Origin of the sequence: uncultured Ruminococcus sp., assembly GCF_937915125.1 — a bacterium.
Classification (GTDB): Bacteria; Bacillota; Clostridia; order Oscillospirales; family Ruminococcaceae; genus Ruminococcus_C.
In genome coordinates, this window is record NZ_CALDMP010000062.1 from 1 (window position 1) to 56,750 (window position 56,750).

Here is a 56,750-nt window from a genome sequence, read left to right on the forward strand (position 1 = left end):
AAAATATTTTTCGGTATCGAAAGACCCGATACCGAGGTCTGCGAAAACAGACTGCCAAATTGAATATTATGTTCGCATTGGCGAATCTGTATCTGGCTGCCAGAAAACCTCTGACAGTCTGATTCAGTGCACCCTTGCGATGGAAAATTGAATGTTTCCCTACGCACTCAGCTTTTTTGCTGGGTGTTTTTGTTTGTAGGTGGAGATTATGCGGTGTTACCGGTAGAACATGCCTATCAGCAGTTGCTGGAGGAAGGGATGATCCGCGCCGTAAAGGGATCCGGATATTATGTGGAGGATCTTGCCAAGATTCACCTGACTGCCGCTCCGGACAATACGCCGGCACAGCTGCCGAAGCTGATTCCGCCGTCCTCTCAGAATCCGATCCGCTATGATTTCCGCTATTCCGTAGGCGACACCCATCTGTTTCCCTGGACAAAATGGAAGCAGTGCGTCTCCAATGCCATTCTGGATGAAGCAACACTGCAATTTTCCAAATATGAGAGCAACAAGGGATTCTACCCCCTTCGTGCCAATCTGTGTACTTTTTTGCAGCGGACACGGGGCGTTGTCTGTTCACCGGATCAGATCGTCATCTGTGCCGGGACGCAGTACGGGCTGGAGACAATCCTGAACCTGATCCCCAACAACCGCAAACGCGTGGCGTTTGAGGAGCCGGGCTATATCGGCATGCGCAAGGTATTTTACAACTGCCGCTGCGATGTGAAATCCGTCATGATCCAGGAGGACGGCATTGATGTGGACGATATTGCCAATCACCCTGTGGACATGGTCTATCTCACGCCGTCTCACCAGTTTCCCACTGGCGTCACCACTTCCCTGCAAAAACGGTACCGGCTTCTGGAATGGGCAAAGCGGAACAATGGTTATATCATTGAAAACGACTACGACAGCGAATTTTCCTATGGGCAGCGAATCCTGCCATCCCTCCAGTCTCTGGATCAGAATGAGCGTGTAATTTACTTGGGAACACTTTCCAAGGCACTGTTTCCCTCCATCCGCTGTGCCTACTATGTGTTGCCGCCGTCTCTCATGAAGCTGTACGAAAAGAAGTACAAGCACTATAATTCTGCACTGCCCACATTTGTACAAAAGGCAATCGCAGAATTCATTAAAGACGGGCTGCTGGAAAAGCACATCCGCAAAATCTCTAACATGAACGAGCGAAAATTCCGCCGGCTGATTCAATATCTGGAACAGAATCTCCCGGACGAGGTGCACATGATCTACGATCCAGCCGGTTCTCATCTATTGCTCCAGGTAGACTGCTGCCGTCAGGAATCCGAATTCATCACCTTTATGAAAGAACGTTCCATCGGCATTCACGGCACTCGAAAAAACTGGGCAGGTACAGAAAGTCCCGACAATGTATTTCTGGTGGGGTTCAGTTCCATTCCAGAGGAGAAAATCGAGAAATACGCCGCTATTCTCACGGTCGCTCTTCATGAGTACATTGAGACAAAACAGAAAGGCTAATGCAAAAACAAACGGTCACAGTGCAGAACTGCGGCCGTTTTTCTGATTCCTCAGCGATATAGTTGATACAGCAGCGCATTGCAGATCGCAGCCGCCACATTGCTGCCGCCCTTTCTGCCCTGTGCCACGATATAGGGAGTGGTTCCCTGCATGATCAGTTCCTTTGCCTCCACCACATTCACAAAGCCCACCGGCACGCCGATGATCAGCTTCGGCGCAATTTTTCCGGCACGGATCAGTTCATCCAGCTGCACCAATGCCGTAGGTGCATTGCCAATGGCAAAAATTACGTTTTCTCCCAGTGCACATGCCTTTTCCATGGATACCATAGCACGTGTGACGCCCCGGGTCTTTGCCTCTATTGCCACCTCAGGATCAGACATAAAGCAATGTGCCTCGCCGCCCAGTTGATGCAGGGATTTTTTGTTGATTCCGGCGTATGCCATGTTGGTATCCGTGACAATATGTGCGCCCTGTTTCAGCGCATCCAATGCCGTTTCCACTGCATGATCTGAAAATTTCAGATTTTCCACATAGTCAAAATCCGCTGTGGTATGTATCACACGCTTGACAATACTGCGCTGATTTTCCGGAATAGAAACACCCTCCAAGTGCTCCTCAATGATGGCAAAGCTGCGTGTTTCGATCTCCATGGGCTTCACAAATTCCATTTCCATTGCACGATTCCTCCTTATTGCAGCAGTTCGTATTTTTCAAAATTCGCCGTCTGGAAATCTGCGATCTCATCATATGCCGCCAGAGCAAAATCAAAGAGTTTCGCCCCGATCACAGCGCCTGTTCCCTCGCCGAGACACATACCGCATTCCAGATACGCCTTCAGCCCCACTGCATCCAATGCCATCTTTCCGGCAGGCTCTGCGGAACAATGGGAAGCGAACATATAATCCCGGCACAAAGGTGCCAGACGAACGGCGCAATTGGCAGCAACGGCGGAAATGAATCCGTCAACCAGCACTGGCACATGATATATCGCACCGCCCAGAAAAGCACCTGCCATGCCACAGATATCAAAACCGCCCAGTTTGGACAGCACATCCAGCACATCTTCCCGATCCGGCTGGTGCAGCCCAATGGCGTTTTCAATAACAGCAATTTTATGCTGTATTCCATCACGGGTCAGACCCGCCCCACGCCCGGTCACTGTCTCCGGCGACAACTGCTCCAGCACAGACAGCACAGCGCTGGAGGTTGTGGTATTACCGATTCCCATCTCACCAGTGATGATGAGGTTATAGCCGGCTTCTTTCTTTTCTCGTACCAGTTCGATTCCCGTGAGAATGGCACGTTCTGCCTCTTCCCGTGTCATTGCAGGTTCCTTAGCGAGATTTTTTGTTCCATATGCGATTTTCCGCACATCCAGTCCCGGACAGTCCATATCCCGCGCAATTCCGATATCCACCGGGAAAACATCTGCGCCGCATTCCCGGGACAGGGAGTTGATAGAGGCAATGCCCTTGGTGAAATTTTGCGTCACCACAGCTGTGATCTCATTGGTAGACTGTGTAACGCCTTCCTCTACGACGCCATTGTCAGCGCAGAAGATCAGCACTGCTTTTTTTCGTGGTGCAATCTCTGCCGAACCAGTGATACCAGCCAACTGAATGACCATTTCCTCCAGCCGTCCCAGACTGCGCAAGGGCTTAGCAATATTATCCCATTTTTCCTGTGACTGCTGCATTGCCGCCTGATTCAGCGGCTCAATTTGTTTCAGATATGAACCCAGCATTTTGAATCGCTCCTTTCCAAATGGTCCAATTGAAAAATCACTTCTGCAATGGTATGCACATCCTCCTTGGGTGCACCGATGAGTATCACCGGAATACCGCAGGCTTTCGCCGCCGCAATCTTTTCCGCCACGCCACCCCGTGCGCCGCTGTCCTTGGAAACCAACACGGCAATTTGATATGTTTTAATCAGAAAAATTGTATCCTTCTGGGAAAATGGCGGCATGGCATAGACCAGATGCGCCCGGGATGCCGCCGCTGTCCGCCGGGAATCGGCTGTGTCCAGAATACGTGCCCAGCCCCGTGCTGCGAAATCTGTCACATTGGCTTCGTAAAATGCCAGAGTATTGACGCCAGTGGTCAGCAGAATATTGCCCGGTATCTCTGACAATTGTTCAGCCGCTGCCTCCTTGGATGGCACCCGGATGATCCAGTCATAATCGTAGTGCAGCTGCGGTCTTCCCAGCCGGAAATACGGGATATTCTGCTGTGTACAGACCTGCTGCACCGTCTCTGTCACTGCCAAGGCAAAGGGATGAGACGCATCCACCACAGCATCCATACGTGCCAGTTCGACTGCAAAGCCATCCTTATCCAACCGTCCCACATGGACGGTACAGCGTTCCCCTGCCAGTATTGTTCTGCCGTACTCTGTAGCAGTAAATGCCGTTACTTCGTACTTTTCCGGCAGTGCGCGGATGAACTCTGTGGCTTCACTTGTCCCGGCAATGACTGCGATACGCTTCATCCTTTTGCTCCGGTATCTGCCACGCAATAACCCCGGGGCGTGATCATTTTGCCGTTCTGCACATAAGTCTGGGAATTGCCGATGAGTACCACGCAGAACATATCCACTGGTTCCTCTTTCAGCTGTCCCAGCGTTGTGAGCCACGCTTTCTGGTCAGCGCGCCCGGCATTGCGGACAATACCCACAGGCGTATCAGGAGAACGATATTGCTGTATCAATTCCGCCGCATGAGCCAGATACGTCGTCCGGGAACGAGATTTCGGATTATAGAGACAAATGACGAAGTCTCCGTCTGCCGCACAGGATACACGGTGATATATCCGTTCCAGAGGTGTCATGCAGTCGCTGAGGCTGATGACCGCAAAATCATGCATCAGCGGTGCCCCCAATACTGCCGCCGCCGCACTTGCCGCCGTCACGCCCGCAACTGCCACGACTTCCAGATCAGCGTGCATTTCCTCGATGACCTCCAGCGTTACCCCAGCCATGCCGTAAATGCCGCTGTCACCGCTGGATATCATTGCCACAGTCTTCCCTTTGAGCGCCTCCTCCACTGCGGCACGGCAGCGATCCACTTCCTTCCGCATGGGTGTGGCATAGTATTCCTGTTCCGGGAACTGTTCCTTCAGCAGGTTAATATAGGTGGTGTATCCCACCACCAGATCAGCCTGTTCAATGGCGGCAACTGCCTGATTCGTCATATATGCCCGGTCACCCGGTCCAAAGCCGACGATATAGATCACTTGTTTCATTTCCATCATTCCTCCAGTTTCAGCGGTGGCAGCACACGCCGGCACGCCGCCAGAGTTACCCCTGCGTATTTCGCCTTTCCAGTCAGCACCTCGCCGCAGCCCGATGCCAGATAGCTGCACGCTTCGGATACAGAAGGCACGCCGGTCACAGATTGCACAAATGCAGATGTCTCAAATGGATAGGGACAATTTCGAATGGATTCATCGGGGACAATTTCCAATGGCACACCAAGTTCTTCACACAGTTGCAAAATTGCAGGTTCCTGCTGCTTCAGTCCGATGGTAGCCAGCTTTGCCACAGAAAGTGCACTGAGCTGATATGTCTCCAGAAATTTCCGAAAGCAAGCTGCCAGGTGTGCCGGCTCAGTATTCCGTTTGCATCCAACGCCAATGACCAGGCTTTTCGGTCGCAAATACAACGTTTTTGCCCCTTGCGTGTCCGGCAATAACCGATCGGATATCACCACCCGGTGCTCTCCCTCAGGCTCATTTGTCACTCGAATCTGAGACAAATTGCAAGGTTTTGACAGGAGCAGATCTGTACAAAGCGTCACAGTTTTCCCCTCCAGCAGTGCGCCGCTGATATATTTCAGCGTACCCAGATTTTCAATGGCAAGGTCATTGCGCTTGGCGATCTCATCAAACGCAGCAACGCCCTGCACATCCGTTGCCGTGGTAATGACCGGATCTGCACCAATGGCGGCGGCAATTTCCCGTGTCAAGTCATTGGCACCGCCTAGATGTCCGGACAGCAGACTGATCACATGCTTTCCCTGTTGATCCAGCACCAGCACCGCCGGGTCTGACGCTTTGGACTGCACCAGAGGGGCAATCGTCCGCACGACAATTCCGGTTGCCATAATGAAGATCAGTCCGTCATATGCAGCAAAACCCCGTTCCACTGTCACGGCAAAATTCGCTTTTGATTCCACCGTACCGCCGAACTGCATCTGTAATCGTTCCGCCAGCTGTTTTCCCTGTGGCGTCAGCCAAAAATATGCCAGTTTCATCCGTCAAGCCCTTGCCGGAATTCGTGCGTAAAAGTCTTGTCATACAGCTTTGACAGATCGTAGGTATCCCCCAGGAAATCCCCCACTGTCACCAGTGCTGTTTTGGTGATGCCAGCTTCCTTGACCTTTTCCGCAATGGTTTCCAGTGTGCCCGTGACAATTTTCTGCTCCGGCCAGCTTGCCTTATAGACAACGGCAACAGGTGTGGTCTTGGGATAAGACGTGCACAGCCGTTCCACCAGTTCTTCCATTCTGCCCACCGACAGGAACAGGATCATGGTGGCACGATGCTTCGCAAGTTCCTCAATGCTCTCACGCTCCGGCACAGGCGTTCTGCCTTCCATACGTGTCAGGATCACTGTCTGGGACACATTGGGCAGCGTATATTCCTTCTGCATTGCCGCCGCTGCTGCCAGAAAAGAGCTGACGCCCGGTACAACTTCGTGGGGAATTCCCATGCGATCCAGCGCATCCAGCTGTTCTCGGATAGCACCATAAATCGAAGCATCTCCTGTGTGCACACGGACAGTGGTCTTGCCCTGGACTTCTGTCTCCTGCATTACTGCAAGCACTTCCTCCAGATGCATTCCGGCACTGTCATAGATCTTGCAGCCTGATTTTACATCGGACAGCACCGCCGGATTCACCAGAGAGCCGGCATAGATCACCACATCGGCACTGTCAATGAGCCGTTTTCCCTTGATTGTCAGAAGCTCCGGATCGCCAGCTCCGGCACCTACAAAATATACCATTATCGCAGTCCTCCTTTTTTGATAAGCAGCGTTGTGAAATACGAATATGTGTCCTCAGTGGGTGCGCCGATATATTCATCCGGCATTCCCACATTGCGAAGCATTACAGTACGTTCCAGCAAGTCATGTTCCTCCAGCATGGGCAGCAGCCACGGCAGTGCTTTTCCCGCTTTCATAATGACCAGATTGTCAAATTGACCCAGCACCTGCTCCATTGCCGTTTTATCTGTAACGCCGGGCATTACCAACAGAGATTCCTCGTTTTCACAAAGACTGTACTTTGTCTTTGCCGCACCGGCACAGAACGCTGGTATCCCGGCGGCAACTGCCGTTTCATAGCCCTGTTCCTCCACCATCTGGCGAACATATGTCGCCGTGCTGTACACGGAAACATCTCCCAGCGTAACCATTGCCACGATTTTTCCAGCTTCCAGGGCAGCATATACGCCGTCCAGTGCGCCGGACTGCAAATAACTGCGATAATCTGCATGGGCTTTCATGGGAAAGACCACCTCCAGCTTTTCCGCCCGGGTCATATCCGCCGCCTGCTGCGCAATGGTATAAGCGGCAGAGGTTTCCCCTGCCTTTTTTACTGGAATCACCACAACATCAGCAGTTTCCAGAATCTGTTTCGCCCGCAGTGTCATGTCCAGAGGATCTCCGGGTCCCACGCCCACTGCATAAAAAATACCTTTTTCCATGGCTCACTCCTTTGTCTCACAGGAAAACAGCAGCACTGGATGATTGCTGTCCAGCACCCGATAACTGCCCACTTGCTTGCCGCAGCTGACGGCGATCTGTACCACTTCGAATGCCGGCAGCTCTTCCAACAGAGGATACAGTTCCACCTGGGTCTCCAGAGTAACGGCACTGACTACCAGCCGTATTTTTTTCGGCAATGCACAGATGGTTTTCAGAATCTCTGCCATAGCACCGCCGCTGCCGCCGATAAAAACGCAGTCCGGCACAGGCAAATTTTTCAGCTGTTCCTCTGCCCTGCCCGGCACAATGGTCAGGTGCTCTGTCTGGAAATATGCCTTATTCTTTTCCAGAATCTCCAATGCCGTATCCTTATATTCCACGGCATAAACCTGACCGTAAGGGCACATCCGGGCGCATTCAATGGAAATACTTCCGGTACCTGCACCCAGGTCCCAGACCACAGCATCCGGTTGTAACCGCAGCTTACTGAGAATCACTGCACGTACTTCCTCCTTGGTCATAGGTGACGCATTCCGCAGAAATGCACTGTCCGGCAGCATTGCCGGGCGCAGAACAGGTTTCGGGGACGGATTTTTTACCGCCGCAACACACAGTGCAGGGTTTTCCCGTTCTGCCCATTCCTCCGGTTTTCCATACCAGAGCATTTGCTCCGGATAGGTCAGATCAGCTCCCACAAACAGTTCCGTTTCCTCCAGATGATAAGCCGCCAGTGCCGCTGCGATTTCCTTCGGTCCTTGTGTCTTGGAACAGAAGAAAAATGTCGCCGGATGCTCCGCCACAGTACATGCGATTTTTCCGGCAGAACAATCTCTGCCATGAATGCTCAGAATTGCTGCATCCTCCATGGTCAGCCCGAATACTGCACCCAACAGCTGTAAGGAACCCACACCAGGAATCACTCTAAGGGATAATTCCGGGTATCGTGTGCGAATCGTCCGGCATAGGCTGTAAAGCAGAGGATCACCGGAAACCACAATGCCCAGACTCTCCTCCTCCAGCCAGTGGGGTAAATGATCCAGCAAATCGGATATACACCCCATGGGCTTCGTTTTTTTTGCGTTGATCAGTTCCAGAAATCGTTCCGAAGCAATGACGCAATCAGCCGACTCCAACGCTTGTTTTGCCGCCGGAAGCAGGTAATCTGCCGTACCGCTTCCGCCACCTGCTAAAATCAATTCATGCTGCATTGGCTCCACTCCTTCCGCACAATCTCTGCCAACCGGCTTTTTGCCAGTATCTGATCTTTTTCATCCAGCAGCAGCATTCCCACCTGGATTTTCCCATGGGTACGGCGCATACAGTTCTCACAGACACTTTCTACAACAGATGCCCACACCGTTTCTCCCAATCCGAAGGCTGTCAATATTTCCTGCATCTGGGATGTGGTATTGCACCGATACAGTTGCCGCACCTGATCGGTAGATGCTCCGGCAAGCGCTGCGTGGGTACAGAGCACCTCACGCTGTCCGCCGGCAGTGTGGCTGTGCAGATACATAATATCCGCCGCCGGCTTCACCAGCTTTCCCGGTCTGCCTGCCAGCAGAATATGCGTAAAGCCCATTTCTTCTGCGCAGTCCAGCAGATAACCCAGATAATTGCTGCACAGAACAATGCCGCCGCAAGGATCATATTGCTTCCGCAGATATTTTTCCCCGGCATAGCCTGTCACCAGCGCACAGGCGGTGCCGTATTCCGCCCGACACATGGAAAGCTCCAGACAGAGGGATTCTTTCACTGCCTCTTCGCTCATAGGGCGGACGATTCCCGTCGTACCCAGAATGGAAAGTCCACCCTGAATGCCCAGTCTGCCATTAAAGGTTTTCACCGCAATTTCCGCACCGCCGGGCACAGAAACAGTCACATCCGCACCACGCTGCCCAATGACAGACCGCAGGGCTTTTTCGATCATCTGCCGTGGCACCGGATTGATTGCAGGTTCTCCCACCGGCAGTTTCAAACCCCTCCGTGTAATGATACCCACACCCTCACCGGCGTAAAACCGGATCTCACCCGGATTGTCAGAAATTTCCACCTTTGCTGTCACCAGACAGCCGTTTGTCTCGTCGGGATCGTCACCGCCATCCTTGATGACACCGCAGATACCCTGGGATACTGCCTGAATTTCCAGACGAAGCGTCACTCCGGCAGGCGTTTCCAGTTCCACTTGCTCCGGACAGATTCCGGTCACCTGCCACAATGCCGATGCCAGACTTGCTGCTGCCGCACAAGAGCCGGTGGTATAGCCTTCCCGCAGCGGCTTCATATGCGTTCTCCCCACTGGTTGAGGATGTCGTAGATACACTGCATATCCAGACTCTCCCGGAGCGTGTCGGCAAGCTTGTCATATTGTTCCTCTTTATAGGCATTCAGATCAAAAGCTTCGATGACACTGGTATCCTCGCCTTTTTTCGTGAGCAGCGCCTGTACCAGCTTCTGTGCCGTTTCCGGGGAATCGAATATTCCATGAAGATACGACCCGAACACAGTTCCCGCCGGATCACGATAGCCATCTGTTTCTCCGGTTTCCAGCGTGGTAAAGGGAACAGCACTGCCAAGTCCCCTTGTCTCACCCATGTGTATCTCATAGCCGCTGACAGCGTGTCCGGACAATGGCTCCAATACGCCATCCACCGAAGCAATGGTACCATTCATCCGGGTACGCCGTTTCTGAGGCAGGAACACCGTTTCTGTGTCCAGCAGTCCCATACCACGCATAGAACCGCCGTCTTCCACGCCATCCGGGTCAGAAAGTGTCTTTCCAAGCATCTGAAAGCCGCCGCAGATACCTATCACAAGGCTGCCTCTTTCGTGCTGTTTCAAAATGGCTGCCTCCAGACCGTTCTGGCGCATCCAGCGTAGATCTGCCATGGTATTTTTCGTTCCCGGCAGCAGAATGGCATCGGGACTGCCCAGTTCCTGCACCCGTGTCACATACCGCACAGAAACACCATCAATGCGCTCGAACACTTCAAAATCTGTAAAGTTCGAAATCCTTGGTACACGAATCACTGCCAAATCCAGCTTTGCGCCTTTCTGTATCGTGTGGTGCGTCAAACGATCGGACAGGCTGTCCTCATCGTCCAGATCCAGCTGGGCATAAGGCACAACGCCCAGCACTGGTACGCCGGTCAGTTCCTCCAGCATGGTCAGTCCCGGTTTCAGAATTTCCACATCCCCACGGAATTTATTGATAATGATCCCCTGAATGCGGCTCCGTTCCTCTTCGTCCATAAGCATAATAGTACCATACACAGAAGCAAACACACCGCCACGGTCAATATCGCCCACCAGAATCACCGGAGAATCGGACAGCTTAGCCATACCCATATTGACGATGTCCACATCTTTCAGATTGATTTCCGCCGGACTGCCGGCACCCTCCAGCACGATCACATCATTCTCCGCTGCAAGGGAATCGTACGCCTTCATGATATGGGGAATCAGTTCCTCTTTTTTGGTGTAATACTCCACAGCACCCATGGTGCCGAATACTTCGCCGTTTACAATGACCTGAGAACCGCTGTCGCTGGTAGGCTTCAGCAGAATGGGATTCATCCGCACATCTGGCTCCACACCGGCGGCCTCCGCCTGCATTACCTGTGCACGTCCCATTTCCAGACCGTCACGGGTTATATAGGAATTCAATGCCATATTCTGCGATTTAAATGGTACCGTTCGCAGTCCGTCCTGCCGGAAGATCCGACAAAGTCCGGCTGTGATAAAGCTTTTTCCTGCCGAGGACATGGTTCCCACTATCATGATTGATTTTGCAAACATCAATAAAGCCCCCTTTTGCTGACGATTTTCCGCAGACAGCGCAGAAAATACTGGTTATCTTCTCTGGAACGCACTGCCGCACGATAATATTCCGCATTCAAGCCCACATAGGAATCGCAGTGTCGCAGCAATACATGATAGGTCAGCAGCCGACGATCCAGATCGTAGCAACCCGGCACCTGGAAGAAAATATAGTTAGCATGGGGTTCCCACACCCGGAATCCCAGACTTTCCAGCCCTTCATAGAGAAAATCCCGTTCTTCTTGCAGGAACTTTAAAAACCGTGTCCGGTAGGTGTGATCTTCCACCGCTGCGCATCCGGCTTCACTTGCCAGAGTACTCACTGGCCATGGCTGTCCTATGGTACGGACACGCTCCACCAGTCCTGCATCGGAACAGATGCCGTATCCCAGCCGCAGTCCAGGGATGGCATACAGCTTTGTCATGGATTTCAGGATCAGCAGATTGGCATAGCTGCCGGAATCCAGAATCATGGAATCAATGCCCATCTCATCTTCTGTCATATCATAAAAACATTCATCCAGCAGGACAAACACCTGTTTCTGCTTTGCTAAATCCAGGATCTTCCGCAGCAGTTCCGGGTCAATCAGCGTTCCCGTGGGATTGTTGGGATTGCACAGCACCAGAAAATCATAACTGCCCTGCTCCAGTTCATCCAGAAGCACCTCTGTCACGACAAAGGGATCCGGCATCGTCCAATACTGTACTTCGCAGCCGTTTTCCTCCAGTGCCTTTCCGTATTCTGAAAAGGTCGGCACAGGTACAAGTGCCTTTTTCGGTGCAACTGCTCGCACCAGCCGGAAAATCACATCTGCACCGCCATTGCCGCAGACAATATGATCCGGATGCACCTGGTGAAATTCCCCAAGGGCATGCCGCAGCTTCCGCTGATAAGGATCCGGATAGTGCACCAGCTGCTGTACCGCACCGTTGATTGCCTTCCGAACAGACGCAGGAACGCCAAAGGGATTGATATTTGCGGAAAAGTCGATGACATAATCCGTTTGCAGTTCTTCCTCTGCTGTGTAGATATCTCCGCCGTGAATCTCCATTTTTCTCACTCCTTGCCTCAGAGTTGTTTTGTGTCAGCGAATTGCAAAAAACATCAGTGCTCTGCACAGTCCGAACAATCCTGCTGAAAGCATTGCCGCCCCATACATAAGTCCGTTGGTGCGCAGAATATCGGCTGCCTCCGCTGGACGGTTCTTTTCTCCGATGGTGGGTTTTTCCACAACCTGTCCGAAATAGACATGGGTGCCGCCCAATTGAACGCCCAGCGCCCCCGCCGCAACGGATTCCGTCTGGGCCGAATTGGGTGAAAGGTGATTGTTCCGGTCACGCCGGAATATCCGAAATGCATTTTTTCTATCCAGCCCCAGAATTCCTGCCGCTGCGATCATCAGCAGACCGCAGAGCCGTGACGGGAGCCAGTTTGCCACATCGTCCAGTTTTGCCGAAGCTGTACCGAAATGGATGTATTTTTCATTGCGGTAGCCAACCATAGAATCCAGCGTGTTGATCGCCTTATAACAAAATCCCATAGGTACGCCGCCCAGAAGCAGATAAAACAGAGGTGCTGTCACGCCATCGGAAGTATTCTCTGCCACTGTCTCCACGCACGCTTTTGTCACCTCTTCCTCTGTCAGCTGCGTCGTTTCTCTGCCTACCAGATAGGACAGCTGCTTTCTTGCAGCATCCAAGTCTCCGGCTTGCAATGCTGCGTACACTTTTTTGCTTTCTGTTGCCAGACATTTTGTCGCTGGTATCTGATACGCCCAGAACGTATGCAAAGCAAACCACAGCCAGAAAGAGATACGATATGCCAGATACAGTATGCCGCCGGAAATCACAAGACTCAGAAGGGGAATCGTCACAGCCAGCACGATTCCTGCGGCACGTTCACCGCCAGGCGTTCCGGGAAATATCCGGCGCAGCAGCCGTTCCATACCGGAAATCCCTTTTCCCATCCAGACCACCGGATGGGGCAGCCAATGGGGATCTCCGAAGCAGAGATCCAGCAAAAACCCCAGCAGAACACTGCATAAAATCCACATACCATCACGCCCCATTTCCTTTGATCCGCATTCCCAGACCGCAGCAGACACGGTCTACCGTCTCCGCCTGTCCGGCAAGAAAGGTGTTGAACCGTCCCACAGCCTCACGCCATGCTCGCTGCTGCGCCGTAACAGGAACCAATCCGCAGCCCACTTCCTGGGAGATGAGGATCACAGCCTGCCACTGGGGCAGCATATCCTTTGCAGCCTGACAGGGATCCTTTCCTTCCTCCAGCCAGCCGGTCACCAGTTTCTCTGCATGGTAAATGATGCGCTCTCCGTTCCAGGCGGAAAGTGGTTCTTCTGCCGCATCCCACACATCTTTTTCCGTCAACCCGAAGCGCTCCATGGCATATGCCAGTTTCCCCTGGGCATAACCTCCCAGTATCAGTCTCATAACAGCACACCTCCCAGCAAAGCCGTTCCCAGCAGCCATGCAGTCTCATTCAGTACCAGAAAAAATCCAGCCAGATCTCCCGTCAGTCCGCCAAACTGCTTTTTCTGCATATGATAATAGCCCCCGAAAATCCCTATGGAAAGGAGTATCAGGATCACTGCCAGCCAGTGATACCACAGTACCATGCAAAAGCCTGCCACGCCGAATTCCACTGCAAGTATCACGCTCACATGGGCGCCGGCGTTTTCGCCAAAGGTCTTTGCCAGAGAACTGGTAGGTGCACAGGAAAACCGGGTAATGGAAATCCCGCTGAGACAGCGTGTCAATACAAATCCCCCAGTGAGAAGCCCCATCACATGCCTGCTCTGAGAACCGTACAGTTCTGTATATGCGCCAAAGCTGGCCAGGAGCACGAGAATGACACTGAATACAGCAAATGGCCCGCAGTTGGGATCTTTCAGGATACGCAGCTTTTCCTCACGGGGACGGCGGGAATAGAGCGCATCTGCCGTATCACAAAAGCCGTCCAGATGAATACCGCCGGTGATAACCACAACGCACAGGACTGCCAGTACTGCAAACAGCACAGCACCTACACCCAGCAGACTGCACACTGTCCAGACAAGCCACAGACCGCCGCCGCAGAGCAGTCCCACCAGAGGAAAAAATACCATAGCATGGCGCAGATTATCCGCCGTCCAGTTCAGACATTTCACCGGCAGTGCACTGTACATGGAAAGGGCGATGAGAAGCGATTCAAACCAGGATCTCATGATATTGTTCCTCTCCTTTCCAGAAAATCGGTATGCCGCTGCATACCTCTATGACCACATCTGCTGCCTTTGCCAGAGCGCAGTTGATTCGTCCTATATTTTGCAGATATGCCTGCATGGATACATCCTCTGGAGGAATGTCCGAACAGACCTCATTCGTCACAATGACCAGATGGGTCAAACGTTTCTGCACGGCCAGCACCCCATCGACTACCGCCTGCACCGGATCCGGTGCCGCTGCGTCAAACTGTTCATTTGCCGTCAGATTGCTGATACAGTCCAGCAGTGCCGTACCGCCCGGTGTCAGCATCTTTGCTGCTTCTGCCAGACGCATGGGCGTTTCCAGGGTCTGAAAACCCTTTCCGGAACGCTGTTCCCGATGACGGGTAATGCGTTTCCGACACTCCTCATCCCATATTTGCATGGTTGCCAGATAAAAAAAGGGGTTCCGTTTCAGCTGAAAGCTGATTTCTTCCGCCAGCAGAGATTTTCCGCTGCCGGAACCGCCTGTTACCAATACTGTCATACACTGTCACGTCCTTCCCGGAACTTCCGGCACGCCTGGGCAAATGCCCGGGGCACAGCCGGATTGGACGGAAAATAGAAATGGGGAAAGCCTGCCGCAATATGTTCCGTCACCTGCATCGCCTGCCACTGCCGTCCGTTAGGACGCTGCGCCAGAAATGCCGTACCGTTTTCCGTGCTGTCTGCATAGTGAAACTCATGCGCCCGGATCGTTGTCCCTGCCTCGCCCAGGATCGAATCCTGCTGTGCTGTCAAGGTCACATATCCAAACCGACAGAGACGTTCCCCCAGCTTTGCTGTTCCCGGAAGCAGCTGCGCCATGGGATATTCCGTACCGTCCTTATCGAGAATTGCCTCCTGCAAATACAGGAAACCGCCGCATTCTGCAAAAATGGGAATTTTCTTCGCCGATGCATGCCGGAGACTTTCCAGAAAGGTACTGTTCCCACTGAGCTGTTTCAGATACAATTCCGGATAGCCGCCGCCCAGATACAACCCGTCCAGTCCATCCGGCAGCCGGTCATCTGCCAGGGGTGAAAAGGGCACAAGCTCCGCGCCCCATTGCTCCAGCATGTGTAGATTTTCCGCATAGTAGAAGCAAAAGGCTGCATCCTGTGCCACACCCAGCCGGAATAATTTTTCCATCTGCTGCGGTGCCGGCGAAAAAGGCAGCGGCGGCGCTGTCGCTGCCAATTGCAGAATGCCGTCTAGGTCGATAGTGCGTTCTGCCGTTTCTGCCAGCAGACGTATTTTTTCATCCAGCTGCGCCACTTCCCCGGCAGTCATCAGACCCAGGTGACGGCTTTCCAAATGTACCTGTGGCAGATCCGGCAGGTAGCCATAGACCGGAAGACCTGTTTCCCGCTCAATGATCTCTTTATAGAAAGCATACATTCCCTCCCGGATCTGATTGAGAAGCACACCGCCTATGAGATTGGGCGTCCGGAATTCCAGAAAGCCTTTGCAGAGTGCCGCAACGGAACAACCCATCCCCTTCGGTGCCACAACCAACAGCACCGGTGTTTGCAGTGCCTGAGAGACGGTGTAGGCACTTGCCTGTTCCGTCTGTCCGATGCCGTCGTAATATCCCATAGCACCCTCCAGCAGTGCAAGATCGGCATCTGCCGCCGTCTGCGTCAGGATCTGCTGCATCTGCCTTTCATCAGAAAAGAACGGATCTGCATGATACGTATCCCTGCCGGTGATATGGGTATGAAACATAGGGTCGATATAATCGGGGCCGCATTTCAGACTTTGCACACAGAGTCCCCGTACCCGGAAAGCACCGAGGAGTGCCGCCGTCATGGTAGTCTTTCCACTGCCGCTGGATGCAGCACTAAGCATGATACGGGGTATTTTCCGGTTCTGTTCCATACGCCATTCCTCCAAAAAAAATCGCCTTCCTGTGACAGAAAGCGATGTCCATGAAACGCCCTGCCTGCCGCCTTTCCGGACAGCAGACATGCCGCTCCTGCATTCCCACGAAAACACCCTTGTTTCGTGCGGACACAGCCCCATCGCTCGTAAGGCTGTGCAACATGCTATTTCGTAATCCGACTTAGCAGGCAGTCCCTGCATCACGGTAGCGTGACTGTACGAGAATCTCACTCGTTTCCCTTGATTGATTGTCCCTATTATAGCATAATTTTCAGAAATACACAAGTGACAATTTTAAAACATATGACCATACCAATTCCGACAAAAAAGCCTTTCACGCCGTAAAAAGTATGGTATTTCCCCGGTAAAAAATGCGAACGCAAAGGAAATCTGCAATCTTCCTTTCTTTTTAAGAATCTCAGTATTTTACTTTACTTTTCCGAAAAGCCTTGTTATAATAAAGCTGATCAGAATCTGTATTCATTGACAGCGATATGGAACGTCACTTGAGACCATGCAAGCTTTCGGCAATGATGCAGGTTTTTCTATTTTCGGAGGTGTTTTCATGAAAAAGGACAACATTACCATCGGCACCTTTTGCAGCGACATGAAAATTCAACCATCCAAGCTCCGTTATTACGAATCACTGGGGCTGATACAGCCTGCAATGGTAGATGAAGAAAACGGCTATCACTATTATTCCTATGCGCAGTATGCAGAAATTGAGATCATCCAGATCTGCCGCAAACTGAACTTTCCTCTGAAAAAAATCATCCATCTCCAGAAAACCCAGGATTCCCACGAGCTGCTGGAGCTGATTGCAAAGCAAAAATTCCACGCACGTAAGCTGTTATTGCAGCAGCAGGAGATCTATCAGAACCTCTCCTGGCTCCATGAAGCGCTTGAAGCAGACATGGAACTGCGGGAGGGAGATACCCCTGAGATTATCTGTCAGGAACTGGAAGAACGGAAAGTGCTGATGGCATTGCCAGAACCGGGGAATCACAAGCTAACTCTGGAGGAACAGGATGCCGCTTTGCAATATGAACTGAGCAAGACGGTTTCCTCTGAGCATTTTGCAGTCAATTCCATCCAGCGGACCTACGGCTATCATATGGATTTCAGACGATTTCAGCAGGGTCAGCTTCGTATACTGGGAAAATTCGTGGAACTGCCCCAGTATATCATGAACATTGAGACAAAATTGTATTCCATCCCTGCCGGCACATACCTGATATTGCCTGTACAGGCGTTTTCTGAAACAGACTGGATACAGCGCATGTGCACCTATGCAAGTGCGCATCATCTGAAGATACAGGCAGTGTACCTAACAGAAGTTGCACTTCATCTGATCCCCAGAAAGGATGCCTTCTACAAGGCGCAGCTGCTGGTGCAGCCGGAATCATAAGGTCACCTCTAAAAACCCGCTCACCCGTCATCTGCGGCGCATTTTTACACCATCTTACCTTGCGAAAAAACTTGAAATACATCGAGTATTCCTGCGTTTTTTCGAAAGGGAATCTGTCGCAAATCTGCCCCACATCTGACGGATTCGGGGTTTTTAGAGATGCCCATAAATATTTATTTTTTCTCAATAATAATAAAAGCTGCTGCATATCCGGGCATGCGCCGTTTGCAGCAGCTTTGTTTATTCCGTGATTCGCTCCAATGCTTTTGCCAGCTGTGGGTCGGATGCCGCATCCGGTGCATCATAATCCACGGGTTCGTTTCCAGCTTCCACAATCACGTCCGGCGTGATACCCACACCGTGATAGCACTCGCCCTTTGTGGTCTGATAGGTCGCCACTGTCAGGGTCAGTGCACCGCCGCTGGACATGGGCTGTGTCACCTGCATGATACCTTTGCCAAAGGTGGTCGTTCCCACTGCTTCGCCCTTTCCGAAATCCCGCAGAGATGCCGTAAACAACTCTGCGGCACTTGCGGTATTCTCATTGACCAGCACCACCATAGGCAAATCACATGCTTCGGCATCGGACTGCACCAATGTCTGGGTATGTCCGTCCCGATAGGTGGCAATGGCAATTTCCCCTTCCGGCAAAAGCGGATCCAGAATCGTTTCCAGACTGTCCACCAGACCGCCGCCGTTGTCACGCAGGTCAAAGATCAATCCTTCTGCACCCTCACTCAACAGCTGCTCATATACTGCCAGGAATTGTTCCGGCGTGTTTTCCCGAAAAGCGCTGATACGGATATAACCAATATTCCCTTCCAGCATCCGACCCTGTGCTGTTGTGACTTCCATGCTCTTTCGTGTCACTTCACAGTCCAGTGTCGTATTATCCCGTCGGATCGTCAATGTGACAGATGTATTTTCTTTTCCCCGAACTGCATCAACAGCAGCGGAATATCCCAGTTCAGCGACATCATCCCCGTTCACGGCGACAATTTCATCGTCTGGCTGAAGCCCTGCCTCCTCTGCCGGGGAATTCTCTGTCACAGAATTGATCAGCAGGTATCCTTCATCTGTGGGTGTCACTGTAACACCAATGCCCACTGTCTGTCCTGCTTCATTTGTCTGAAAATCCCCATATTCTTCGTCTGTCAGATATTGGGAATAGGGATCGTTCAGCCCGGCGACATAGCCTTTCATGGCACCCTGCATGGCGGATGCTTCGTCTACCTCTGTGTAATAGTTCGCCTCCACAGTCGCTTTCAGCTGTGCCAGTTCACCGTATTCTGCCTGATTGGCATATGCCCGGTAAATACCCACGCCTGTTCCCACAGCAAGGACACCGCATAGACAGAACAACAGTACCAGTGTGGACTTTCGCAGTTCGACTGCCTCTTGTTTCGGATTTTCTTCCACGCCAAATCATTCCTTTCGCAAAAAAGGACAGCGGTCTTTGAACACCCCTGTCCTTTTGTCAGTATATGTATTTCCTGAAAAAATATGCAAGATCAGCCCAGATACTGCATGGGATCCACCTTGGTACCATTCACACGTACCTCAAAATGCAGATGGAAACCGGTGGAGAAGCCCGTGCTTCCCACGTAACCAATGGTCTGACCCTGGCTCACTGTCTGTCCGGCAGAAACCGAAACAGATGCCAGATGACCGTACAGCGTGGAGTAAGTACCGTCATGCTGAATGATCACATAATTGCCGTAACCGCCGCCGCAGCCGCAGCTGGAGCTTTTCGGATAGTTATGCGGACAGCCGCTCACAACACGTACCACTGTACCGCCGCGGGATGCGACTACAGCTGCACCAGCATTGCCGCCGGCAATATCAATTGCTCCGTGGGTAGTACCCCAACGGCTGCCGAAGCCGCTGGAAACAGTGTAAAAGCCAGGACAAGGCCAAGTGAAATTGGTACTTCCAGAAGGAACATAGGATGAATCTGAAGAACTGCCGCTGTCGCTAGAAGAAGAACCGGAATTGCTGCTGGAGCCGCCGCTGGAACTGCTGCCGGAACTTGAACTGCTGTTGCTGCTGCCAGAATTGCTATTCTGCTTTTTCTCTTCTTCCTGCTGTTTCTTCGCAGCCGCTGCGGCTTCACGTTTTTTCCGTTCTTCCTCTTCCTTTTTCTTCTGCTCCTCTGCAGCTCTTGCGATTTCAGCCTTGATCTGCTCTTCTTCCGCATCCAGAGCAGCGTTGTTCTTTTCGAGCGTGTCTACATCGACGTTGAGTTTCTCCTTCTCCCGTTCCATCTGCTGCTTTGCCTCATCGGTCTCAGCATAGGTTGTCTGGAGCTCTTCGATGGCAGATTTAAACTCTTCTTTTTTTGTCTGCTGTTCTGATTGCTGCTGTTCCAGGTCAGATTTTTCCTGTTCCAGCTGTGCTTTTTTCTCGTTGCATGCCTCCAGCTTGTCCTTCAGGTCGTTTACCAACTCATTATCATGATTCGCCACACGGGACATCAGCTCGTACTTGGACAGCAGATCATAGAAATCTGTTGCGCCCACCAGCGCAGAAGCCAGGCTGTTGTTTCCCTGGACATACATCGCCCGGAGACGCAATTTGAACTGATCCAGTCCAATGGCAATATCTGCCTCCATCACCGTGATATCATCTTCCGTCTGGGAAATTGCTGCTGTCGTTTCTTCAATGGACTGATTGATCCGATCCAATTCCTCTACAACAATATCCAGATTCTGCTGCTGCAAGGTGATTTTTTCCTGCAGGGTCTGCTGATATGCTTCTTTTTCTTCCAGATTTGTCTGAAGCGCATCCAATTCCTTCTGCTTTTCTGCAATTTTTGCCTCATTGGATTTCCGTTCTTCCTGGAGTTCTGCCAGCGTCTTTGCCGAAACCGGAATATCACGCAGCGGTGCCCAGTTTGCAGTCATACCAGCTGCTAGAATCGACAAGCACAGTGCTGCCCCAGTCAGACGGCGTCCAATGTGTTTTTTTCTGCTCATAATTCAGCCTCCTTAGACATTCAGATGCTTGCGCATCGAAATCATACTGCCGAATGCGCCGAACAATGTGCCAGCAACCAAATAAGCGGCAGCTACCTTCCAGGCGAGTTCCCGGAAGGGAATGATGCTTCCCATACCAATGACTGACAGAATATCTGCCTGACCTGTCAAAAGGCCAACCAGAGAGTCATATCCGAACCATGTGATCACCAATGCCACACATCCGGCAAGAAAACCGGTGATCATGCCTTCTACGAAGAACGGGATACGGATAAAGGAATTGGTCGCACCAACATATTTCATGATCTGAATTTCTTCACGGCGTGCAAATACACTTGCCTTTGTGGCATTGGATACAATTACCACAGAGATCACAATCAGAGCTGCAATGATCACGCCGAAAATCACCGTGATGATCTTCCGCAGCTCGGTCAGGATATTGACAAAATCCATAGGCGCACGGATGGAATAAATATGATCCAGCGTCTCAATCTCTGAAATTGTCGTAGAAATAGTAGAGATATCCTCGATCTGGATCCGGAATCCATCGATGAGCGGATTGTCATCTCCCAGAGAATCAAAGAGCACCTCATAATCGGACATACTCTTTTTCAGATCTTCAAACGCCTGTTCCTTGGAATAGAATGTAATTTTGGAAATATTGCTGATCTGTTCCAGGTCTGTCTGGAATTCTGCAATTTCCTGATCTGTTGTATCTTCATTCAGATAAATAATGACTTCGTTCTTATCCTCAATGCCGCCGATCATGGAAGTGAGGTTCATATAAAATAGTACGGACATGCCGACAAGCAGAAGAGAAACCAGAAGCACACAGAACGAAGCAAATGCCATCATACGGTTTTTCCAGATATTTTCGATACCCTGTCCCGTAAGGTATTTGAAACCACTAAGCTTCATGGATCAGATTCCCTCCAATCACTTCGTCAAAGACAATGCGTCCCTGATCAATATTGATGATCCGCCCGCCGAACTGCCGCACCAGATTATGCTCATGCGTTACCATGAGGATCGTCGTTCCGATGTCATTGATGCCCTGAAGCAGTTCCACGATCTCATAGGAAAGCTCCGGGTCAATATTACCGGTAGGCTCATCGGCAATGATCAGCTGGGGGTCGTTAACCAGTGCACGTGCAATTGCCACACGCTGTTTTTCGCCGCCGGACAGCTCGTCCGGATAAGCATATGCCTTGTCCTGCAAGCCCACTAGACCGATTACATACGGCACACGCTTGCGGATATATTTCGTAGGCGAATCGATCACTCGCAGCACAAATGCGATATTCTCATAAACAGTCATAGATGGAATCAGGCGGAAATCCTGAAAAACAAAGCCGATGGTACGCCGCAGTGCCGGGACCCGGCGCCGCCGCAGCTTGTTCAGGTTATAACCGTTTACAGAAATCGTACCGCTTGTGGGGTTGATTTCTTTCAGAATCAACTTGATCATGGTACTTTTTCCGGCACCGGAGGCACCAACAACAAAGGCGAAGTCACCGTCATTGATCTTCAGATTCACATTGTGCAGTGCATCTACGCCGCTCGAGTATGTCACAGAAACATCCTTCAGTTCAACCATAGTTCACACACATCCTTTCAGCGGCTGCATGCCGCAGAGCAATCCGCCCTATTCCAGTAGGGCATTCACACGAGCTGCCCTTTCCAAAATTTCCAGAAAAAAACAGCCGTTTCCATTTGTCATTTTTTTGCAATTCCAATCGAACAAACAGCATTTCAACTGCCGCAGACGAAAGTGCATAAATAACCCGCCGATGCAAAAACTGCCACACGCTGCACCGGCGGCTTATGCAGATATACCGCCGATAAGCATCAGCGTTTTGGGCTTTTAGAATTTTGCCAGACTTGCCGAGAGGTATTTCTTGACCATCAGCGCAATCTTAAAGATAATGGCATGGTCAAATTCCCGGAGATCCAAACCGGTCAGCTTTTTGATCTTTTCCAGACGATACACCAGCGTATTGCGGTGCACAAACAGCTTTCTGGAAGTCTCAGACACGTTCAGATTGTTCTCAAAGAACTTCTGAATGGTAAAGAGCGTCTCGTGATCCAGGGATTCGATACTGCCGCGCTTAAACACCTCATGGAGGAATGTCTCGCAAAGGGTCGTGGGAAGGTGGTAGATCAGGCGTGCGATGCCCAGATTCTCGTAGCTGACAATTGCCTTATCGGTGTCAAATACCTTGCCGACTTCCAGTGCCATCTGCGCTTCCTTAAAGGAGCGGGACAGTTCCTTTACGCCGGTAACGATAGTACCGATGCCCACGTTGACACGGGTATAGAATTCACTGCTGAGGGTGTCCGCAATAGAGCGTGCCAGCTTTTCCAGATCCTTGGTATCCACAGCACCCTTGATTTCCTTGACAAGAACGATATCTGTTTCGGAAATGGTAAAGACAAAGTCCTTGTTCTTGTCCGGGAAGAGATTCTGGATGACGTCATATGCCGAAACATCGTTTGCAGATACGATCCGGATCAGCAGAACCACACGGCTGACCTCAGAATTGAAGTGCAGTTCCCGTGCCTTGATGACAATGTCACCGGGCAGCACATTGTCCAGAACAACATTCTTGATGAAGTTGTTGCGGTCATACTTTTCATCATAGTACTGCTTGATATTGAACAGCGAGATTGCCAGAATATTGGCATATTTTGCAGCTGCATCATCCATGCCCTCTACGAACACGGCATATTCCGGCTTCGAACGGGAGCCGAACGGTTTGTAGGTATAACCGTCACGGATAAAAATATCATGTACATCGCTCAGATCCAGCGATACGAACTCATTGGTTGTACCGACCTTTGTCAGATCACTGCATGCGATAATGGTCGCAGTATCATCGACCACGCCGACAGTAGCGTCAATTGTATCACGCATCTGGTGCACCAGACCTTGAAATAATCTATTAGACATATGGAACTTCCTTTCATTTTAAAATCCTGTGATATCACAAAGCTCCGCCTGCTCAATATATTACAAATTGTAACACATTATCTCGCCGGATATGTGAATACATTGTTAAAGTTTTTTCGGTTTTCTGCGTATTCGGCTGATGGTTCTGCATTTTCCATCAAAAATGCACGGAATCCTGCAATTTTTCCTGTAACCTGTTTGTAACTTTTTCCTCTGTTTCCGGAAATTACATCTTTTCCGGAGCGGTTACTTTCAGGATATGCAGGGTATTTGCGATTGCCTGACGTGCCGCTTCACACAGCAGCAGACGTGCCTGTTTCAGTTCCGGCGTCTCTGCATACTTGATGCTGCATGCATCGTAGAACTTGTGGAACAGAGTCGCCAGCTCTGTGGCATATTTCGTCACCTTGGACGGATCGTAGGACTTTGCCGCTGCGTCCAGTTCCGACGGAAGTGCTGCCAGATGACGGATCAATTCCAGCTCCTGAGGATTTTCCAGCAGAGACAGATTTGCATGTGCACACTGTTCCAGGGTCAGCCCCTCCTCTTCCATGGCACGCAGAAGGCTGCAAATTCTGGCGTGGGCGTACTGGACATAGTATACCGGGTTCTGAGAGGACTTCTCCACTGCCAGATCCAGATCAAACTCAAAGTGGGAGTTTGCCTCTCTGGTGTTGAAGAAGAACCGTGCTGCATCCAGCGGAATCTCATCCAGCAGGGTCACCAGAGTGATCGCCTTGCCGCTGCGCTTGGAAAGCTTGACAACCTCGCCGTCCCGCATGAGCATTACCATCTGCATGAGCACCACATCCAGCCGGTCAGCATCTGCGCCAAGGGCTGTCAGGGCAGCTTTCAGACGAGGCACATAGCCGTGGTGGTCTGCACCCAGAATATCGATGGCTTTGTCGAACTTCCGCCCCATGAGCTTGTCATAGTGGTACGCAATGTCCGGTACGACATAGGTGGGAATTCCGTTGGCACGTACCAGAACGAAGTCCTTGTCTGCGCCGAAATCCGTTGCCTTGAACCAGACTGCGCCGTCCTGCTCGTAGGTATAGCCGCGCTTTGTCAGCTCGTCGACTACCCATTTTACCTGACCGTTCTGGTGCAACGTACTTTCCCGGAACCAGTTGTCATAGACAATGCGGTACTTCTTCAGATCCCGTTCCAGTCCGGCGATATTCTTTGGCAGTGCAAATGCCACCAGGGCATCCCGCCGTGTCTTTGCATCAGCCTGCACATACTTATCTCCGTTTTCAGCGATGAAATTCTCCGCATGCTCGGTGATATCTGCACCGTGATAGGCATCCTCCGGCATTTCCACTGTGGGGTCAAAGTGCTGTAAATAGCGCACTTCCAGGGATGTGGCAAACTTTTCGATCTGATTGCCGGCATCGTTCACATAGAATTCCCGCTGTACATCCCAGCCGGTCCAGTCCAGGATCTCTGCCAGGCTGTCACCCAGTGCGCCGCCCCGCGCATTGCCCACATGCATGGGTCCAGTGGGGTTTGCAGATACGAATTCCACCAGCGCACGCTTTCCGGCACCAGTCTGGGTTCTGCCGTACTGTTCCTTTTCCGTCAGAACGGTTTCCACTACCTGTGCGAACCAGTCCTGCTTCAAGAAGAAATTCATGAAGCCTGGTCCGGCGATCTCTGCTCTTGCAAAAGTCGTCCCGTCCAGAGAAACTGCATCTAGCAGCAGCTCTGCGATCTTTCTCGGCGCCATGCGGAAGGTCTTTGCACTGACCATTGCCACATTTGCTGCGAAGTCACCGTGAGACTTATCCGCCGGCACCTCCACCCGGAATCCCGGGATGGGCTCAGCAGGTACTTTTCCCTCTGCTACGAGCCGTCCCAATCCGTCCAGAAGCATCCGATATAATGTTTCAGATGCTGTTTTCATACAATCTGCCATGTTTCACTTCGTTCCTTTCCATATATGTCAGAAGTATTTCTCATACTTCCTGCTCTTCTGCTGATTCCGGTTTCTCCTGCCGGAGTTCCCATTGCAGTTCGATCACGTTTTCCGATAAAAAAGCAGCGTTGAGATCGATCACATATTCCATTTCCACACTGCCCCGATCTTCTTCCATCACACAGGACAGCCGCTTCGCCTGTACGCCCAGGGTCATATTGCCATAGGGTGTCTGATACAAACAAAAGTGCTTTTTCCCCAGTTCCAGAGTCAGATTGGAATTTGCCCTGCCGCTGCGGAGAATGGTCACCAGAGAATCGTTTGTCACACGAATGGAAGTTGTAGACCCGGCAAACCCGGTGGCATCTGTATCCTCGTAGGATAAGGTCAAAATACCATTCTCCCGATCGCAAGTGCCGGTGGTCACCAGTTCGGTTTCTTCTTCATCGTCCGGCGTGATCTGCCGGCTCTTCATTTTAATAATCACTGAATCCATGTCTCTTGCGTCACTTCTTTCGTTACAGACTGCTCCGGAACACCTTTCCCACCACATTCTGGTGCAGGAAATGTCCGGCATTTTCAATGAACATCTCGGTGCTGTCGCTGACATAGTAGGTATTTTCACCGGGTGTCTCCCGGTCTGTCAGCAAATTCCGTTCTTCCAGGCAGCGCCGGGCATATTTTGCCGCCTCTGCGCCGGAGGAAATGAGCTGCACATCCGGTCCCATGAGATCGGCGATGATATCCCGGATCACCGGGTAGTGGGTACAGCCCAGGATCAGGGTATCCACGCCGGCACGCCGTACCGGGTCGAGATATTCCTCTGCCACAAGCCGTGTTACCGGATTTTGAAAATCCGTATAGCCGTTTTCCACCAGATGTACAAACAAGGGACATGCCTGTGCCGTCACCTCAGCATCCGGACGAATCTTCCGGATCGCCTGGACATAACTGCCGCTGCGGACAGTTGCCGGTGTACCAATCACACCGATCTTCCCGTTTTTCGTCAGACGGCACGCCGTTTCCACTGTCGGGAGCACCACGCCGGTAAAGGGAAGATCGGTCACAAAGGGACGGTCTCCCACAATGGAACTGACCGTGCCGCATGCTGCAATGATCATTTTCACGGCATGCTTCCGGAGAAACGCCACGTCCTCTTTGGCATAGCGCATGATCGTCTCCTGACTGCGACCGCCATAGGGAATGCGTGCTGTGTCACCGAAATAGATGATATTCTCCCGGGGCAGCAACGCATTCAGTTCCTTGACTGCCGTCAGACCGCCCATACCGGAATCAAAAACGCCAATGGCATCATTTTTCATGCTGTTTATCCGCTGTCACCTGGGACAGCTTCTCCTTTCATCAATAGGTTCTTGCCGCATTATCCATTGCCTGTTCAATGAGTTTATCCACCAGATACTCCTGCTTCATGCCCAGATGCTCCATGAGCTTGGGATACATGCTGATGCTGGTAAAGCCCGGCAGTGTATTGACTTCGTTGAGGATAATAGAGCCATCCTTGGACAGGAAGAAATCCACACGGGACAATCCCTTGCAGCCCAGGAGCGTATATGCCCGCAGTGCTGCCTCTCGGATCCGCTCAGAATCCTGCTCCGAGATCCGTGCCGGAATGTACAGCTTCGAAGTGCCGTTGACATATTTGTCATCATAGTCGTAGAATTCCGCTGCCGGCTCGATCTCGCCCACGTAGGAAGCAAAAGGTGCATCATAGCCGAATACAGCTACTTCCAGTTCTCTGCCCTCGATATACTCCTCAATGATGACCTTTTCATCATGGGTAAATGCAATCTGGACGGCATCTTTCAGGGATTCCAGATCGGTCGCCTTGTTAACGCCCACAGAGGAGCCAGCATTTGCCGGCTTTACAAATAGTGGGAATCCCAGCGTTTCTGCAATGGCAATGCATTTTTCATCCAGTTTGTTCAGGTCACGCTGATGCACACACGCCCACTTTGCCGTCTGGATGCCATTATAATCGAGCACCGTATGGGTCATGCCCTTATCCATGCAGACTGCACTGCTTAGAACACCGCAGCCCACATAGGGAATGCGTGCCATCTCGAAGATGCCCTGGATTCTGCCATCCTCGCCGTTTCTGCCGTGAAGCACCGGGAATACCACGTCTACCTTTTTAATGTAGGTTTCTCCGTTTTCTATGGTGACAATACCGCCGTGCAGTGGGTCGGGAGAAAGGATCGCCGCCGTGCAGTCCGGATTCTGTTCCCAGGCACCTGTGGAAATCTCAGAAACATCTCCGGGGAAATACAGCCAGCGTCCTTTCTTTGTGATACCGATGCAGAGCACCTCATATTTCTCCTTCGGAATACTGCGGATGACATTTTCTGCTGAGATCAGCGAAACATCATGCTCACTCGAAACGCCGCCGAACAGGACAGCTACTCTGATTTTTGCCATGTGTCAAAACACCCTTTCCAATTGTTTTCCGGTCACTGCGCTTACTGTGCTGCGTCATTGTGCATGTTGATCCATAACGCATTCATTATAATTATTATATATCAGTTTCACATGCCGTTTTAGAACCAATGCATCTTTTTCTGCACCGATTCCTCTGAATGAACCGGTTTTCTCAGGAAGAACAAGTCCTCTCAGATATCATATCCTCTATTTTATCATAATTTACAAAAATCTGCAAGGGTTTTTTGTAAAAAAAGCGGAGACGTCCCTGTTTTCTCCCAGACATAGAAAAAAATTTGCAAAAGCCCTTGACAATTTCGCCGGGATATGGTATACTAGACTCACCTCTTCGTATGGGGCTTATTTTTTTGCACAAATGCGGGTCGGATGTCCCGTTTTTTTGTGCAGACATGCCAATCTGGTTCGCATGGTACATGCTGCCACAGCGGAATACGCCCATACGGTACTGAGGGAGGCAAACGATTCGGATATCCATTTACAATTAGGATGATCCGGCTTCCGCATACGGAAGAAGTACAACGAGCAGGAGGTGCCGATCATGAGAGTGAAAGTAACACTGGCTTGTACAGAATGCAAGCGCCGCAACTATGTGACCAAGAAGAACAAGCGGAACAATCCGGAACGGATTGAGATGAACAAACACTGCAAGTTCTGCCGGAAGCATACGCTGCACAGAGAGACAAAGTAATGGGGGTCCAAGCAATGGCTGATATCGAAAAAAACGCCGGACAGGAAGCTGTCGAGAAGAAGGCGAAAAAGGCAGCTGCAAAAGCAGACTCCAACAAATCCGGCAGCAAGGGCAAAAAGGAAACCAAGGAAAAGAAAGGCTTCTTTTCCAGAATTGCCGGCTGGTTCAAGGATCTGAAGAAGGAATTCAAAAAGGTCGTTTGGCCAGATCGAAAGAAAGTCTTTAACAACACGCTGGTGGTTCTGGCAGTTGTTATCATCGGTTCTGTTGTAGTCGGTCTCATTGATACCGGTCTGCTGAAACTGATGCAGTTCCTGATGGGACTTTCCAATTAATTTTGTGACCAGAACAGGGAGGATTTATTATGTCAGAGGCAGCAAAATGGTATGTCATTCACACTTATTCCGGCTATGAAAACAAAGTAGCCCAGGATATTGAAAAAGTGGTTGAAAACCGAAAGCTTCATGACCTCATCCTGGAAGTTCAGGTCCCCACCGAAAAGGTGACTGAGATCACAGACGGCAAGACAAAAGAAGTGGAACGCAAGACGTTCCCCGGCTATGTTCTGCTGAAAATGATCTATACAGATGATACCTGGCATGTGGTCAAGAATATCCGCGGCGTGACCGGCTTTGTGGGTCCCGGATCAGAGCCTACTCCCCTTTCTGAAAAAGAAGTGGCTGCACTGGGCGTTGATCTCGGCACAAGCGTACAGGTCAACTACGAGGTCGGCGATACCGTCACCATTTCCGGCACGGCAATGGACGGCTTCTCCGGCATTGTACAGGCTATCAATCTGGAAGACGGCACTGTTGATGTCATGATCTCAATGTTTGGTCGTGAAACAGCGGCAACATTGCAGCTCAATCAGGTGATCCGTCAGGACGACTAATGCAATACTGCATGAGTTTGCATACATGCAAAAAATCAATTCGGAATCCGGATCTCTTCCGGTTCCGGTGGGAGAGACAGATTTCGTCTCGCCATTTACCACAATATGGAGGTGTGCAACATGGCACAGAAGGTAACAGGTTTTATTAAGCTTCAGATTCCCGCAGGTAAAGCAACACCTGCTCCTCCGGTTGGCCCGGCGCTGGGTCAGCACGGTGTAAACATCATGGCGTTCACAAAGGAATTCAACGAGCGTACCAAGAACGACATCGGTATGATTATTCCGGTCGTTATCACTGTTTATGCAGACCGTTCATTCACCTTTGTTACCAAGACACCGCCGGCAGCTGTTCTCATCAAGAAGGCCTGCGGTATCGACACTGCTTCCGGTGAGCCCAACAAGAAGAAAGTGGCTAACATCACCAAGGAACAGATCCAGAAGATCGCAGAGCAGAAGATGCCGGATCTGAATGCAGGTTCTCTTGAGGCTGCAATGAGCATGATCGCTGGTACTGCCCGTTCGATGGGTATCGTTGTCGTTGACTAACGGAAGCCGAACGTCGGTGGGAGGAAATTTCCGCTAACTGGATCTGCGTGTGAGCGATCCGGTACTACCACTACACTAGGAGGATTATATAAATGAAACACGGAAAGAAATATAATGACAGCCGGAAGGCTGTAGACAGCACCAAGCAGTACGCTTCGGAAGAGGCTCTGGCTCTGGTTTGCACCAATGCAAAGGCAAAGTTCGACGAGACCGTTGAGGCACATATCCGTCTGGGCGTTGACTCCCGTCACGCCGACCAGCAGGTTCGTGGTGCAGTTGTACTGCCCAACGGTACTGGTAAGAATGTTCGTGTCTGCGTTTTCTGCAAGGAAGACAAGTACGAAGCAGCAAAGGCTGCCGGCGCTGATTATGTAGGCGGTCAGGATCTGGTTGACAAGATCACCAAGGAAAACTGGATGGATTTCGATGTCGTTATCGCTTCTCCGGACATGATGGGTCTGGTTGGCCGTCTCGGTAAGGTGCTTGGTCCCCGCGGACTGATGCCGAACCCGAAGGCTGGTACCGTTACACCGGATGTTGCTAAGGCTATCACTGATGCTAAGGCTGGTAAAATCGAGTATCGTCTCGACAAGACCAACATCATCCACTGCCCTATCGGCAAGGCATCCTTCGGCGCTGAGAAGCTGGTTCAGAACTTCGAAACTCTGATGGAAGCTATTGTCAAGGCAAAGCCGGCTGCTGCAAAGGGTACCTACCTGAAGTCCTGCACCGTAACTTCTACGATGGGTGTTGGCGTAAAGGTTGCTACCAGCAAGTATGGTGTCTGAGTTACACGAATTGATACGTTTTTTGACGTTCTGAAAGGCTCTCGCTCCGGCGGGAGCTTTTTTTGTTCCAGGATGTATTCCCTGCTGCAAAAAAATTTTGATTTTTTTGAAAAAAAGGCTTGACAAACCCGGAAAAGTGTGTTATACTATAACACGTTGTCAAACACAATATCGTATTCTAAAGACAGCTGGTGGCATTCGCCGTAAGTCCAGCCGAGGAATGTGCAATGATTTTCTGTGAAACACAGCGCACGATTCCAGTCGGATCGTGCTTTTTTATTGCGATTTCTGATACGATACATTTTCTATCGGAGGTGAAATCTCATGGCAAGTGAAAAGATTTTGGAAGGCAAGAAGGCTAAGGTTGCTGCTCTGACTGAACTGCTGCAGAACAGTGTATCTTTCGTTCTGGTTGACTACAAGGGCATCACTGTTGAGGATGACACAAAGCTGCGTAAGGAACTGCGTGAAGCTGGTGTAAACTATGTAGTAGAAAAGAACTCTATGCTGCGTTTTGCATTCCAGAACATGGGCATCGATGCATTTGACGAAGTGCTTCACGGTACAACCGCTGTTGCACTGTCCAACGATGACCAGACAGCTCCGGCTCGTATTCTGGGCAAGTTCGCCGAGGATCACGAGGACTTCTTCAACCTGAAGGCAGGTTATGTAGAAGGTGTTGCTTATGACGCTGCCGGCGTTGCAAAGCTGTCGAAGATCCCGTCCAAGGAAACCCTGCTGGCACAGCTGGTCGGCTCTCTCCAGGGTCCGATGCAGAAGCTGGCTGCTACTCTGCAGGCTGTTGTGGACAGCAAGTCGGAAGAATCCGCTGCATAATTTTCGCAGGAATCTTTGTCCTGCAAACTAAAATGATTTAAAAAGGAGATTATTATCATGGCATCTGAAAAGGTTTTGAAGTTCGTTGAAGATATCAAGGAACTGTCTGTTCTGGAACTGGCTGAGCTGGTTGAAGCAATTCAGGAAGAATTCGGTGTAACTGCTGCTGTTGCAGCTGCTCCGGCTGCTGGCGGTGCTGCTGGCGGTGCAGAAGCTGAAAAGACTGAGTTCGACGTTGTACTGGCATCCTTCGGTGACGCTAAGATGGCTGTTATCAAGGCTGCTAAGGAAGCTCTGGGTCTGGGTCTGAAGGAAGCTAAGGCTGTTGTAGAATCTGCTCCGGCTACTCTGAAGGAAGCAGTTCCGAAGGCTGACGCTGAGGCTCTGAAGGCTAAGCTGGAAGAAGCTGGCGCTACTATCGAGCTGAAGTAAGTTTTTTCTTACCCACATACAAAACGGGGACATCTCTTTGGAGATGTCCCTTTTCTGTTTATATGCGCTCTGTTACCATGTAAAATGCAATACGACCATTAGAATAACCCCGGGTACGCCGAGAATCACAGACTGCACCAGATGCAGAACATTCAGTGCCGGTGTATAACCGATCAGGCTGCCGCCGTAATGCACCAGCAACAGTGCCAGCAAGCCGCTGCCCGAGCCTATGAGAACAGAACGGATTCGATGTCTGCGGCGCAGATAATACACCAGCATAATGCCGCCGAGTACGCCCCAGATCATCCAGAAAATTCTCTCATCCATTGGTTTTCTTCTCCTTATGTCAGTAAATATGCCAGTGCCATCAGAAGCTTCCGATCGCAGCCTTCTTTTCCGCCGTCCTTATAGATCATCGCCATAAGCGCCAGGATCAGCATGGAATCCCCGTCAAATCGGGACAGGATCTCCATGGGATTCAGCTGGGGCAATCCACTGCGAAAAGGCGTGCCGTTTTTTCTGGGAGGCGGCGGATCATTTCGCTGTCTGCTCTGCTGTATGGGTATCGGTTCCGGCTGAGACGGTTCCGGCGGATAATCCGCATAAGGAGACGGCTGTCTGTACCCGGAGGGTATTTCCGGATGCACACGCTGCTGCATTTCCTGTGCTCTCCGTGCCGCTTCTCTGCGCATTGTGTTCTGTTCCTGCTGCGAAAATCGTGCCATCCACTCACCTCCCTTGCAGCATGGGCGCTATGCTCAGAACAGTTCCTGTAACAGTCCGTTTTCTTTCACCGCACTGAACACCGCATACAATTTCAGCATCTTCACCGCCTGATCTACCTTTCTCTGCCGCTGTTCTTTCAGATGCGGACGCAATGCCAGCAGCAGTTTTGTGTCATCGTCATTGTTCTGCATGGCGCCCATCAGTTCCTGCACCCGCAGCAGCATACTGAAATCAAAGCCGCCGTTGTCTCCGTTTTCTCCAGCATCAGACTCAGATGGCTTTTTTTCTTCGGACGGTGCATTTTCATGAGAACTCTCGCTATCCCCATCCTGCTGAAGCATCTGTGCCAGTTCCTGCAATTGCTGCAAGCTTTCGGGGTCCGAGAGGATCGCTCCCATTTTTCCAAGCATATCGTCCACGCTGTCTCACCTCTTTTATGTAGGGCGAAACGGATTCGCCCATGTTTATCGCAATGCCTTATTTCCCGGAAAGCTTCTGGTATAACACCTTCGCCTGAGGTGAACTGATCAGCTTCTCCACCATTTTGGGATTTTGCAGCACCTTTTGCAGCATTGCCGAATCCTTCTGGTTCATATTTTTCAGAATTTTATCGTACTTGCCGGACTCCAGCTCTGCTTTCAGCTGCTGCGGCGGTACGCCCAGTTTCTTGCTTGCTGCTTCCAAAAGCTGATCGACCTGTTTCGGGTCTAATTTCTGTCTGTCCATATGAGGCAGCTCCTTTCCGTATGTCCGTTCGGTGTTGACGTGCATTTTTCTGAAAAAGATATTGTCATACCGCCGGATTTGTGGTATAATAAAAAGAAAGAAAAATTTTCCCCTGGGAGGTTCCTATGCGTATTCTTGTGATCTCTGATACCCATCAGAATTACCGCAATCTTGAGACAATTGTCCGCCGCAATCTGGATGCGGATCTTTTTGTGCATCTGGGCGATGGCGAGAGCGAATGTGAATTGCTTCTGCGTTCCATGCCGGAGCTTTCAGATCGGTTCCACTATGTCAAGGGGAACTGCGACTTCGGCAGCAGCTATCCCATCAGCGAAACCATTGACCTGATGCCGGGACATCGCCTCTTTGCCACCCACGGGCACCGTTATCAGGTCAAATATACCCTGGACTGGCTGACCCAGGCTGCCCGGGAAGAGGGCTGTGATATCGCCCTGTACGGACATACACACCAGTCCCGGTCTACCTATGAAAACGGCGTTTATGTGCTGAATCCGGGCAGCGCATCCTGCCCAAGAGACGGAAATCTGCCTTCATTCGGCTTGGTTGACGTTTCCAGTGCCGGTGTTATGACCAATGTGGCTTTTCTTGACCCCACCTCTGACTTCGGAAACGTCCGCATCTGATTCCCATATCAGCATATGCAATTGCTGGCGTTTTGTGCATTTTTTTCATAAAAAGGAGCATCACCCCATGAAACATCTCACCCTCCGCCGTCCCTGCCTCCGGGACGAACTGCGCCGCTATCTTCTGGCGTTTCTCCTCGGATTCGGCAGTCTGCTCGTAGTTATCATACCGATCATGATCGCCGACGGCGGTTATTTTATCTACTATGGTGATTATAATTCCCAGCAGATCCCCTTCTACAATCTCGCCAATGACGCTGTGCGAAGCGGCAGCATGGGCTGGAACTGGTACACCGATCTGGGTGCTAATTTCATCGGTTCCTACGCCTTTTACCTGCTGGGCAGTCCCTTTTTCTGGCTCACCACTATCCTGCCCCGCAGCTGGGTGACATTTTCCATGCCTTTTCTCCTCTGTCTGAAACACGGCATCGCCTCGCTGACCGCCTACGCCTATATCCAGCGCTTTGTCCGCAATAAGGATGCCGCACTCATCGGCGGTATGCTGTACGCCTTTTCCGGATTCCAGCTGTTCAACATCTTCTTCAATCACTTCCAGGATGTCACCGAATTCTTCCCGCTACTGCTCATTGCCATGGAAGAATGCGTGAACCAGAACCGCCGGGGTGTCTTTGCCCTTTCTGTGGCGCTTCTTGCTGTGATTAACTACTTTTTTTTCACAGGGCAAGTGGTTTTTCTGGTGCTGTACTTTATTGTCCGCTGCTTTTCCAAGGACTTTCACGCTACGCCGAAAAAATTCTTTGTCCTGCTTCTGGAAGCCGTCATGGGCGTTATGCTTGCCTGCGCCATTCTGCTGCCGGCGGCTCTTGCCGTTCTGGAAAACAACCGGGTATCGGAACATCTCTACGGCATGGACATGGTTGCCTATAACGACCGCACCAGACTCTGGCGCATCCTGCTGAGCCTGTTCATGATCCCGGATGTTCCTGCACGACCCAATCTGTTTTCTTCAGACAATGCCAAGTGGGCTTCCATCGGCGGTTATTTGCCGCTCTTCTCCATGGCAGGGGTACTTTCTTTTCTGAAGCAGCGTGACGGACACTGGGCAAAGCGGCTGACGCTGATCTGCGCCGTCTGTGCCTGCGTCCCAATTCTCAATAGTGCATTCTATGCGCTGAACGGCTCGTATTATGCACGCTGGTTCTACATGCCTATCCTCATCCTCGCCATGATGACCGCCTATGGGTTGGACAACCGGGAAATCCAGTGGAAATACGGTTTCCGCATCTGTTTTGGTTTTATGGCAGCATTCGGGCTTATTTCTCTGCTGCCCACCAAAGAGAACGACAAGATCAAATGGTTCTCCTTTGCGGAATATCCCCTGCACTTCTATCTGGTGCTTGCTGTCTGTGTGGGCGGATTGGTGATAGGCGCCTACCTGCTGCACCGCAGACAGAAGGCGAAGCTGTTTATGCGGCTCACACTGATATACACCACCGGTTTCTGCATTGCCTGCACCATGACTGTGGTCTATTTTGGTGCATTTGCACCAGCACGTGCACGCACCTATGTAGATCATGCCATCGACCCGAAACAGGAGATCTCCGTTTCTGTTTCAGAGGACGATTTTTTCCGGGTGGATATCTCCGAAAACTGCGACAATTATCCGATGCTCTGGAAACTCCCCTGTATGCGTACGTTCCACAGCATCGTGCCGGTATCCATCATGGAATTCTATGACAGCCTTGGCATTACACGAGACGTGGCGTCCCGGGCTGATACCTCTTATTATGCACTGCGTGGGCTGTTCTCTGTGAAATATTATTTCGACCAGGAAGAACTCATGATGCTCGGCGACATAGAACCAAAAATCGATCTGCCTGGTTTTGAGTACGAAACAACTGAAAACGGATTTCAACGGTTTCGGAACACAGAATACGTCCCCATGGGATTCACATTCGATACCTACATTTCAAAAGAGATGTGGGATGGCACTGCGGAAAATCAGCGCACCAATCTGCTCATGCGTGCACTGATCCTATCGGAGAAACAGATCGACAAGTACGGCGACTGGATGCAGTCTCTTTCTACAGAAGATGTCCGCATGACAGAAACCGATTATCTGGCGGAATGCGGAGAACGTGCCGCATCTGCCTGTGATACATTTTCCTATGACTCTGACGGCTTCGAAGCAACCATTACCCTGGACAGCCCAAATCTGGTCTTTTTCAGCGTTCCCTATGACGAGGGTTGGAGTGCCACTGTCAACGGGGAACCGGTTTCTGTGGAACAGGTGGACATCGGATTCATGGCTGTTCCTGTGGAAGCCGGGGACGATACAATTGTATTTACCTACGAAACGCCCGGACTGAAAGCCGGCATCTGGATCTCACTGGGCGGCGTGGTATTGCTGGTGGGATATCTGCTTGTCTGCCACAAGGTCGTGAAGCGCACGCCGGCAGATGAAGTGATCTCCTGCATAGATTATCCGGAATCGGCAGAAGCTGCTGCTCTGGCAGCTTTGGAGGAACAGACGGATACAAATAAAAAATCCAAGGCAAAAAAGAAAAGCAAATAAGGAGGATTCTACATGCACTTACAGGAAGAAACCAAAGCAAGTGAAACAACCTATCAGGGAAAGGTATTCTACGTCACAAAGGACACAGCGCAGTTAGAGGACGGTCAGCTGGTGCAGCGTGATGTAGTGCACCATTCCGGCGGCGTCTGCGTTGTGCCCCTGACGAAAAACAACACCGTGCTCATGGTGAAGCAATTCCGCTATCCCATGCAGCAAGTGACTCTGGAAGTTCCGGCAGGAAAGCTGGAACCCGGCGAAAATCCGGCAGAGTGCGGCAGACGGGAACTCCGGGAAGAAGCCGGACGCACCTGCAGAAAATACACCAGCCTGGGGACGCTCTTCCCTACCCCGGCATATGATACAGAGGTCATTCACATGTATCTTGCCCGGGAGCTTTCCGAGCCGGAGGCGCAGGATCTGGACGATGAGGAATTTCTCGATGTCACAGAACTGCCCCTGGAAGAAGCAGTGCAGATGGTGCTGCGGGGAGAGATTCCCGACGCAAAGACACAGATCGCTCTGCTGAAAACCTATGTGCTCTTACAAAATCAACAGTGAGTCCCGGTCAATTCCACTTTTGCGCCAATAAAAAAAGCCGCAGACGGCTTCCGCCTGCGACCCGTTTCTCATGGATGCCATTTATACAACTGCATCTGCTGTCGGTGCAGTGGCTTCTGCCTCAGCTTCGGCTTCAACCAATGCCAGATGCTGGTGATATGTTTCCAGAATCTGTTCTTCCATCATCTTTCTTGCAGCAGCAGAAATGGGATGGACAATATCACGGAACACACCGTTTTCATCCTTACGGCTTGGCATTGCCACAAAGAGTCGTTCATCTCCCTGTACGACCTTAATATCGTGCACTGCCAGCATGTTGTCAATTGTCACAGAAACAACTGCACGCAGTCGTCCCTCGGCGATGATTCGTCTGATTTTGATATCTGTGATTTCCATATGATGACCTCCTCCATTTGCAGCGAGTGAGTTCTCTGGGCACCGTTCACTCGCATCAAACACATTTTCGTAACAAAAAAAGGAGACAGCGCTGCTCGAAAGAAACGCTTCTCCTTTGAATTACGTTATTTCTTATTATACACCATAAATTTGAAAAAAGCAACAAGGAAAAAGGTGATTTTTTTGAACAATAATATTTTAATGGGAAAAAAGCACATTCATTTTATCGGAATCGGCGGCAGCGGCATGTATCCCCTGGCGCAGATTCTCCACGCACGAGGATTTTACCTCACCGGTTCGGACAACAACGAGACGGAGACATTGCAGGCAGTCCGTGATATGGGAATCCCGGTGTATCTGGGACAGCGTGCCGAGAACATCGAAGGTGCAGACCTCATCGTCCACACAGCCGCAATTATGGCAGACAACCCGGAACTGATTGCTGCGAAAGCAAGCGGTGTACCGGTACTGGAACGGAGCGAACTGCTGGGCATTGTTACCAGCTGGTACGACAATGCCATCTGCGTTGCCGGAACCCACGGCAAAACCACAACGACTTCCATGGTGACGCAGATTCTCTTCACCGCAGGCGTTGATTTTTCCGCATTTATCGGCGGAAAGCTCCCCTGCATCCACGGCAGCGGCAGAAGCGGCTCCAGCGATATTATGACATGCGAGGCGTGTGAATTCGTGGATACATTCCTGAAGCTGTACCCGGATATTGCAGTGCTCCTGAACATTGACGCTGATCATCTGGATTATTTCGGCACGGTGGAGAATATCATCAAGTCCTTCCGCAAGTTCTCGGAGCTGACCAGCAAGGCGATCATTTACAACGGCAGCGATGCCAATACCTGCAAGGCAGTGGAGGGTATCACCGGCAAGGAACTGATCACCTTTGGTACAACATCGGACTGTGACTATTACCCAGCAGAGATCCGGCATGTTTCCGGTCTGGAAACTCATTTCCAGCTGATGCATCACGGCGTATCTCTGGGCGAGATCGTCCTGCATGTTGCCGGAGAGCACAATGTGCTGAATGCAACAGCAGCTGCAGCGGCGGCAATGTATGTGGGCGTTTCCTTTGACGATGTGGCAAAGGGACTGGCAGAATTCCGCGGCGCCGGCAGACGCTTTGAGAAAAAAGGCGAGGTAAACGGCATTACTCTGGTGGACGATTATGCCCACCATCCCACGGAGCTGACCGCTACGCTGAAAGCCGCAATGGCAATGCCGTTCCGCAAGGTCTGGGCAGTATTCCAGCCCTTCACCTTCTCCCGGACTGCCATGCTGCTGGAGGAATTTGCCGAGGCGCTGTCTATTCCCGACTGCGCTGTGCTGACGGATATTATGGGTTCCCGGGAAAAGAACACGTACAATATATTCACACGGCAGCTGGGCGAAAAAATCCCCGGTGCAGTTTGGTTTCCCCAGGATGAAAGCAATCCGGAAACAACGGATGAGCGGAAGTATGCCAACTTCGACCAGGTCGTTCAGTATGTCTGCGACCATGCACAGCCGGGTGATCTGGTGATCACACTGGGCTGCGGCGATGTCAACAAGGTAAATAAGCTGATTCTGGAAGAACTGGAACGGCGCAGCGAGGGAAAGGTATAATTTTTTTGTTTGTCGATGCAATTCTCTCTCCCCCCATTTCAAGGGAGACATTCTCTGAAAAATTTGCAAAAAAGTCTTTTCAATCCTCGAAAAATGTTGTATAATAAAAAGAACGGCACAGGGTGTATTCCTTTCCCTGAGTCGGAACAAACCGAAAGGAACTTAACGCTATGTCAAATAAAGTGAAAGTGGTTATCTGCGGCAAGGACTTTACCCTGCAAACTGCAGAATCCTCTAACTATGTTTTCGGACTGGCACGGACGCTGGAATCCCGTATCACAGAAATTACAGATTCCAACAGCAGTGCCTCACCCTTTACTGCCGCCATTATGGTTGGTCTGGCTACCCTGGACGATCTGAACAAGGCAAATGCCAAGCTGGACAGTCTCCGTGACCAGTCCAAGGAATATGTGGACGAAGCCGGAAAGACACGCCTGGAACGTGATGCCGCTTTGCAGGAAGTGGCAGCGCTTCGCTCCAGAGTTGCCGAACTGGAACGGGAACTGCGTGAGAAAAATATCAAATGAGGACACCCGAAATACTCGCTCCCGCAGGCGCACCGGAATCTCTGCTGGCAGCACTCCGCTGCGGTGCAGATGCGGTGTATGTAGGCGGAAAGTCCTTTTCTGCCCGGCAGAATGCGGAAAATTTTGACCTGCCCCAACTGGAAGAGGCTGCCCGTCTCTGCCATCTCTACGGCGCAAAGCTTTACCTGACAGTCAATACATTGGTATTGGATGAGGAATTCCCTGCGCTGACACAATATATCAAAGAAGCAGCTGCCTGCGGCGTGGATGCCTTTCTGGTGCAGGATTTTGGCGTGCTGGACTGCATTCGTCAGGCTGCACCGGATACGCCCATACACGCATCCACCCAGATGACCATCCATACTCCTGAGGGTGCACGTTGGGCAAAGGAACAAGGACTGACTCGTGTGGTAGTTTCCAGAGAATTATCCCGGCAGGAAATTGCAGCCATCTGTCAATGCGACATTGAAGTGGAACAATTTGTCCACGGTGCTCTGTGCATGAGCGTATCCGGTCAGTGCGGTCTGTCTGCGGTGATTGGTTCACGAAGTGCCAATCGGGGACGCTGCGCGCAGGCATGCCGTCTCCCTTTTTCGGCGGCAGGAAAAACTGACGCATGTGCCCTTTCTCTGAAAGATCTCTGTCTCGTGCCCTATGTGGCGCAAATGGCGGAGGACGGCGTGGCTTCGCTGAAAATCGAGGGCAGATGCAAGCGCCCGGAATATGTTGCCGCCGCTGTCACTGCCCTGGTGCAGGCACGGGATGGCATAGAACCGGATCTGGAAACTTTGCGTGCAGTTTTTTCCCGCAGCGGCTTTACGGACGGATATTACACCGGAAAGCGTGGGAGTATGTTTGGGACTCGTCAGAAAGAGGACGTGCTCCGTGCCAAGGAAGTACTTCCAAAGCTGGAACAGCTGTATCAGAAACCTGTGGGGCGTGTTCCCCTGACCATGCATGTTTTGCTGAAAGAAAATGTACCGGTACAGTTGACCGCCCGGGATATGGATGGAAATACGGTTACAGTTTCCGGCGATATGCCCCAAAAGGCACGGAACAAGCCGACAGATACGACGCAGTTGGAACGCCAAATGGGAAAGCTTGGGGATACGATTTATTTCTTGGAACAGCTGACCGCAGACTGCGATGGCGTGAGTATGCTCCCGGCGTCTGCCCTGAATGCGCTGCGCCGTGATTGCACTGCGAAACTGGACGAAGTGCGCATTGCTGCAAATACGCCCAGATGTACTCTCTGCGACGTGGAGCCCATTCTGGAGCAACCCGTAGATTCTGCACCGCCTTTCTACCGCATACAGCTTTCCGGTTGGACAGAACAGGCGGAATCGCTTTTGCAGCATCTTTCCACAGAGGCGTTGCTGCTTCCGGTATATGCCGTAACAGATAGCATTCCGCAGCAGCTGAGAGGTCAGATTTTCCTGACACTTCCCCGATTCTGCGCCGATGAAAAAAAGGTGCTGCATTGGCTGGAATCTGCCGCAGCATTTGGATTTTCCCATCTGGTCTGCGAAAATCCATCCCATTTGCGCATGGGCACATCCCTGGGATTTTGTCTCCACGGCGGTCTAGGACTGAATGCCGCTAATCGCCGCTGTCTGGACTTTCTGAAGCGCCAAGGACTTGCGGATACGATTTTGTCGCCGGAACTGACTCTAGCCCAGACACGCGGCTGTACCGGATTGCCCATTGGTGTTTATGCCTATGGATACCAGCAAGTCATGACCATGCGTAACTGTCCCATTCAGGCAGAGGTGGGCTGCAAGAACTGCAATCACCGCCTCACAGACCGCACAGGGCGGCAATTCCCCGTATATTGCGACAAAAACGCCGGTATTACAACCATGTACAATGCCGTTCCCACCTGGATGGCAGACAAGGCGAATGCCCTTTCTCACGCAGCATTTCTGCTACTGGACTGTACGCTTCAGCCTGACCCGCTGTCCATTCTTCGTGCCTATGAAAACCGCAGCACAGCAACAGAGCCTATAACACGCGGCTTGTTTTATCGTGGTGTCGAATAAATTGGTAAAAACACAGGAGGAATTTCATATGTATCTATCCATACAGCGGCTGCGCCCGGATGCACAGCTGCCAAAACGTGCTACAGCCGATAGTGCCGGTTACGATCTGTACGCTCTGCCGGATGCGCCCGTAACCATTCAGCCCGGAGATATCTGCAAGATCCCCACAGGTATTGCCGTTGCGCCGTCCCGTCCGGATGTGGCACTCTGCATTTTCCCACGTTCCGGCTTGTCGTCAAAACACGGCATTACGCTGGCAAACAGCGTAGGACTGGTGGACAGCGACTATCGTGGCGAGCTGCTGGTAGCCCTAATCAACCACGGAAAAGAACCGTTCATCGTGGAACCGGGTATGCGCATTGCTCAGCTGGTAGTGCTTCCCATACTGACACCGGAGCTTCGTGAGGTTACGGAACTGGATGAAACTGCACGAGGCGCAGGCGGCTTCGGCGCAAGCGGACTGTCCTGATATACCAATTTGAAGGAAAGGAGATTGTTTCCCAACTGGGGATACATAGGATACAGATGAAAAAAGTTCTTGTTTATATTGCCAGCATTGTGGTTGCGCTGGTTCTGGGCGGCGTTATCGGCAATCTCTGCGCAGAGGTCGCACCTCTGAGCTGGCTGGATTATGCACCGCCTCTGCACATTGATACTCACGACTGGAACTGGTATATTGCAGATGTCACCTTCGGTTTTCAGTCCAAATTCAATATCGCACAGCTGATCCTGACCATTGTCGCCATCTTTACAGCACCGAAAATCAATTCGCTGATTGGAAAAAAGTAACGCTGTCCCATAGGGTGTTCTTATTTGCTTATATAATATGCTGTAATTTTTTCATTGATTTTCGATTTATTTTTACAAATGTACTGAATTTTGATTCTACAGAAAATTCCCGAAAAAACGATTGTCAACCTGTAAAATTCGTGGTATAATGGAATCAGACCGTTCGGAAATACCGAACGAAACATACTTCCGGACACACTGCACCGCTTTCGGCAGCAGTGTTCTGTTTTCTGTCCGGACAGATCACCTTGTTTTTTTACCATACGGTCCAGAATAAAAATGTTTCTGCACCCAAAGGAGCACATAACATGTTTACAAAAGATATCGGCATTGATCTAGGAACAGCAAATACCCTCGTCTATCTGCGTGGCAAGGGTATTATTATACGCGAGCCCTCTGTTGTGGCGGTAAATACCCACACAGACCGGGCAAAATATGTGGGAAAAGAAGCAAAGGACGTCATCGGACGCACTCCTGGTTCCATTGTGGCAGTGCGCCCCCTCAAAGACGGCGTTATTGCGGATTTCGATACCACGACCATTTTATTACAGGAATTTATCCGGAAAGCCATGCGAGGCAAAATGTTCTCCCGGGCACGTGTCATTATCTGCATTCCCTCCGGCGTCACTGCCGTGGAACGCCGTGCAGTACGGGATGCCGCAGATCATGCTGGCGCACGTCCGGTTATGATCGTGGAAGAACCCATGGCGGCTGCCATCGGCGCAGGACTTCCTACGACAGAACCCACAGGCTGCATGGTGGTGGACATCGGTGGCGGTACAAGTGAAGTAGCTGTCATTGCACTGGGCGGCATCGTTGTCTCCAAAAGCGTCCGCTGCGCCGGCGATGAATTTGACACTGCCATCATTAACTACATTAAAAAGCGTTACAATCTGCTCATCGGCGAACGAACTGCGGAGAGCATTAAGATCCAGATCGGCTCAGCATATCCCGTTGACCGTGATGAAGTGATGCAGATCAAGGGACGTAATCTCATGAGCGGTCTGCCGGAGAATATCAATATCAGTTCCAAGGAAGTCCGGGAAGCACTTTCTGAGCCTCTTTCCCGCATTGTGGATGCCATACGCTATACCCTGGAGCAGACACCGCCGGAGCTGGCAGCAGATATTATTGACCATGGCATTACACTGACCGGCGGCGGCGCACTTCTGCGTGGACTGGATCAGCTAATCCATAAGGAAACCGGGATGCCCGTTTATATTGCGGAGTATCCCCTGGACTGCGTGGCAGAGGGCACCGGAAAGATCCTGGAAAATCTGGACAAATACCGGGATGCACTCTCAGATGAATCCCGGTTTGCCTGATCGGCGGAAAAATCAAGTACAGCATGTTTTCTTAACATTCGAAGAAAGCACTGCTGTCCGACGAACACATAGGAGGCTTCACTCATGGGCGGTTTTTTCCGCAGCAAAAAATTTCGCATCATTCTCTGCATCATCGCCCTGTTGATCGGCATGATGCTCTATGCTGTCACGCAAGACGGCTTTACCTTGCCCACCACTGGTTTCATCGGAAAGATCTGCAATCCCATTCGCTCTGTTTCGAACCGGATCTCAGACAGTGTGGAAAATACGCTGGATGCTTTTACCCGTTCCAAGGAATACCAGCAGGAAAACGAGGAACTGCGCCAGCGTGTGGCTGAACTGGAATATCAGCTGGTGGACTATCACAAGACCCAACAGGAACTGACTGATCTGGAGGGCTTCATGGGTGTCAAGGAAGATCACGAGGACTTTGTCCTCTCCGATCCCTGCGCCATTATCGGATATGTGGAAAACGACCCGTTTCACGCCTTTTATATTGACAAAGGCAGTGAGGACGGGCTGTCGGTGTATGATCCAGTGGTAACGGCGGAAGGGCTTGTGGGCATTATTTCCGAGATTTCCGAGACCTATGCCACGGTAGAGACCATCTGCTCGCCGAATCTTTCCATCGGCGCAGAGGTTTCCGGGAAGTCGGAATCTGGCATTGTGGAGGGGGATGTTACTCTTTCCTCGTCTTATCGCTGCCGGATGATCTATCTGGAAAAGGATACCACTTTGAAAAAGGGCGACTTAGTTATTACTTCCAATTCCGTGGGCATCTTCCCTCAGGGCTATCTCATTGGCTCCGTGGAATCCATTGAACCCATGGAAAGCGGTCTGAGCTATTGCGCCGTGATCCGTCCGTCTGTGGATCTGGAAAACCTGTCCAATGTCATTGTCATCACCGATTTTGCCGGAAAGGAGCAGCAAAATGCGGCGGACTAAACCCTTTCTTCCCGTTCCAAAAAGACCGAAACACCCGAAAGTACGCAATACCATCCGCTGGGTGCTTTACTTCCTCTGCGTTTTCCTTGCATTTGTGACAGCAAACGGCGGTGATACCATAAAGCCTCTGCTGCTGATCCCCATTGCACTGTGTATTTCATCGGTGTCAGGCATGTTTATTTCCGGCGGCATCGGTATTCTGTGCGGTCTGCTTATGGATATTTCCACCGGTTCTCTGCTTGGATACCATAGCATTGTGCTCTTTCTCCTCTGTATGGGGACTTCGCTGCTCTACGACCGCCTCATGCAGCAGCGTTTTCTGAACATGGTTTTTTTCACCTGCGCGGCAGCATTTCTTGTCACCGGCTTCGATTTCGTGTTCCGATATGCCATCTGGGGCTATGAAAACGTGTCCTATCTCTACGTACACCACGCCTTGCCGTGTCTGTTGTATACCACCATCAGCGGGGCTGTGTGCTATCCGATTTTTGCACTGATCCATCGGTTCCTCCTGCCAAAACGGCGGCGCACCATTGAAAAGAAGTTGAAACCGCTGGAGGAAACAATCTGATCTGTATTGACCCAAACACCCTATTTCAATCGGAAAGGAGAACCACATTATGAAACGTACCGCATCCAGTTATGTGAAACTTTCCCTTGCCAGTCTGCTGGTATTGGTTTCCTGCTGTTTGTGTGCCTGGCGGCTTATGAAAATACAGATCGTAGAAAGCGAGACCTATACAGCGAAAAATGTTTCTACGCAGAAATATATCCAGACCATCAGCGCCACACGGGGTGAAATCGTGGATTCTGCCGGAAATCCCATTATTGAAAACAAAGTCGGCTACAGCGTTATCATTGAGCCAGATACCTTTCCGGAGGACAATGGAGAGGGAAACCGCGTTCTGCTGGCGCTGACAGATATTCTGGATGAAAACGAGGAAGAATGGAGTACTTCCCTGCCTGTTTCAGAGACGCAGCCCTATACCTTTACCAGTGACGAAGATGCTGTGGAAAAGCTCAAGGAAAACCTGAATATGAATGTCTATGCCACCGCAGAGGACTGCATGTATCAGCTCATGAAGGAATATGACATTGATGATTCTTACACACCAGAGCAGCAGCGCATCCTTGCCGGCATCCGCTATGAAATGCAGCTGCGCAGTTTTTCTCTCAGCAATCGGTTTACACTGGCAGAAGATGTTTCCATTGAAACTGTAACAGAACTGAAAGAACGCGGTGTCACACTGCCGGGCATGGATATTGTGGAAGAGGCAATTCGTTCTGTGGCACAGGGAGATGTGGTCGCCCACGAAATCGGTACAGTGGGACCGATTTATGCAGAAGAATATGCAGAGCTGAAAGAAAAAGGCTATGCTCTGGATGATACCGTAGGCAAAAGCGGTATTGAACGTGCTATGGAAAGCACTCTCCGCGGTAAAGATGGCATCAAAGAGATCACAGTACAAAACGGTAAAGTCATTTCTTCGGATATTACCACACCTGTGACTGCCGGAAACACTGTACAGCTCACTGTCAACAGCGATTTTCAACGGGAACTGCAGCATATTCTGGACAACTTTATTGCCAATTTCGACACTCTCCGGGATGAGAAAACAAAGGATCTCGGAAAGGTGGAATGCGGTGCCATTGTGGTTCTGGATGCAAAAAACGGCGGTGTACTGGGAATGGTAACGGCGCCGACCTATAATCTGGAAGATTACGCATCAGACTATGAGTCCATCCTCAATGCGGAAAATACGCCCCTGGTCAACCGTGCAACAGATGGTGTATATCGTCCCGGTTCAACTTTTAAAACCATAACCGCAACTGCCGGACTCAATGAGGGCATCATCACCGGCGGCTCCACCTATTACTGCGGACACACCTACCATTTTAAAGATCACAACTATAATTGTACCGGATCTCATGGGGATATATCCGTTACCCGTGCACTCCAGGTCTCCTGCAACATCTTTTTCTACAAGTTGTCTGAGGAACTGACCATTGACCGTATCTCTGATTATGCAACAAGATTTGGTCTCGGGCAATCTACCGGTCTGGAAACCGGCGACGCCGCCGGACATCTTTCTAATCCGGAATCCTTCGCGGAACTGGGTGCAGACTGGACTGTGGGACAGGTTCTGCAAAGTGCCATCGGTCAGGGCGAATGGGCTGTCACACCTCTGCAAATGGCAAATGTTGCATGCACCATTGCCAACAACGGAACTCGCTATGAGCCGCATCTGGTGGACAGCATCTGGGATTACAATTATACAACTTGCCTGGAAAAAATCGAACCTGTTGTTGCAGAACAGATCGTACCCAGAGATGATGGCGTATTCCAATATGTTGAAAACGGTATGATCGCTGCTTCAACAAACAACTTCCCCACCCGATATTCCCTGTCAAATTTGGGGTTTGACGTTGCAATCAAGACTGGTACACCCCAGGTCAGCGGACGGACGCAGGACTCTTTCTTTATCGGCTATGCACCGGCAAATGATCCAGAGATTGCCTTTGCAGGCGTGATTGAGGGCGGCGAATATTCAAAATATATGATCCGTTCTATCATCCAGGCATATGAAAAAACCGTAAAAGGCGAAAATGTCAACATTGATCAGGTGGGTGCAACAACAACAGATACCACACAAACCACCGGAACCTCCACAGAAACAGAGACGACTGCATCATCTCAATGACGCTTTTCGTCAAAATGTATAAAGAATGTCGTGGGAAGCACCATATATTTCACAATTTTATATTTTTCCCGCGTAAATACTTTGACAAATCCCGATTTTGTGGTATAATAAACATAGAAGATTTTTGCCGGAAGATATGACAGAACAACTCCGGGATCTTATTGTATTCCGTTTATAAATTTTGTATACGATTTGGAAAGGACTGATTATTTCACATGACAATTGCATTGATTGCCCATGATGCAAAAAAAGAACTCATGATTCAATTTTGTATTGCTTACTGCGGCATCCTGTCCCGGCATACGCTTTGTGCGACCGGCACCACCGGAAAGCAAGTGGCAGAAGCAACAGGACTGCGGATCCAGCGCTATCTCAGCGGATCCCAGGGCGGCGACCAGCAGATCGCAGCTCGTATTTCCTGTAATGAGATCGATGTGCTGCTCTTCTTCCGGGATCCCATTAACCGGAAGGCATCTGAGCCAAATGAAATGAATCTGCTGCGCCTGTGCGATGTGCACAATGTTCCTGTTGCAACAAATATTGCAACAGCAGAGGCGCTGATCATGGCGCTGGAGCGCGGCGATCTGGATTGGCGCGAGATCGGCAATCCCACCATCTGACCAGAACTCCTTTGATGGTCTATATGGTACATCTCGTTTGATTCACTCCCCTTTTTCGGAAGGGGAAATTTTTTGCAGTCCGATAATCTGCCACATGGCAATGCAGCGGAACTTGCTCCTAGGAGGTTATTCACAATATGGCAAATAAAATCACACGACCGCTGGGCACAGAGGATGTGACGCCGAAACAGATCTATAAATGGCACACTGTGGAACGTCTGGCACGGGAAACAGCGGAATCATTCGGATTCCACGAGGTGCGAATCCCGACCTTTGAAAATACCAATCTGTTCCTGCGTTCTGTAGGTGAGACTACTGACGTGGTACAAAAGGAAATGTATACCGTCAAGGCGAAAGAAACGGAATTCACCCTGCGCCCCGAGGGTACTGCGGGTACGATTCGTTCTATGCTCCAAAACGGTATGCTGAACGATGCGCTGCCCCAGAAGGTCTACTACATTCTCTCCTGCTTCCGCCACGAACGGCCCCAGGCAGGCAGACTCCGTGAATTCCACCAGTTCGGCATTGAAATGGCTGGCAGCCAGGGTCCGACTTCTGATGCAGAGATCATTGCGCTGGCAAAGACCATTCTGGATAACGCCGGGCTGAAAAATATTGCCCTGCATATCAACTCCATCGGCTGTCCTACCTGCCGTGCGGAATATCACAAAGCACTGCGTGCGTATTTCACATCCCGAAAGGAAGAACTGTGCGACACTTGCCTGACCCGTCTGGAGAAGAATCCCATGCGGCTTCTGGACTGCAAAAGCCCCATTTGTGCGGAAATCGGTAAGGATGCACCGCTGATCCTGGATTATCTCTGCGATGACTGCAAGGCGCATTTTGAAAAGCTTCAGGAATATCTGAAATCCATGGACATTGACTTCATTATTAACCCGAAAATTGTCCGTGGTCTGGATTATTATACCAAAACTGTATTTGAATTCATTACCACAGACATCGGCGCACAGGGCACGGTCTGCGGCGGCGGCAGATATGACGGTCTCATCGAACAGATGGGCGGAAAGCCTACGCCGGCGATGGGATTTGCCATGGGTCTGGAACGGCTGATCCTGACCATGGAGAGCCAGGGCTGTGACTTTGAACAGACGAAAACCTGCGATTTGTACATTGCACCTATGGATGAGGCAGCTGTACCCAAGGCAATGCAGCTGGGACAGACGCTGCGCGTATCCGGCTATCAGGTGGAATATGACCTGATGCAGCGCGGACTGAAGGCACAGATGAAATATGCCAACAAGATCGGTGCCGCCTTTGTCATGGTTCTGGGCGAAAACGAGCTGAACACCGGAAAGGCAAATCTGAAAAATATGCAGACCGGCGAACAGACAGAAATTGCACTGGATGATACATTTGAGGAAAAATTTGACGATATTGCCGTGCAGTTTATGTTTCATGATATTGTAGAGGATTTCGAAAAGGAGTGTCAACTGTAATGGATTTCATGCAAGAATTGCGCCGCACCTGTTACTGCGGCGAGGTGACAAAAGCAGGAGAAACGGTAGTTGTGGGCGGTTTCGTCCAGAAAGTCCGGAATCTCGGCAACCTGATCTTTATTGATCTCCGTGACCGCACAGGTATTGTCCAGCTGGCATTCAGCGACCAGACAGATCGTGCCGTGTTCGAAAAGGCAGCTTCCTGCCACAGTGAATATGTGCTCATGGCAAAAGGCGTTGTGGCTGAGCGTTCCAGCGTCAATCCGGATATGAAAACCGGTGCAGTTGAAATTCTCGTAGACGATCTGCGTGTGCTGTCCAAGGCACAGACGCCGCCTTTTGCCATTACAGATGAGACAAAGGTCAATGAGGAACTTCGTCTGAAATACCGTTACCTGGATCTGCGCCGTGCACCGCTTCAGCATAATCTCATCATGCGGCACAAAATTGCACTGGCGGCACGGGAATATTTCTATGCAAACGATTTCATCGAGATCGAAACGCCTATGATGATGAAGTCTACCCCGGAGGGTGCCCGTGACTATCTGATTCCGTCCCGTGTGCACAACGGCAAATTCTATGCCCTGCCCCAGTCGCCGCAGATCTACAAGCAGCTGCTCATGGTATCGGGCATGGATCGGTACATTCAGATCGCACGCTGCTTCCGTGACGAGGATCTGCGTGCTGACCGTCAGCCGGAATTTACCCAGATCGACCTGGAAATGTCCTTTGTGGATGTTGAGGATATTCTCCAGATGACTGAGGGCTTTGTACAGTATCTGTTCAAACAAGTGCTGAATATGGATATTCCCACGCCCCTGCCTCGGATGACCTATCAGGAAGCAATGGAGCGTTACGGTTCGGACAAGCCGGATACCCGTTTTGGCATGGAATTGCAGGATCTGTCCGAGGTTGTCAAGGATGTGGACTTTATGGTATTCCGTTCGGCACTGGAAGCCGGCGGCAGCGTCCGGGCGATCGTGGCTAAGAATGCGGCTTCTGTCCTGACCCGAAAAGAAATCGACAAGCTGACAGAAAAGGCAAAGGGCATCGGCGCAAAGGGTCTGGCTTACATTCGCTGGAACGATGAAAAACCCACCTGTTCCTTCGCAAAGTTTCTGCCCGAGGGCAAGCTGGAGGAAATTTTGTCTTACCTGAACTGCGAACAGGGTGACGTGGTACTGGTCGTTGCCGACAAGAACAAGGTAACACTGCCAGTACTGGGTGCACTTCGCCTGGAACTGGCAAAGAAGCTGGATCTGATCCCCGAAGGACAGTTCAACTTCCTGTGGATCACCCAGTTTCCGTTCTTCGAATGGGACGAGGAAAGCCAGACATGGGTGGCAATGCATCACCCGTTCACCATGCCAATGGACGAATGCCTGCCCTATCTGGACAGCGATCCGGGCAAGGTAACGGCAAAGGCATTTGACCTGGTGCTCAACGGCACGGAGCTTTCTTCCGGTTCCATCCGTATCACCGATTACGAATTACAGGAAAAGATGTTCCAGGCACTGGGACTGACGGATGAAGAGATCGAAGCGAAGTTCGGTTTCCTGGTAGAAGCGTATCATTACGGTGCACCGCCTCACGGTGGTCTTGGCATTGGTCTGGATCGTCTGGCTATGGTTATGCTCCAGGCAGAAAGTCTGCGTGACGTGGTGGCATTCCCCAAGGTACAGAATGCAAGCGAACTCATGAGCGCCTGCCCGTCGGCGGTAGATCAGGAAAGTCTGGATGTACTGGGGATTCAGGTGACGAAAACCGAGGATACAGAATCATAAATTTTTCTTTTGACTATATAAAAGCAGCCCTGTCAGGTGAAGTTTTCATGACAGGGCTGCTTTGTTATGTTATTTTATCTTACGAGAGTACTTTCCTATTCCCTTTGCCATGCAATTGCCGCAACACCTCATCCAAAGCCGCAAAAGCGGTTCCGTCCGGCTGGATTTCCCCATAGCGCACATTGTCATAGCCCTCTGTTGCCAGTTCCCAGCTGTCATCTGCCAATCCCGACTGACGCAGTTTTTCCAGGATTTCCACTGCGCTGTGCGACGGCAGCGCTGTCTCCTCCGGCAATCGTGCCAATACAAGCGCATAGCCAAGCCGATACCGTGCAGCATCCAAGGGCATATGCTGATAACGGCGGTAGGCACGATTCCAGCGGCGGCGTGTCTGAGGCAGTTCCGGTTTTGCGGGAGCTTTTTCCTGGGTCATGAGATCCTCCACGTAGTCGCAGTAAGCACCATCTTCTTCCTGTGGCATGTGCCGGGATTTTCTCAGCTGTGCGGCGATCCACCGGCGCAGGCTGCACCAGCATTGCACTAGTCCTTGCCAGATCTCCCGACGTTTCCATAGACCCAGTGCCAGCAGTCCCACAAGGACAATTGCTTCAAAAATCAACTGAATCCAGCCGGACGCTCCGTTCTGTTCCAAGGGTATCAGCTGTTCCGGAGTATCCTCCGGCAGTTCGGATACGGCATTGGAACTGCCTAGTGACAGCAGCCAGCGCATCAGATACCACACGCCCGTATAAAGCCACCGCCAGAGCCAGCCTATGAGCTTTGCCAGCGGACGATAACAGCAGAGCAGCACGACTCCCAAAGAACAGAGCAACGCCATAAGTCTGGTATTGCTCCGCTGGATCTCTTTGGGCATTTCCCATGCATCTTCGCCTCTGCCGCGAAGCATTCGTTCCAGAGAATCCAGATTGTGCACTAAGGCAAAGAGCATGGCGTTTACCACCAAAATGATTGCAGTCACCAGAAATGATGCATTTTCATCCCGCAGATGAATCAGCAGACCTGTAAACAGATCCCAGAGGCATAGTCCAGTAAAGACATAGGGATGGGCAATGTGCCCCATCGGCTGAAACAGCAGACGGGATGCCCCGAAATAGCAACCGCCTGTCGCAATACCATACAATGCACGCAAAAAGGCAGTGGGATACGGCGCAAAGATCACACTTCCCACAAAAAGCAGTGCCGCAGCTGCCCATAAGCTGAGATTAACCATCCGTGGTTTTTTCCGGTATTGCCGTCGGAGCAGAAGCATATGCAGCATTCCCAGCCAAGAAAGCATTGCGAGAATCGCTGTCATTCCTCCGGCAAGCAGATATGACCTGCCGCCCCAACAGCTGAGCAGAACTGTCAGCGGATAAACTGCCACTGCAAGTGCTGTCACCAGCCCGAAATGCAGCCAGATTTTTTTTGACATCCTGACACCTTCTTTTTTCAATTAGAAATGAGGAATGGTGGTATCGCCTACGGCGATGGATTTGTTATATCATTTCTTTCAGCCTTCCCTGAAAGGGGAGGGGGACCATTGCACAGCAATGGTGGAGGGGTTATCACCCCAACAAACAATAATTTATTCCATCTTCCTCTTGGGCACAACCGCATCTGCGCACTGTGCACCATCGTGGGCATGTCCTGTTACCAGCACCAGACCACCGATTTCCTGTTTCCACCTTGCCACCTGCGCATCTGTATAAGGCGTGATCAGCAGGGACAATTCCTCCCGATTGAATAATCCACGCCTTAGAAGCTGGGACATGGGCTGGATACGCTCCAACTGCAATGCCGCCAGAAGCTCCAGCATTTGGTGATACATTACCCTACCGCCGCCATACCGTGTTTCATAGGACACTTTCTCTGCATCCATTTCTCCCACACAAAGGCGTACCAACCAGCCATTCTGACACAATTCCCACAGACATTGAGTGCAAACCCGGATGGTATGCTCCATCAGCTCCGTATCCAGCGTCATTCTGCCGGAATCCGCAGGATTTGTTTCCAATGCCAGCAAAACCGTCACTGTCTGCTGTGCCGTCCGTTCCTCCTGCCGCACCAGAAATGTCCCGGCGTGGGCAGAGGCTTTCCAGTGCATCCGGTTCAGGGGATCACCGGGAACATATTCTCGCACGCCGGCAGGCAGACAGGGGTCTGTGCATATACTATGCCGCACCGGATGTTCGCCAAAACTCTGCCGCAGTATCCGGGGCAATAACAATCCGGCTTCCGTAAAGCGACTGGGGAGCACTGTCACCGTGCCGCCTGTCTCACTGGCAGGCAGGGAGAGCCGCACGGCACCCAGCAGATCTGATGTCACCAGTATCACATGCTCCACCTGATAGATGCCTCGTTTTTCGCAGCGTATCTTCCAGACACGGCGTACTTTCGCATGTCCACGCACGGAGAAAAATCCGGTGACAAAACGGGACTGGTCGGTCACAACGCAGTGGGACTCCGGAAAATCCAGCCAGCGTGGTACAGTCAGCTCCGCCTTCAGCCAAGGTACAGGCAATGTCTTGTCATTTTCCACGATCTCGGTAAATTCCAGAGTTTCTCCCTCCGTCACTTCACTGGAAGAAAATTGACAGTGATAGGATAAGCCCTCCAGACCATACCGACGATACAGGGCGATTTCCCCGAACAGTACTGCCAGCACCAGCAGAATTACCGCAATCAGTTCCATGATGATTCCTTTGGTACAGGCACAGTTTCCAGCAGTTCCCGGACAATTTCCCGGCTGGCGGTACCGCTTTCATCCCATGCACCGCCTCGTACGGTCATACGATGCGCCATGCAGTCTGCTGCGATTTCTTTCACATCATCCGGCGTCACAAAGCTTCTGCCATGGATGGCTGCCATAGCACGTGACACTTCCAGCAGCGCCAGCATACCACGTGTGCTCAGTCCCAGCTGCACCCGTTCATGCTCCCGGGATGCCTGCGCCAGATCTGCCACATATTCCCGGATGGGTGCAGATGCAGTCACCTGCTGCAGTTCCGCCCGTGCATCCAGCAATTGTTTTGCTGTTACCACCGGTGTAGTTTCCGGCTGTGCCGTTCTTGCCAGCAATGCCAGCTCCTGTTCCCGATCGGGATAGCCCAGGGACAAACAGAGCAGAAAGCGATCCAGCTGGGCTTCCGGCAAAGGAAATGTACCCTGCATCTCCACGGGATTCTGGGTTGCAATGACAAAAAACGGTTCTTCCAGCGGATAGGTCACGCCGTCCGCTGTCACCTGCCGTTCTTCCATACACTCCAGCAGTGCAGACTGGGTGCGCGGCGTGGCACGATTGATCTCATCTGCCAGCAGGATCTGGGTAAAAACGGCGCCTTTCTGGAATTGAAATGTTCCTGTTTTCGGGTCGGGGATGCTGACGCCGATGAGGTCGGAGGGCAGCAGATCCGGCGTAAACTGAATGCGATGAAATGCAGCGTCCATGGACTTTGCAAGGGTGCGTGCCAGGGTGGTTTTTCCCGTGCCGGGAATATCGTTCAGGAGCACATGACCGCCGCAGAGCAGTGCAGCGAGAACTTTGTCAATGACTTCTTCCTTGCCGAGTATCTGCTGCGATATGGAATTGCGCAGAGCGGCGGTAAATGATTGTATCTGTGACATGTAGGAGTTCCTTTCTTTGGTGAAATTGGTTCGCTTTATTATAGCATATTTCTGGGGATATGTCCAGCAAAAAGAAAAGAGACTGTTATAGTAACAGCCTCTGTTAGTTTTTAAAAAATTATGTAAATAATAAAAGATTGACTGAGATCAAGTAGTCAGTTCTATGATCTTATCATTTTTCTCCTGCTCCGTGATCAAGCCCATTTCTGCCTGCTGTTCAACCCTGCGAATCGCTTCAAAATTGTCCACACGTTTCCGCGCAACAGCAATCTTTTCGTCATACTCTTCTTGGCTCAGAAGGTCCATACCCAGTGCCTTATCCAGCTTTTGCTTCTGTGCAAGAAATTCTTCCTCAGCTGCCGCCTTTTCCCGAACAATATCCTTCTGCTTGATTTCTTTTTCCAGCTGAATGATCTTTTGCTCCAGATCCTGCTTCTTTGTCATTTTCGGATCGATCATTTTCAGAATATCCGATACGTCAATCCCAGGCATTTCACCAGATTCGACAACATAATTTACAAATTTTCTACCTATCTGTGTATAAGCAGATTCAAGTTCCTGATTAATCACATTTACCTGAGAACGCAGAGATACGAGCTCTGCCTGTTCCTGCGTCGCAACTGCTGCATTCGAACCAACCTTGCCAGCAGTCTTTGTCACAGTTGAGCCAACATTTTTCGCCGTCTTCTGAATTTTGTCAAACATTCCCATAATTTAATTCCTCCGTTTTTCTAGCTTATAATTAAATGTAATTATTGTACAAATACATTCGAGGCGTATCTGTACTTTCGATTACATTGTAACAAAAAAAAAAAAAAAAAGCAGTGAATTTTGTGAGAATATATTGTAAATTTAAGAAGAAAATTCAATTTTGCATCTCAACAATTGCAATTACACCCTAAAAAATAACCGCCCCTAAGTTGCCAACTTGGACGGTTGTTTTTTAACTTCCACTGTGGAAGCGACCGTCTGCCGATGTGCTCTCTTCTCTTATAATATACCCGATTTGTCAAGGCAATGCTGCACAAAAATTGTGCGGTAGAAATGGCTGTCAACCAATCTGCGTATCAACAAATCTGCTGACAGTACTGCAAAGAAATTTGTTGACAGTACTGTAAATGAATCTGTTGACCAAAAAAGAAACATAAGAAAGAAACATACTGCGCATGCATATGTTTCAAACGCCTATGGGCAGAATATCCCAACAAGAAGAGCAAAGCACGGAAAAGCGGATGCAGAAAAAAGCCCTTGACATACTGTACGACACATAGAAAAATAACCAGTTACAGGTATTATTGGTTTGACAACTGTCGAAATTTGTGGTAAAATTAACCTAAGAGAGTATACCAGTAACGGTAGGCGGTCATTCTCGCTCCCACACATCTCACGATGGATGGGAGGTGATATTTATGGATTATGTGACATGGTCTGACCTGATTCAGGTCGGAATTTTTCTTGTGGCATACAGCACGTTTTTGTACATGCTCTTCCATAATAACACAAAGAAATAACCGCCCCAGCGTCCAAACTTAGGCGGTTATTTTTAACTAAACCTTTGTGGGAGCGACCGTCTGCCGGTGTGCTCTCTTCTCTTATAGTATACCTGATTTGTCCGGATTTGTCAAGAACATTTCCGGATTTTTTTAGGCAATACCGCACAAAGATTGTGCGTCAGATGCGCCGTCAGATTTTT

General features: G+C 50.8%; 58 protein-coding genes, 1 pseudogene, 1 riboswitch and 1 other annotated feature. Of the genes and pseudogenes, 25 read left to right on the forward strand and 34 right to left on the reverse strand.

What is annotated here, in order from left to right; translation table 11 throughout:
* Both Q0418_RS05950 and Q0418_RS05955 read left to right on the forward strand, forming a co-directional pair.
* Window positions 1-122, forward strand: a pseudogene (locus Q0418_RS05950) (IS5/IS1182 family transposase); the annotation flags it as partial.
* A 91-nt stretch (window positions 123-213) separates the two neighbouring features.
* A complete protein-coding gene (locus Q0418_RS05955) occupies window positions 214-1,497 on the forward strand; it encodes a PLP-dependent aminotransferase family protein (RefSeq protein WP_298483147.1) in 1,284 nt (427 codons plus the stop codon).
* A gap of 50 nt (window positions 1,498-1,547) precedes the next feature.
* On the opposite strand, the gene Q0418_RS05960 is transcribed toward Q0418_RS05955, so the two are convergent.
* The 16 genes from Q0418_RS05960 to Q0418_RS06035 are packed head-to-tail and all read right to left on the reverse strand — an operon-like array spanning window position 1,548 to window position 16,163.
* Window positions 1,548-2,174: a precorrin-8X methylmutase gene (locus Q0418_RS05960; protein WP_298483149.1), complete on the reverse strand. Its 627-nt coding sequence runs from the start codon at window positions 2,172-2,174 to the stop codon at window positions 1,548-1,550.
* A gap of 14 nt (window positions 2,175-2,188) precedes the next feature.
* On the reverse strand, window positions 2,189-3,244 hold the full coding sequence (gene cobT, locus Q0418_RS05965) for a nicotinate-nucleotide--dimethylbenzimidazole phosphoribosyltransferase (RefSeq protein WP_298483151.1): 1,056 nt from the start codon (window positions 3,242-3,244) through the stop codon (window positions 2,189-2,191).
* On the reverse strand, window positions 3,226-3,990 hold the full coding sequence (cobK, locus tag Q0418_RS05970; RefSeq protein WP_298483153.1) for a precorrin-6A reductase: 765 nt from the start codon (window positions 3,988-3,990) through the stop codon (window positions 3,226-3,228). Before cobK ends, cobT begins: the two co-directional genes overlap by 19 nt.
* Window positions 3,987-4,742: a precorrin-3B C(17)-methyltransferase gene (gene cobJ / locus Q0418_RS05975; protein ID WP_298483155.1), complete on the reverse strand. Its 756-nt coding sequence runs from the start codon at window positions 4,740-4,742 to the stop codon at window positions 3,987-3,989. The genes cobK and cobJ overlap by 4 nt, the downstream gene beginning before the upstream one ends.
* 5 nt (window positions 4,743-4,747) lie before the next feature.
* Window positions 4,748-5,752, reverse strand: a complete 1,005-nt coding sequence (locus Q0418_RS05980) for a cobalt-precorrin 5A hydrolase (RefSeq protein WP_298483157.1) — start codon at window positions 5,750-5,752, stop codon at window positions 4,748-4,750.
* Window positions 5,749-6,504 carry a precorrin-4 C(11)-methyltransferase gene (gene cobM / locus Q0418_RS05985; RefSeq protein WP_298483159.1) on the reverse strand — a complete coding sequence of 252 codons (756 nt, stop codon included), beginning with the start codon at window positions 6,502-6,504 and terminating at the stop codon, window positions 5,749-5,751. Before cobM ends, Q0418_RS05980 begins: the two co-directional genes overlap by 4 nt.
* On the reverse strand, window positions 6,504-7,205 hold the full coding sequence (gene cobI, locus Q0418_RS05990; protein WP_298483161.1) for a precorrin-2 C(20)-methyltransferase: 702 nt from the start codon (window positions 7,203-7,205) through the stop codon (window positions 6,504-6,506). Before cobI ends, cobM begins: the two co-directional genes overlap by 1 nt.
* A gap of 3 nt (window positions 7,206-7,208) precedes the next feature.
* A complete protein-coding gene (gene cbiE, locus Q0418_RS05995) occupies window positions 7,209-8,414 on the reverse strand; it encodes a precorrin-6y C5,15-methyltransferase (decarboxylating) subunit CbiE (protein WP_298483163.1) in 1,206 nt (401 codons plus the stop codon).
* Window positions 8,399-9,490, reverse strand: coding sequence for a cobalt-precorrin-5B (C(1))-methyltransferase CbiD (gene cbiD / locus Q0418_RS06000; RefSeq protein WP_298483165.1), 1,092 nt, complete (start codon window positions 9,488-9,490; stop codon window positions 8,399-8,401). Before cbiD ends, cbiE begins: the two co-directional genes overlap by 16 nt.
* On the reverse strand, window positions 9,487-11,004 hold the full coding sequence (locus Q0418_RS06005; protein WP_298483167.1) for a cobyric acid synthase: 1,518 nt from the start codon (window positions 11,002-11,004) through the stop codon (window positions 9,487-9,489). The genes cbiD and Q0418_RS06005 overlap by 4 nt, the downstream gene beginning before the upstream one ends.
* On the reverse strand, window positions 11,004-12,077 hold the full coding sequence (locus Q0418_RS06010; protein WP_298483169.1) for a histidinol-phosphate transaminase: 1,074 nt from the start codon (window positions 12,075-12,077) through the stop codon (window positions 11,004-11,006). The genes Q0418_RS06005 and Q0418_RS06010 overlap by 1 nt, the downstream gene beginning before the upstream one ends.
* 33 nt (window positions 12,078-12,110) lie before the next feature.
* On the reverse strand, window positions 12,111-13,079 hold the full coding sequence (gene cbiB / locus Q0418_RS06015) for an adenosylcobinamide-phosphate synthase CbiB (RefSeq protein WP_298483171.1): 969 nt from the start codon (window positions 13,077-13,079) through the stop codon (window positions 12,111-12,113).
* A gap of 4 nt (window positions 13,080-13,083) precedes the next feature.
* The gene (locus tag Q0418_RS06020) at window positions 13,084-13,476 is read right to left on the reverse strand and encodes a bifunctional adenosylcobinamide kinase/adenosylcobinamide-phosphate guanylyltransferase (protein WP_298483172.1); all 393 of its coding nucleotides are present in this window, start codon (window positions 13,474-13,476) and stop codon (window positions 13,084-13,086) included.
* Window positions 13,473-14,249 carry an adenosylcobinamide-GDP ribazoletransferase gene (locus tag Q0418_RS06025; RefSeq protein WP_298483175.1) on the reverse strand — a complete coding sequence of 259 codons (777 nt, stop codon included), beginning with the start codon at window positions 14,247-14,249 and terminating at the stop codon, window positions 13,473-13,475. Before Q0418_RS06025 ends, Q0418_RS06020 begins: the two co-directional genes overlap by 4 nt.
* Window positions 14,233-14,775, reverse strand: coding sequence for a bifunctional adenosylcobinamide kinase/adenosylcobinamide-phosphate guanylyltransferase (locus Q0418_RS06030; protein ID WP_298483177.1), 543 nt, complete (start codon window positions 14,773-14,775; stop codon window positions 14,233-14,235). Before Q0418_RS06030 ends, Q0418_RS06025 begins: the two co-directional genes overlap by 17 nt.
* Window positions 14,772-16,163: a cobyrinate a,c-diamide synthase gene (locus Q0418_RS06035; RefSeq protein WP_298483179.1), complete on the reverse strand. Its 1,392-nt coding sequence runs from the start codon at window positions 16,161-16,163 to the stop codon at window positions 14,772-14,774. Before Q0418_RS06035 ends, Q0418_RS06030 begins: the two co-directional genes overlap by 4 nt.
* A gap of 138 nt (window positions 16,164-16,301) precedes the next feature.
* A riboswitch (cobalamin riboswitch) is annotated at window positions 16,302-16,446 on the reverse strand.
* A 270-nt stretch (window positions 16,447-16,716) separates the two neighbouring features.
* On the opposite strand from Q0418_RS06035, the gene Q0418_RS06040 reads away from it, so the two are divergent.
* Window positions 16,717-17,559, forward strand: a complete 843-nt coding sequence (locus Q0418_RS06040) for a MerR family transcriptional regulator (protein WP_298483181.1) — start codon at window positions 16,717-16,719, stop codon at window positions 17,557-17,559.
* A gap of 240 nt (window positions 17,560-17,799) precedes the next feature.
* Here the strand turns inward: Q0418_RS06040 and Q0418_RS06045 are convergent, their stop codons facing one another.
* From Q0418_RS06045 to Q0418_RS06085, 9 genes are all read right to left on the reverse strand, one after another.
* Window positions 17,800-18,978, reverse strand: a complete 1,179-nt coding sequence (locus Q0418_RS06045; protein WP_298483182.1) for a S41 family peptidase — start codon at window positions 18,976-18,978, stop codon at window positions 17,800-17,802.
* Between the two features lie 92 nt (window positions 18,979-19,070).
* Window positions 19,071-20,534: a murein hydrolase activator EnvC gene (locus tag Q0418_RS06050; protein ID WP_298483184.1), complete on the reverse strand. Its 1,464-nt coding sequence runs from the start codon at window positions 20,532-20,534 to the stop codon at window positions 19,071-19,073.
* Between the two features lie 12 nt (window positions 20,535-20,546).
* On the reverse strand, window positions 20,547-21,452 hold the full coding sequence (gene ftsX, locus Q0418_RS06055) for a permease-like cell division protein FtsX (protein WP_298483186.1): 906 nt from the start codon (window positions 21,450-21,452) through the stop codon (window positions 20,547-20,549).
* Entirely contained in the window at window positions 21,442-22,131 is a 690-nt protein-coding gene (ftsE, locus tag Q0418_RS06060; protein ID WP_298483187.1) for a cell division ATP-binding protein FtsE, read from the reverse strand. Before ftsE ends, ftsX begins: the two co-directional genes overlap by 11 nt.
* 267 nt (window positions 22,132-22,398) lie before the next feature.
* On the reverse strand, window positions 22,399-23,484 hold the full coding sequence (locus tag Q0418_RS06065; RefSeq protein WP_298483189.1) for a CdaR family transcriptional regulator: 1,086 nt from the start codon (window positions 23,482-23,484) through the stop codon (window positions 22,399-22,401).
* 226 nt (window positions 23,485-23,710) lie between these two features.
* Window positions 23,711-25,402 carry an arginine--tRNA ligase gene (argS, locus tag Q0418_RS06070; protein ID WP_298483190.1) on the reverse strand — a complete coding sequence of 564 codons (1,692 nt, stop codon included), beginning with the start codon at window positions 25,400-25,402 and terminating at the stop codon, window positions 23,711-23,713.
* Window positions 25,403-25,442: 40 nt separating this feature from the next.
* Complete coding sequence (locus tag Q0418_RS06075; protein WP_298483192.1) at window positions 25,443-25,898, reverse strand: DUF1934 domain-containing protein; 456 nt, start codon at window positions 25,896-25,898, stop codon at window positions 25,443-25,445.
* A gap of 22 nt (window positions 25,899-25,920) precedes the next feature.
* On the reverse strand, window positions 25,921-26,724 hold the full coding sequence (gene murI, locus Q0418_RS06080; protein ID WP_298483194.1) for a glutamate racemase: 804 nt from the start codon (window positions 26,722-26,724) through the stop codon (window positions 25,921-25,923).
* A 40-nt stretch (window positions 26,725-26,764) separates the two neighbouring features.
* The gene (locus Q0418_RS06085; RefSeq protein ID WP_298483196.1) at window positions 26,765-27,838 is read right to left on the reverse strand and encodes a D-alanine--D-alanine ligase family protein; all 1,074 of its coding nucleotides are present in this window, start codon (window positions 27,836-27,838) and stop codon (window positions 26,765-26,767) included.
* Between the two features lie 559 nt (window positions 27,839-28,397).
* Between Q0418_RS06085 and rpmG the strand changes: the two genes are divergently transcribed.
* The 7 genes from rpmG (at window position 28,398) to rplL (ending at window position 32,042) form a co-directional block, all read left to right on the forward strand.
* The gene (gene rpmG, locus Q0418_RS06090) at window positions 28,398-28,547 is read left to right on the forward strand and encodes a 50S ribosomal protein L33 (protein WP_022050678.1); all 150 of its coding nucleotides are present in this window, start codon (window positions 28,398-28,400) and stop codon (window positions 28,545-28,547) included.
* Window positions 28,548-28,561: 14 nt separating this feature from the next.
* A complete protein-coding gene (gene secE, locus Q0418_RS06095; RefSeq protein ID WP_298483198.1) occupies window positions 28,562-28,882 on the forward strand; it encodes a preprotein translocase subunit SecE in 321 nt (106 codons plus the stop codon).
* Between the two features lie 29 nt (window positions 28,883-28,911).
* Entirely contained in the window at window positions 28,912-29,439 is a 528-nt protein-coding gene (gene nusG / locus Q0418_RS06100; protein WP_298483200.1) for a transcription termination/antitermination protein NusG, read from the forward strand.
* 120 nt (window positions 29,440-29,559) lie between these two features.
* Window positions 29,560-29,985 (forward strand): 50S ribosomal protein L11, encoded by a 426-nt coding sequence (gene rplK, locus Q0418_RS06105; protein WP_295214746.1) that lies wholly within the window; start codon window positions 29,560-29,562, stop codon window positions 29,983-29,985.
* A 92-nt stretch (window positions 29,986-30,077) separates the two neighbouring features.
* Window positions 30,078-30,773 carry a 50S ribosomal protein L1 gene (gene rplA, locus Q0418_RS06110; protein ID WP_298483203.1) on the forward strand — a complete coding sequence of 232 codons (696 nt, stop codon included), beginning with the start codon at window positions 30,078-30,080 and terminating at the stop codon, window positions 30,771-30,773.
* A gap of 160 nt (window positions 30,774-30,933) precedes the next feature.
* Window positions 30,934-31,060: a sequence feature (ribosomal protein L10 leader region), on the forward strand.
* A 37-nt stretch (window positions 31,061-31,097) separates the two neighbouring features.
* On the forward strand, window positions 31,098-31,610 hold the full coding sequence (rplJ, locus tag Q0418_RS06115; RefSeq protein WP_298483205.1) for a 50S ribosomal protein L10: 513 nt from the start codon (window positions 31,098-31,100) through the stop codon (window positions 31,608-31,610).
* 57 nt (window positions 31,611-31,667) lie between these two features.
* Window positions 31,668-32,042: a 50S ribosomal protein L7/L12 gene (rplL, locus tag Q0418_RS06120; protein WP_298483207.1), complete on the forward strand. Its 375-nt coding sequence runs from the start codon at window positions 31,668-31,670 to the stop codon at window positions 32,040-32,042.
* 72 nt (window positions 32,043-32,114) lie between these two features.
* Here the strand turns inward: rplL and Q0418_RS06125 are convergent, their stop codons facing one another.
* The 4 genes from Q0418_RS06125 to Q0418_RS06140 are packed head-to-tail and all read right to left on the reverse strand — an operon-like array spanning window position 32,115 to window position 33,494.
* Window positions 32,115-32,369: a pro-sigmaK processing inhibitor BofA family protein gene (locus tag Q0418_RS06125; RefSeq protein WP_298483209.1), complete on the reverse strand. Its 255-nt coding sequence runs from the start codon at window positions 32,367-32,369 to the stop codon at window positions 32,115-32,117.
* Between the two features lie 14 nt (window positions 32,370-32,383).
* On the reverse strand, window positions 32,384-32,767 hold the full coding sequence (locus Q0418_RS06130; protein ID WP_298483211.1) for a hypothetical protein: 384 nt from the start codon (window positions 32,765-32,767) through the stop codon (window positions 32,384-32,386).
* A gap of 33 nt (window positions 32,768-32,800) precedes the next feature.
* Window positions 32,801-33,187, reverse strand: coding sequence for a hypothetical protein (locus Q0418_RS06135; protein ID WP_298483213.1), 387 nt, complete (start codon window positions 33,185-33,187; stop codon window positions 32,801-32,803).
* Window positions 33,188-33,245: 58 nt separating this feature from the next.
* A complete protein-coding gene (locus tag Q0418_RS06140) occupies window positions 33,246-33,494 on the reverse strand; it encodes a hypothetical protein (RefSeq protein ID WP_298483215.1) in 249 nt (82 codons plus the stop codon).
* Window positions 33,495-33,619: 125 nt separating this feature from the next.
* Between Q0418_RS06140 and Q0418_RS06145 the strand changes: the two genes are divergently transcribed.
* The 3 genes from Q0418_RS06145 (at window position 33,620) to Q0418_RS06155 (ending at window position 37,232) form a co-directional block, all read left to right on the forward strand.
* Window positions 33,620-34,138 carry a metallophosphoesterase gene (locus Q0418_RS06145; RefSeq protein ID WP_298483217.1) on the forward strand — a complete coding sequence of 173 codons (519 nt, stop codon included), beginning with the start codon at window positions 33,620-33,622 and terminating at the stop codon, window positions 34,136-34,138.
* Window positions 34,139-34,205: 67 nt separating this feature from the next.
* Entirely contained in the window at window positions 34,206-36,674 is a 2,469-nt protein-coding gene (locus Q0418_RS06150) for a YfhO family protein (protein WP_298483219.1), read from the forward strand.
* Window positions 36,675-36,686: 12 nt separating this feature from the next.
* The gene (locus Q0418_RS06155; protein ID WP_298483221.1) at window positions 36,687-37,232 is read left to right on the forward strand and encodes an NUDIX domain-containing protein; all 546 of its coding nucleotides are present in this window, start codon (window positions 36,687-36,689) and stop codon (window positions 37,230-37,232) included.
* A gap of 81 nt (window positions 37,233-37,313) precedes the next feature.
* Here Q0418_RS06155 and spoVG read toward each other — a convergent pair whose 3' ends face one another.
* A complete protein-coding gene (gene spoVG / locus Q0418_RS06160) occupies window positions 37,314-37,628 on the reverse strand; it encodes a septation regulator SpoVG (RefSeq protein ID WP_298483223.1) in 315 nt (104 codons plus the stop codon).
* A gap of 183 nt (window positions 37,629-37,811) precedes the next feature.
* Here spoVG and murC point away from each other — a divergent pair, with 183 nt between their 5' ends.
* From murC to aspS, 12 genes are all read left to right on the forward strand, one after another.
* Complete coding sequence (murC, locus tag Q0418_RS06165) at window positions 37,812-39,245, forward strand: UDP-N-acetylmuramate--L-alanine ligase (RefSeq protein ID WP_298483226.1); 1,434 nt, start codon at window positions 37,812-37,814, stop codon at window positions 39,243-39,245.
* 170 nt (window positions 39,246-39,415) lie between these two features.
* On the forward strand, window positions 39,416-39,772 hold the full coding sequence (zapA, locus tag Q0418_RS06170) for a cell division protein ZapA (protein WP_298483227.1): 357 nt from the start codon (window positions 39,416-39,418) through the stop codon (window positions 39,770-39,772).
* A complete protein-coding gene (locus Q0418_RS06175) occupies window positions 39,769-41,811 on the forward strand; it encodes a U32 family peptidase (protein ID WP_298483229.1) in 2,043 nt (680 codons plus the stop codon). The genes zapA and Q0418_RS06175 overlap by 4 nt, the downstream gene beginning before the upstream one ends.
* A gap of 28 nt (window positions 41,812-41,839) precedes the next feature.
* The gene (gene dut, locus Q0418_RS06180; RefSeq protein WP_298483231.1) at window positions 41,840-42,280 is read left to right on the forward strand and encodes a dUTP diphosphatase; all 441 of its coding nucleotides are present in this window, start codon (window positions 41,840-41,842) and stop codon (window positions 42,278-42,280) included.
* A 56-nt stretch (window positions 42,281-42,336) separates the two neighbouring features.
* Window positions 42,337-42,600 carry a DUF4321 domain-containing protein gene (locus Q0418_RS06185; protein WP_298483233.1) on the forward strand — a complete coding sequence of 88 codons (264 nt, stop codon included), beginning with the start codon at window positions 42,337-42,339 and terminating at the stop codon, window positions 42,598-42,600.
* A 308-nt stretch (window positions 42,601-42,908) separates the two neighbouring features.
* A complete protein-coding gene (locus Q0418_RS06190; protein WP_298483235.1) occupies window positions 42,909-43,925 on the forward strand; it encodes a rod shape-determining protein in 1,017 nt (338 codons plus the stop codon).
* 84 nt (window positions 43,926-44,009) lie between these two features.
* On the forward strand, window positions 44,010-44,870 hold the full coding sequence (gene mreC / locus Q0418_RS06195; protein ID WP_298483237.1) for a rod shape-determining protein MreC: 861 nt from the start codon (window positions 44,010-44,012) through the stop codon (window positions 44,868-44,870).
* Window positions 44,857-45,441, forward strand: a complete 585-nt coding sequence (gene mreD / locus Q0418_RS06200) for a rod shape-determining protein MreD (RefSeq protein ID WP_298483239.1) — start codon at window positions 44,857-44,859, stop codon at window positions 45,439-45,441. Before mreC ends, mreD begins: the two co-directional genes overlap by 14 nt.
* A gap of 49 nt (window positions 45,442-45,490) precedes the next feature.
* A complete protein-coding gene (locus Q0418_RS06205; RefSeq protein ID WP_298483241.1) occupies window positions 45,491-47,572 on the forward strand; it encodes a penicillin-binding protein 2 in 2,082 nt (693 codons plus the stop codon).
* Window positions 47,573-47,787: 215 nt separating this feature from the next.
* Window positions 47,788-48,192, forward strand: a complete 405-nt coding sequence (gene mgsA / locus Q0418_RS06210) for a methylglyoxal synthase (protein WP_046437154.1) — start codon at window positions 47,788-47,790, stop codon at window positions 48,190-48,192.
* Window positions 48,193-48,329: 137 nt separating this feature from the next.
* Window positions 48,330-49,649 carry a histidine--tRNA ligase gene (gene hisS, locus Q0418_RS06215; RefSeq protein ID WP_298483243.1) on the forward strand — a complete coding sequence of 440 codons (1,320 nt, stop codon included), beginning with the start codon at window positions 48,330-48,332 and terminating at the stop codon, window positions 49,647-49,649.
* 8 nt (window positions 49,650-49,657) lie between these two features.
* Window positions 49,658-51,433: an aspartate--tRNA ligase gene (gene aspS, locus Q0418_RS06220; protein ID WP_298483252.1), complete on the forward strand. Its 1,776-nt coding sequence runs from the start codon at window positions 49,658-49,660 to the stop codon at window positions 51,431-51,433.
* A 79-nt stretch (window positions 51,434-51,512) separates the two neighbouring features.
* Here aspS and Q0418_RS06225 read toward each other — a convergent pair whose 3' ends face one another.
* The 4 genes from Q0418_RS06225 to Q0418_RS06240 all read right to left on the reverse strand — a co-directional run bounded on the left by Q0418_RS06225 (window position 51,513) and on the right by Q0418_RS06240 (window position 55,768).
* Window positions 51,513-52,865, reverse strand: a complete 1,353-nt coding sequence (locus Q0418_RS06225) for a hypothetical protein (RefSeq protein ID WP_298483245.1) — start codon at window positions 52,863-52,865, stop codon at window positions 51,513-51,515.
* A 153-nt stretch (window positions 52,866-53,018) separates the two neighbouring features.
* On the reverse strand, window positions 53,019-54,125 hold the full coding sequence (locus Q0418_RS06230) for a DUF58 domain-containing protein (RefSeq protein WP_298483246.1): 1,107 nt from the start codon (window positions 54,123-54,125) through the stop codon (window positions 53,019-53,021).
* A complete protein-coding gene (locus Q0418_RS06235; RefSeq protein WP_298483248.1) occupies window positions 54,116-55,057 on the reverse strand; it encodes a MoxR family ATPase in 942 nt (313 codons plus the stop codon). The genes Q0418_RS06230 and Q0418_RS06235 overlap by 10 nt, the downstream gene beginning before the upstream one ends.
* 147 nt (window positions 55,058-55,204) lie before the next feature.
* Window positions 55,205-55,768 carry a hypothetical protein gene (locus tag Q0418_RS06240; protein WP_298483250.1) on the reverse strand — a complete coding sequence of 188 codons (564 nt, stop codon included), beginning with the start codon at window positions 55,766-55,768 and terminating at the stop codon, window positions 55,205-55,207.
* Window positions 55,769-56,750: the final 982 nt, after the last annotated feature.

Coding starts and splice junctions, on each gene's coding strand:
- mreD (WP_298483239.1), top strand. CDS start 44,857: ATGCGGCGGACTAAACCCTTTCTTCCCGTTCCAAAAAGACCGAAACAC.
- cobM (WP_298483159.1), bottom strand. CDS start 6,504: ATGGTATATTTTGTAGGTGCCGGAGCTGGCGATCCGGAGCTTCTGACA.
- mreC (WP_298483237.1), top strand. CDS start 44,010: ATGGGCGGTTTTTTCCGCAGCAAAAAATTTCGCATCATTCTCTGCATC.
- Q0418_RS06050 (WP_298483184.1), bottom strand. CDS start 20,534: ATGAGCAGAAAAAAACACATTGGACGCCGTCTGACTGGGGCAGCACTG.
- cobI (WP_298483161.1), bottom strand. CDS start 7,205: ATGGAAAAAGGTATTTTTTATGCAGTGGGCGTGGGACCCGGAGATCCT.
- cobK (WP_298483153.1), bottom strand. CDS start 3,990: ATGAAGCGTATCGCAGTCATTGCCGGGACAAGTGAAGCCACAGAGTTC.
- rpmG (WP_022050678.1), top strand. CDS start 28,398: ATGAGAGTGAAAGTAACACTGGCTTGTACAGAATGCAAGCGCCGCAAC.
- cbiE (WP_298483163.1), bottom strand. CDS start 8,414: ATGCAGCATGAATTGATTTTAGCAGGTGGCGGAAGCGGTACGGCAGAT.
- Q0418_RS06155 (WP_298483221.1), top strand. CDS start 36,687: ATGCACTTACAGGAAGAAACCAAAGCAAGTGAAACAACCTATCAGGGA.
- Q0418_RS06085 (WP_298483196.1), bottom strand. CDS start 27,838: ATGGCAAAAATCAGAGTAGCTGTCCTGTTCGGCGGCGTTTCGAGTGAG.
- spoVG (WP_298483223.1), bottom strand. CDS start 37,628: ATGGAAATCACAGATATCAAAATCAGACGAATCATCGCCGAGGGACGA.
- Q0418_RS06005 (WP_298483167.1), bottom strand. CDS start 11,004: ATGTTTGCAAAATCAATCATGATAGTGGGAACCATGTCCTCGGCAGGA.
- Q0418_RS05960 (WP_298483149.1), bottom strand. CDS start 2,174: ATGGAAATGGAATTTGTGAAGCCCATGGAGATCGAAACACGCAGCTTT.
- ftsX (WP_298483186.1), bottom strand. CDS start 21,452: ATGAAGCTTAGTGGTTTCAAATACCTTACGGGACAGGGTATCGAAAAT.
- cobJ (WP_298483155.1), bottom strand. CDS start 4,742: ATGAAACAAGTGATCTATATCGTCGGCTTTGGACCGGGTGACCGGGCA.
- rplJ (WP_298483205.1), top strand. CDS start 31,098: ATGGCAAGTGAAAAGATTTTGGAAGGCAAGAAGGCTAAGGTTGCTGCT.
- mgsA (WP_046437154.1), top strand. CDS start 47,788: ATGACAATTGCATTGATTGCCCATGATGCAAAAAAAGAACTCATGATT.
- Q0418_RS06140 (WP_298483215.1), bottom strand. CDS start 33,494: ATGGACAGACAGAAATTAGACCCGAAACAGGTCGATCAGCTTTTGGAA.
- nusG (WP_298483200.1), top strand. CDS start 28,912: ATGTCAGAGGCAGCAAAATGGTATGTCATTCACACTTATTCCGGCTAT.
- cbiD (WP_298483165.1), bottom strand. CDS start 9,490: ATGAAGCCGCTGCGGGAAGGCTATACCACCGGCTCTTGTGCGGCAGCA.
- Q0418_RS06145 (WP_298483217.1), top strand. CDS start 33,620: ATGCGTATTCTTGTGATCTCTGATACCCATCAGAATTACCGCAATCTT.
- argS (WP_298483190.1), bottom strand. CDS start 25,402: ATGGCAGATTGTATGAAAACAGCATCTGAAACATTATATCGGATGCTT.
- Q0418_RS06065 (WP_298483189.1), bottom strand. CDS start 23,484: ATGTCTAATAGATTATTTCAAGGTCTGGTGCACCAGATGCGTGATACA.
- rplA (WP_298483203.1), top strand. CDS start 30,078: ATGAAACACGGAAAGAAATATAATGACAGCCGGAAGGCTGTAGACAGC.
- secE (WP_298483198.1), top strand. CDS start 28,562: ATGGCTGATATCGAAAAAAACGCCGGACAGGAAGCTGTCGAGAAGAAG.
- Q0418_RS06230 (WP_298483246.1), bottom strand. CDS start 54,125: ATGGAACTGATTGCGGTAATTCTGCTGGTGCTGGCAGTACTGTTCGGG.
- ftsE (WP_298483187.1), bottom strand. CDS start 22,131: ATGGTTGAACTGAAGGATGTTTCTGTGACATACTCGAGCGGCGTAGAT.
- Q0418_RS06020 (WP_298483172.1), bottom strand. CDS start 13,476: ATGAGACTGATACTGGGAGGTTATGCCCAGGGGAAACTGGCATATGCC.
- rplL (WP_298483207.1), top strand. CDS start 31,668: ATGGCATCTGAAAAGGTTTTGAAGTTCGTTGAAGATATCAAGGAACTG.
- Q0418_RS06190 (WP_298483235.1), top strand. CDS start 42,909: ATGTTTACAAAAGATATCGGCATTGATCTAGGAACAGCAAATACCCTC.
- Q0418_RS06040 (WP_298483181.1), top strand. CDS start 16,717: ATGAAAAAGGACAACATTACCATCGGCACCTTTTGCAGCGACATGAAA.
- Q0418_RS06205 (WP_298483241.1), top strand. CDS start 45,491: ATGAAACGTACCGCATCCAGTTATGTGAAACTTTCCCTTGCCAGTCTG.
- hisS (WP_298483243.1), top strand. CDS start 48,330: ATGGCAAATAAAATCACACGACCGCTGGGCACAGAGGATGTGACGCCG.
- Q0418_RS06130 (WP_298483211.1), bottom strand. CDS start 32,767: ATGGCACGATTTTCGCAGCAGGAACAGAACACAATGCGCAGAGAAGCG.
- aspS (WP_298483252.1), top strand. CDS start 49,658: ATGCAAGAATTGCGCCGCACCTGTTACTGCGGCGAGGTGACAAAAGCA.
- rplK (WP_295214746.1), top strand. CDS start 29,560: ATGGCACAGAAGGTAACAGGTTTTATTAAGCTTCAGATTCCCGCAGGT.
- dut (WP_298483231.1), top strand. CDS start 41,840: ATGTATCTATCCATACAGCGGCTGCGCCCGGATGCACAGCTGCCAAAA.
- Q0418_RS06235 (WP_298483248.1), bottom strand. CDS start 55,057: ATGTCACAGATACAATCATTTACCGCCGCTCTGCGCAATTCCATATCG.
- zapA (WP_298483227.1), top strand. CDS start 39,416: ATGTCAAATAAAGTGAAAGTGGTTATCTGCGGCAAGGACTTTACCCTG.
- Q0418_RS06030 (WP_298483177.1), bottom strand. CDS start 14,775: ATGACAGTATTGGTAACAGGCGGTTCCGGCAGCGGAAAATCTCTGCTG.
- Q0418_RS06185 (WP_298483233.1), top strand. CDS start 42,337: ATGAAAAAAGTTCTTGTTTATATTGCCAGCATTGTGGTTGCGCTGGTT.
- Q0418_RS06175 (WP_298483229.1), top strand. CDS start 39,769: ATGAGGACACCCGAAATACTCGCTCCCGCAGGCGCACCGGAATCTCTG.
- Q0418_RS06225 (WP_298483245.1), bottom strand. CDS start 52,865: ATGTCAAAAAAAATCTGGCTGCATTTCGGGCTGGTGACAGCACTTGCA.
- Q0418_RS06010 (WP_298483169.1), bottom strand. CDS start 12,077: ATGGAGATTCACGGCGGAGATATCTACACAGCAGAGGAAGAACTGCAA.
- Q0418_RS06240 (WP_298483250.1), bottom strand. CDS start 55,768: ATGGGAATGTTTGACAAAATTCAGAAGACGGCGAAAAATGTTGGCTCA.
- cbiB (WP_298483171.1), bottom strand. CDS start 13,079: ATGTGGATTTTATGCAGTGTTCTGCTGGGGTTTTTGCTGGATCTCTGC.
- Q0418_RS06125 (WP_298483209.1), bottom strand. CDS start 32,369: ATGGATGAGAGAATTTTCTGGATGATCTGGGGCGTACTCGGCGGCATT.
- cobT (WP_298483151.1), bottom strand. CDS start 3,244: ATGCTGGGTTCATATCTGAAACAAATTGAGCCGCTGAATCAGGCGGCA.
- Q0418_RS06075 (WP_298483192.1), bottom strand. CDS start 25,898: ATGGATTCAGTGATTATTAAAATGAAGAGCCGGCAGATCACGCCGGAC.
- Q0418_RS05980 (WP_298483157.1), bottom strand. CDS start 5,752: ATGAAACTGGCATATTTTTGGCTGACGCCACAGGGAAAACAGCTGGCG.
- Q0418_RS06150 (WP_298483219.1), top strand. CDS start 34,206: ATGAAACATCTCACCCTCCGCCGTCCCTGCCTCCGGGACGAACTGCGC.
- murI (WP_298483194.1), bottom strand. CDS start 26,724: ATGAAAAATGATGCCATTGGCGTTTTTGATTCCGGTATGGGCGGTCTG.
- Q0418_RS06025 (WP_298483175.1), bottom strand. CDS start 14,249: ATGAGATCCTGGTTTGAATCGCTTCTCATCGCCCTTTCCATGTACAGT.